The sequence below is a fragment of the Microvirga terrae genome (assembly GCF_013307435.2).
GTDB classification, from domain to species: Bacteria; Pseudomonadota; Alphaproteobacteria; order Rhizobiales; family Beijerinckiaceae; genus Microvirga; species Microvirga terrae.
In genome coordinates this window covers 1,520,266-1,577,936 of the sequence record NZ_CP102845.1, presented here as the reverse complement: position 1 = coordinate 1,577,936, position 57,671 = coordinate 1,520,266, and the positions used below count along the sequence as shown (strand labels likewise).

Annotated in this window: 49 protein-coding genes and 1 other RNA gene (2 of these 50 only partly in view); 8 read left to right on the top strand and 42 right to left on the bottom strand. The window is 65.9% G+C overall.

What is annotated here, in order from left to right:
* From lpxC to HPT29_RS07365, 19 genes are all read right to left on the bottom strand, one after another.
* Positions 1-179 carry the beginning of a UDP-3-O-acyl-N-acetylglucosamine deacetylase gene (gene lpxC, locus HPT29_RS07455; protein ID WP_173947384.1) on the bottom strand. 766 nt of this gene lie to the left of the window's left edge, so only the first 179 of its 945 coding nucleotides appear in the window; its start codon is at positions 177-179; its stop codon lies off the left edge, out of view.
* Positions 180-471: 292 nt separating this feature from the next.
* On the bottom strand, positions 472-2,169 hold the full coding sequence (gene ftsZ / locus HPT29_RS07450; protein WP_173947383.1) for a cell division protein FtsZ: 1,698 nt from the start codon (positions 2,167-2,169) through the stop codon (positions 472-474).
* A 105-nt stretch (positions 2,170-2,274) separates the two neighbouring features.
* On the bottom strand, positions 2,275-3,597 hold the full coding sequence (ftsA, locus tag HPT29_RS07445) for a cell division protein FtsA (protein WP_173947382.1): 1,323 nt from the start codon (positions 3,595-3,597) through the stop codon (positions 2,275-2,277).
* The gene (locus tag HPT29_RS07440; protein WP_173947381.1) at positions 3,594-4,583 is read right to left on the bottom strand and encodes a cell division protein FtsQ/DivIB; all 990 of its coding nucleotides are present in this window, start codon (positions 4,581-4,583) and stop codon (positions 3,594-3,596) included. Before HPT29_RS07440 ends, ftsA begins: the two co-directional genes overlap by 4 nt.
* A complete protein-coding gene (locus HPT29_RS07435; RefSeq protein WP_173947380.1) occupies positions 4,550-5,473 on the bottom strand; it encodes a D-alanine--D-alanine ligase in 924 nt (307 codons plus the stop codon). The genes HPT29_RS07440 and HPT29_RS07435 overlap by 34 nt, the downstream gene beginning before the upstream one ends.
* A 54-nt stretch (positions 5,474-5,527) precedes the next feature.
* Positions 5,528-6,448, bottom strand: a complete 921-nt coding sequence (murB, locus tag HPT29_RS07430) for a UDP-N-acetylmuramate dehydrogenase (RefSeq protein ID WP_173947379.1) — start codon at positions 6,446-6,448, stop codon at positions 5,528-5,530.
* Positions 6,448-7,863 carry a UDP-N-acetylmuramate--L-alanine ligase gene (murC, locus tag HPT29_RS07425; RefSeq protein WP_173947378.1) on the bottom strand — a complete coding sequence of 472 codons (1,416 nt, stop codon included), beginning with the start codon at positions 7,861-7,863 and terminating at the stop codon, positions 6,448-6,450. Before murC ends, murB begins: the two co-directional genes overlap by 1 nt.
* The gene (gene murG / locus HPT29_RS07420; protein WP_173947377.1) at positions 7,860-8,978 is read right to left on the bottom strand and encodes an undecaprenyldiphospho-muramoylpentapeptide beta-N-acetylglucosaminyltransferase; all 1,119 of its coding nucleotides are present in this window, start codon (positions 8,976-8,978) and stop codon (positions 7,860-7,862) included. Before murG ends, murC begins: the two co-directional genes overlap by 4 nt.
* The gene (locus tag HPT29_RS07415; protein ID WP_173947376.1) at positions 8,975-10,120 is read right to left on the bottom strand and encodes an FtsW/RodA/SpoVE family cell cycle protein; all 1,146 of its coding nucleotides are present in this window, start codon (positions 10,118-10,120) and stop codon (positions 8,975-8,977) included. Before HPT29_RS07415 ends, murG begins: the two co-directional genes overlap by 4 nt.
* 2 nt (positions 10,121-10,122) lie before the next feature.
* Entirely contained in the window at positions 10,123-11,514 is a 1,392-nt protein-coding gene (gene murD / locus HPT29_RS07410; RefSeq protein ID WP_173947375.1) for a UDP-N-acetylmuramoyl-L-alanine--D-glutamate ligase, read from the bottom strand.
* Between the two features lie 5 nt (positions 11,515-11,519).
* A complete protein-coding gene (mraY, locus tag HPT29_RS07405) occupies positions 11,520-12,605 on the bottom strand; it encodes a phospho-N-acetylmuramoyl-pentapeptide-transferase (RefSeq protein WP_173947374.1) in 1,086 nt (361 codons plus the stop codon).
* Positions 12,606-12,608: 3 nt separating this feature from the next.
* Positions 12,609-14,042, bottom strand: a complete 1,434-nt coding sequence (locus tag HPT29_RS07400) for a UDP-N-acetylmuramoylalanyl-D-glutamyl-2,6-diaminopimelate--D-alanyl-D-alanine ligase (protein WP_173947373.1) — start codon at positions 14,040-14,042, stop codon at positions 12,609-12,611.
* On the bottom strand, positions 14,039-15,508 hold the full coding sequence (locus HPT29_RS07395; RefSeq protein WP_173947372.1) for a UDP-N-acetylmuramoyl-L-alanyl-D-glutamate--2,6-diaminopimelate ligase: 1,470 nt from the start codon (positions 15,506-15,508) through the stop codon (positions 14,039-14,041). Before HPT29_RS07395 ends, HPT29_RS07400 begins: the two co-directional genes overlap by 4 nt.
* A complete protein-coding gene (locus HPT29_RS07390) occupies positions 15,505-17,319 on the bottom strand; it encodes a peptidoglycan D,D-transpeptidase FtsI family protein (RefSeq protein WP_259060509.1) in 1,815 nt (604 codons plus the stop codon). Before HPT29_RS07390 ends, HPT29_RS07395 begins: the two co-directional genes overlap by 4 nt.
* Positions 17,320-17,387: 68 nt before the next feature.
* Positions 17,388-17,783 carry a cell division protein FtsL gene (ftsL, locus tag HPT29_RS07385; RefSeq protein ID WP_173947370.1) on the bottom strand — a complete coding sequence of 132 codons (396 nt, stop codon included), beginning with the start codon at positions 17,781-17,783 and terminating at the stop codon, positions 17,388-17,390.
* Complete coding sequence (rsmH, locus tag HPT29_RS07380) at positions 17,780-18,829, bottom strand: 16S rRNA (cytosine(1402)-N(4))-methyltransferase RsmH (RefSeq protein WP_173947369.1); 1,050 nt, start codon at positions 18,827-18,829, stop codon at positions 17,780-17,782. The genes ftsL and rsmH overlap by 4 nt, the downstream gene beginning before the upstream one ends.
* Positions 18,826-19,323 (bottom strand): division/cell wall cluster transcriptional repressor MraZ, encoded by a 498-nt coding sequence (mraZ, locus tag HPT29_RS07375; RefSeq protein WP_173947368.1) that lies wholly within the window; start codon positions 19,321-19,323, stop codon positions 18,826-18,828. The genes rsmH and mraZ overlap by 4 nt, the downstream gene beginning before the upstream one ends.
* Positions 19,324-19,633: 310 nt before the next feature.
* Positions 19,634-20,027, bottom strand: an RNA gene (gene rnpB, locus HPT29_RS07370) — RNase P RNA component class A.
* 114 nt (positions 20,028-20,141) lie between these two features.
* The gene (locus tag HPT29_RS07365) at positions 20,142-20,867 is read right to left on the bottom strand and encodes a lytic transglycosylase domain-containing protein (protein WP_173947367.1); all 726 of its coding nucleotides are present in this window, start codon (positions 20,865-20,867) and stop codon (positions 20,142-20,144) included.
* 354 nt (positions 20,868-21,221) lie between these two features.
* Here HPT29_RS07365 and HPT29_RS07360 point away from each other — a divergent pair, with 354 nt between their 5' ends.
* The 6 genes from HPT29_RS07360 to HPT29_RS07335 all read left to right on the top strand — a co-directional run bounded on the left by HPT29_RS07360 (position 21,222) and on the right by HPT29_RS07335 (position 26,554).
* On the top strand, positions 21,222-21,500 hold the full coding sequence (locus HPT29_RS07360) for a YMGG-like glycine zipper-containing protein (protein ID WP_173947366.1): 279 nt from the start codon (positions 21,222-21,224) through the stop codon (positions 21,498-21,500).
* A gap of 87 nt (positions 21,501-21,587) precedes the next feature.
* The gene (locus tag HPT29_RS07355; protein WP_173947365.1) at positions 21,588-22,313 is read left to right on the top strand and encodes a TerB family tellurite resistance protein; all 726 of its coding nucleotides are present in this window, start codon (positions 21,588-21,590) and stop codon (positions 22,311-22,313) included.
* A 4-nt stretch (positions 22,314-22,317) separates the two neighbouring features.
* On the top strand, positions 22,318-23,085 hold the full coding sequence (locus tag HPT29_RS07350; RefSeq protein ID WP_173947364.1) for an N-acetylmuramoyl-L-alanine amidase: 768 nt from the start codon (positions 22,318-22,320) through the stop codon (positions 23,083-23,085).
* A gap of 81 nt (positions 23,086-23,166) precedes the next feature.
* The gene (locus HPT29_RS07345) at positions 23,167-24,591 is read left to right on the top strand and encodes an efflux RND transporter periplasmic adaptor subunit (RefSeq protein ID WP_173947363.1); all 1,425 of its coding nucleotides are present in this window, start codon (positions 23,167-23,169) and stop codon (positions 24,589-24,591) included.
* Positions 24,592-24,602: 11 nt separating this feature from the next.
* Positions 24,603-25,325 (top strand): ABC transporter ATP-binding protein, encoded by a 723-nt coding sequence (locus HPT29_RS07340; RefSeq protein WP_285892604.1) that lies wholly within the window; start codon positions 24,603-24,605, stop codon positions 25,323-25,325.
* Complete coding sequence (locus tag HPT29_RS07335) at positions 25,322-26,554, top strand: ABC transporter permease (protein WP_173947362.1); 1,233 nt, start codon at positions 25,322-25,324, stop codon at positions 26,552-26,554. The genes HPT29_RS07340 and HPT29_RS07335 overlap by 4 nt, the downstream gene beginning before the upstream one ends.
* A 260-nt stretch (positions 26,555-26,814) precedes the next feature.
* On the opposite strand, the gene metH is transcribed toward HPT29_RS07335, so the two are convergent.
* The 23 genes from metH to HPT29_RS07220 all read right to left on the bottom strand — a co-directional run bounded on the left by metH (position 26,815) and on the right by HPT29_RS07220 (position 56,286).
* Positions 26,815-30,570, bottom strand: a complete 3,756-nt coding sequence (gene metH, locus HPT29_RS07330; protein ID WP_173947361.1) for a methionine synthase — start codon at positions 30,568-30,570, stop codon at positions 26,815-26,817.
* A gap of 101 nt (positions 30,571-30,671) precedes the next feature.
* Positions 30,672-31,577, bottom strand: coding sequence for a methylenetetrahydrofolate reductase [NAD(P)H] (gene metF / locus HPT29_RS07325; protein ID WP_173947360.1), 906 nt, complete (start codon positions 31,575-31,577; stop codon positions 30,672-30,674).
* Positions 31,577-32,590, bottom strand: a complete 1,014-nt coding sequence (locus HPT29_RS07320) for an ArsR/SmtB family transcription factor (protein WP_173947359.1) — start codon at positions 32,588-32,590, stop codon at positions 31,577-31,579. The genes metF and HPT29_RS07320 overlap by 1 nt, the downstream gene beginning before the upstream one ends.
* Positions 32,591-32,807: 217 nt before the next feature.
* Entirely contained in the window at positions 32,808-34,286 is a 1,479-nt protein-coding gene (locus HPT29_RS07315) for an AMP nucleosidase (protein ID WP_173947358.1), read from the bottom strand.
* A 141-nt stretch (positions 34,287-34,427) separates the two neighbouring features.
* Positions 34,428-34,829 carry an inner spore coat protein YmaG gene (locus HPT29_RS07310; protein WP_247654421.1) on the bottom strand — a complete coding sequence of 134 codons (402 nt, stop codon included), beginning with the start codon at positions 34,827-34,829 and terminating at the stop codon, positions 34,428-34,430.
* A gap of 246 nt (positions 34,830-35,075) precedes the next feature.
* Positions 35,076-36,728 carry an energy-dependent translational throttle protein EttA gene (ettA, locus tag HPT29_RS07305; protein WP_173947357.1) on the bottom strand — a complete coding sequence of 551 codons (1,653 nt, stop codon included), beginning with the start codon at positions 36,726-36,728 and terminating at the stop codon, positions 35,076-35,078.
* Between the two features lie 460 nt (positions 36,729-37,188).
* A complete protein-coding gene (locus tag HPT29_RS07300; protein WP_173947852.1) occupies positions 37,189-38,532 on the bottom strand; it encodes an erythromycin esterase family protein in 1,344 nt (447 codons plus the stop codon).
* 156 nt (positions 38,533-38,688) lie between these two features.
* Positions 38,689-40,437, bottom strand: a complete 1,749-nt coding sequence (locus HPT29_RS07295) for a M14 family zinc carboxypeptidase (protein ID WP_173947851.1) — start codon at positions 40,435-40,437, stop codon at positions 38,689-38,691.
* Entirely contained in the window at positions 40,434-41,291 is an 858-nt protein-coding gene (locus tag HPT29_RS07290) for an ABC transporter permease (RefSeq protein WP_173947850.1), read from the bottom strand. The genes HPT29_RS07295 and HPT29_RS07290 overlap by 4 nt, the downstream gene beginning before the upstream one ends.
* A 5-nt stretch (positions 41,292-41,296) precedes the next feature.
* Entirely contained in the window at positions 41,297-42,217 is a 921-nt protein-coding gene (locus tag HPT29_RS07285) for an ABC transporter permease (RefSeq protein WP_173947849.1), read from the bottom strand.
* A 106-nt stretch (positions 42,218-42,323) separates the two neighbouring features.
* Complete coding sequence (locus tag HPT29_RS07280) at positions 42,324-43,850, bottom strand: ABC transporter substrate-binding protein (protein WP_173947848.1); 1,527 nt, start codon at positions 43,848-43,850, stop codon at positions 42,324-42,326.
* A 29-nt stretch (positions 43,851-43,879) separates the two neighbouring features.
* On the bottom strand, positions 43,880-45,760 hold the full coding sequence (locus HPT29_RS07275; protein ID WP_173947847.1) for an ABC transporter ATP-binding protein: 1,881 nt from the start codon (positions 45,758-45,760) through the stop codon (positions 43,880-43,882).
* A 170-nt stretch (positions 45,761-45,930) separates the two neighbouring features.
* Complete coding sequence (locus HPT29_RS07270) at positions 45,931-47,196, bottom strand: aminopeptidase (RefSeq protein ID WP_173947846.1); 1,266 nt, start codon at positions 47,194-47,196, stop codon at positions 45,931-45,933.
* Positions 47,197-47,278: 82 nt separating this feature from the next.
* Entirely contained in the window at positions 47,279-48,385 is a 1,107-nt protein-coding gene (modC, locus tag HPT29_RS07265) for a molybdenum ABC transporter ATP-binding protein (RefSeq protein WP_173947861.1), read from the bottom strand.
* Positions 48,382-49,080, bottom strand: a complete 699-nt coding sequence (gene modB / locus HPT29_RS07260; protein ID WP_173947845.1) for a molybdate ABC transporter permease subunit — start codon at positions 49,078-49,080, stop codon at positions 48,382-48,384. The genes modC and modB overlap by 4 nt, the downstream gene beginning before the upstream one ends.
* A complete protein-coding gene (gene modA, locus HPT29_RS07255; protein ID WP_432807278.1) occupies positions 49,077-49,889 on the bottom strand; it encodes a molybdate ABC transporter substrate-binding protein in 813 nt (270 codons plus the stop codon). Before modA ends, modB begins: the two co-directional genes overlap by 4 nt.
* Before the next feature lie 64 nt (positions 49,890-49,953).
* The gene (gene msrQ, locus HPT29_RS07250; protein WP_173947844.1) at positions 49,954-50,598 is read right to left on the bottom strand and encodes a protein-methionine-sulfoxide reductase heme-binding subunit MsrQ; all 645 of its coding nucleotides are present in this window, start codon (positions 50,596-50,598) and stop codon (positions 49,954-49,956) included.
* Positions 50,598-51,566 carry a protein-methionine-sulfoxide reductase catalytic subunit MsrP gene (msrP, locus tag HPT29_RS07245; protein WP_210272137.1) on the bottom strand — a complete coding sequence of 323 codons (969 nt, stop codon included), beginning with the start codon at positions 51,564-51,566 and terminating at the stop codon, positions 50,598-50,600. Before msrP ends, msrQ begins: the two co-directional genes overlap by 1 nt.
* Positions 51,567-51,645: 79 nt before the next feature.
* Positions 51,646-52,317: an N-acetylmannosamine-6-phosphate 2-epimerase gene (locus tag HPT29_RS07240; protein ID WP_173947842.1), complete on the bottom strand. Its 672-nt coding sequence runs from the start codon at positions 52,315-52,317 to the stop codon at positions 51,646-51,648.
* Positions 52,318-52,326: 9 nt separating this feature from the next.
* Positions 52,327-53,181 carry a carbohydrate ABC transporter permease gene (locus tag HPT29_RS07235; protein WP_173947841.1) on the bottom strand — a complete coding sequence of 285 codons (855 nt, stop codon included), beginning with the start codon at positions 53,179-53,181 and terminating at the stop codon, positions 52,327-52,329.
* The gene (locus tag HPT29_RS07230) at positions 53,178-54,110 is read right to left on the bottom strand and encodes a carbohydrate ABC transporter permease (RefSeq protein ID WP_173947840.1); all 933 of its coding nucleotides are present in this window, start codon (positions 54,108-54,110) and stop codon (positions 53,178-53,180) included. Before HPT29_RS07230 ends, HPT29_RS07235 begins: the two co-directional genes overlap by 4 nt.
* Positions 54,111-54,172: 62 nt before the next feature.
* The gene (locus HPT29_RS07225) at positions 54,173-55,420 is read right to left on the bottom strand and encodes an extracellular solute-binding protein (RefSeq protein WP_173947839.1); all 1,248 of its coding nucleotides are present in this window, start codon (positions 55,418-55,420) and stop codon (positions 54,173-54,175) included.
* A 77-nt stretch (positions 55,421-55,497) separates the two neighbouring features.
* Positions 55,498-56,286, bottom strand: a complete 789-nt coding sequence (locus tag HPT29_RS07220; RefSeq protein ID WP_173947838.1) for a hypothetical protein — start codon at positions 56,284-56,286, stop codon at positions 55,498-55,500.
* Between the two features lie 245 nt (positions 56,287-56,531).
* On the opposite strand from HPT29_RS07220, the gene HPT29_RS07215 reads away from it, so the two are divergent.
* Entirely contained in the window at positions 56,532-56,849 is a 318-nt protein-coding gene (locus HPT29_RS07215) for a hypothetical protein (RefSeq protein ID WP_173947837.1), read from the top strand.
* A 54-nt stretch (positions 56,850-56,903) separates the two neighbouring features.
* Positions 56,904-57,671, top strand: partial view of a DEAD/DEAH box helicase gene (locus HPT29_RS07210; protein WP_173947836.1) — the beginning only. 1,068 nt of this gene lie beyond the right edge of the window; the window shows 768 of its 1,836 coding nt (coding positions 1-768); the start codon lies at positions 56,904-56,906; the stop codon falls past the right edge of the window.

The window sequence follows — 57,671 nt, the reverse complement described above, 5'->3', positions numbered from 1 at the left end:
GCCAGATGCCGAGCGTCGATCAGTCGGTCCAGGCCACCGGACAGGCCGGTGCGCAGGAAAGCAATGCCATGGTTCACTTCAGCCGGATGAAGGATCATCTTCACTTCATCCCCGGAATGGACTCCGGTTCCAACGAGGGTCACGGCGGCGCGAAGCGTGGTTTGCTGGCTTTGCTTCATTATTCCTGAACCTCAACTACCCTTGTCGCCAAACTGAGCCTGTTTCGCCGGGGAAGCTGCATTTGCTGCGTTGTGACTTCCGACCGGCAGGCTTCTCATTAGCGCTGCCCCTTTGATGTGAGGGCACCTTAGTCCCCCTGCCAGGCTAGGCCAAATCACGCTTTCTTACTTTGTGTTACAATTGGGATAACTCCCAAGTCATTGATGTTAATGATTTTTTAACAAAGAAGGCCCCCAGCCGGACAGGGCTGGGGGCCTTTTGCAACAATTCCTAACGTTACGTTAGGTCAAGTTAGTTGGCCTGACGGCGCAGGAAGGCGGGAATCTCCAGCTGATCGTCCTCGGAGTGAGCCCGGGGAGCCTGGGCCATCGGGGCCTGCGCGGGACGCTGAGCCTGGGGCGGAACGGGCCGGCGGGCATACTCGGCATGGACCGACGACATGGGCTGGCGTGGGGCCTCCTGGCGCGGCTCGGCGGGAGCGTGCTGGGGCTCCTCGCGGCGGCCGAAGCCGATGGTCGCGAGGCGCTGGATCAGGGACGGCTTGTGCTCGTGGGAGGGCTCCTCCCCACGGCTGGCCCGGATCTGGTTCTGGGCCGGCATCGGGAGTTCGTCGATCCTCGGCATCCGGGCCGGACGCATGGCGCGCTCTGCCTGGGGCGGGATGAACGCTCCCTGCTCTACCGGCTCCTCATAGACCGGCTGCTGCGGAGCCGGAGCCTCGTAGGCCACTGCCTGGCGGGGCTGAGCCGGCGTGAGGACCACGTCGTCGCGAATCACCGGCTGCGGGGCCGGTTCGACCGGCTGGGCGACGGCCACGGGAGCGACCGCGGCGACCGGGGCCATGGCGGCCACGCTATGGGACAGGGACGGAGCCGCCTTCACCGGTTCGGCTTGGGCGGCGGAGCGAAAGGTCGGCGTGACTTGAGGGGACGTCGCGCGGGCCCGGGCCTCGGCGCGCAGGCGCTCGGCCACCTCGGAGATCCGCTGCTCGGTGGCCGTCAGATCACCGCCGTTCTCCAGCATGGCATGGTCGATGCCGGTAGCCACGACGGACACGCGGATGATGCCCTCCAGGCTCTCGTCGAAGGTTGCGCCGAGGATGATGTTGGCATCCTGGTCCACTTCCTCGCGGATGCGGGTCGCGGCCTCGTCGAGCTCGTAGAGGGTGAGATCGTTGCCGCCCGTGATCGAGATGAGCAGGCCGCGCGCGCCCTTCATCGACACGTCGTCGAGGAGCGGGTTCGCGATGGCCGCCTCGGCCGCCCGGATGGCGCGCTTCTCCCCGGAAGCCTCGCCGGTGCCCATCATGGCCTTGCCCATGCCGCGCATGACGGAGCGCACGTCGGCGAAGTCGAGGTTGATGAGGCCTTCCTTCACCATCAGGTCGGTGATGCAGGCGACGCCGGAATAGAGCACCTGGTCGGCCATGGCGAAGGCGTCCGCGAAGGTCGTCTTCTCGGTGGCGACGCGGAACAGGTTCTGGTTCGGGATCACGATGAGCGTGTCCACCGCCTGCTGCAGCTCGTTGATTCCGGCTTCCGCCAGACGCATGCGGCGCACGCCTTCAAACTGGAACGGCTTCGTGACGACGCCGACCGTCAGTATACCGAGCTCGCGGGCCGCCCGCGCCACGACGGGAGCCGCGCCCGTGCCGGTGCCGCCGCCCATGCCGGCGGTGATGAACACCATGTGCGAACCGGCGAGCTGATCGCGGATCTCGTCGATCACCTCTTCGGCCGCCGCGCGGCCGACTTCCGGCTGAGAGCCGGCCCCGAGGCCCTCGGTGACCTGGACGCCCATCTGGATCACGCGCTGCGCCTTGGAGGAGGCCAGAGCCTGAGCGTCGGTGTTCGACACCACGAACTCGACGCCTTCGAGACCCGATTCAATCATGTTGTTCACGGCGTTTCCACCGGCGCCACCGACGCCGAAAACCGTGATGTGCGGCCTGAGTTCCCGGATGTCCGGAGCTTGCTGATTGATAGCCATGACCTGTGCCTCTTCTGGCCTTGTACTGATGAGCGTTTGGCGGACGCTGACCCTTGTTAACTTGAACTCATCACGATGGCCCGCCGCGCCAACGCGTTACTCGACTTAAAAACTCTCGCGAATCCACCGGCCCACTCGCGAGAAGTAGCCGTCGGTTCCCGTACTCTGAAACAAGCCGCTGGACCGCGGCTCGAAATACTCGATGTGTGCCACCTGCGGATAAACCAGGAGGCCGACCACCGCCGAAAAGGCGGGGCCCTTTGCCGCTTCAGGCAGACCCTTGATGCCGAGCGGACGCCCGACACGAACCTGGCCCTGCAAGATGCGGCGCGCCGTTTCCGGCAGCCCGACGAGCTGGCTTGCGCCGCCCGTCAGCACGACCCGCCGTCCGGCCTGGGCCGCGAAGCCCGCACCTTTCAACCGGTCGCGCACGAGTTCGAGAACTTCCTCGACCCGCGGCTTGATGATGCGAACGAGGTGCGATTTCGGCAGATGATTCGGAACGTCCCGTTCGTCCTCATCGACCTGCGGCACCGCGATCATGTCCCGGTCATCCGCGCTCGACGTGATGGCGGAGCCGTAGAGAGTCTTGAGCCGTTCGGCGGCGGACACGCGGGTCGTGAGACCGCGCGCGATGTCCATGGTCACGTGATGACCGCCGACCGCGATGGCATCGGTATGGACCAGATGCCCGTTGGAGAAGATGCCGACGCTCGTGGTGCCGCCGCCCATGTCGACCACGGCGCAGCCCATGTCGGCTTCGTCGTCGACGAGCGCCGAGAGCCCGGCCGCGTAGGGCGTCGCGATCACGGCTTCGACGCCGAGATGGCAGCGTTCGACGGCAAGCATCAGGTTGCGCGCCGCCGCAGCCTCCGACGTGACCACGTGCAGGTCCGCACCGAGGCGCTCGCCGATCATGCCGGCGGGATCGACGATGTGGTGCTGCTGGTCGAGCGAGAAGCCGGTGGGCAGAGCGTGCAGAACAGTCCGGCCGCGGCGCAGATCGTAGCTCGAAGCCGCATCGAGAACGCGGTGAACGTCCCCGGAGCCGACGGCGCCGCGCACGGGAATGTGCGCCTCGAAATGCTCCGACGCCAGACGCCCGCCGGTGAGGTTGACGATCACCGACTGAATCTCGACCTTCGCCATCCGCTCGGCGGCATGGACCGCCTGACGGATCGCGGATTCGGCCGCTTCGAGATCGACGACCACGCCGCCCTTGAGGCCCGTGGACCGTTGATGGCCGATGCCGAGGATGCGCGCCACGTGGGTGCGGCTGCGCAGGGATTCGACCTCGTCGGCCGGCTTCAGTTCCGCCACCACGCAGACGACCTTGCTCGTGCCCACGTCCAGGACCGACAGGATGGCGCTCTTGCGCGCCGACAGCGGCTTCAAGCGTGGCGTCAAACCGTGACCCGAGAGACTCATGTATCGACCCCCTTGCCGCGCATTGGTTTTTTCTTGAGCGCCTCGGCGCGGGCCAGGGCTGCCTCTTCCGTCAACCGGACGACGACGCGATCCGCCATGCGCAGATCGATCGCCAGAACGTCCTTCTCCAGAATCTTCTGCTCGTTCTCGAGCTTCACGAGCCGGGCCAGCGCGTCGGCGGCCTTCAGCTCCGGCAGGCGCACGTCCATGCCGTTGTCCATCTTGAGCGTCCAGCGCCGCCCGGCCACGAGGGTGCCCGCACGGATGCGGCCCTTGAGCGGACCCGCGGCCTCGAGGAGCGCGAGATATTCCTTGCTGCGGGAGTTGGCGCCCTCGCCGACCACGAACGGAAGGTCGAGGTAGCGCTCGTCCTGCATCAGGTCGATCACGGTGCCGTCCGCCGCGATCACGAACAACTCGCCGTTGTTCTGCCAGATCCCGTGCGCCTCGCGCTCGGTGAGCGTGATGACCAGTTCGTTCGGATAGAGCTTGCGCACCGTGGCCGACTTGACCATCGGAACGCGCTCCAGGCGCTCGCGCAGACCATTCACGTCGAGAAAGGCCAGCGACTGCTTGGCATTGATGCCCGCCGCGGCCAGGACCTCGGTCTCACTCATCTGCGAGATGCCGGAGATCGTCACCTGATCGAGGCCGAGACCGACAGCGCGCGCGAGGGCGTGATGCGGCTCGCCGTAGGCGCGGATGAAGCCGTCGATGTGACCGCCCTGCCAGAGCCCGAATCCGACCACGGTGGCGAAGAATCCGAGCGCCAGGCCGCTTCCGAGAAAGCGCGGAAGGCGCTGTTCGAGGGGACGACCCACCGAGCGCCGGCGGACGCTGCGCGAAGAACCGAAAAGCTTTGTGATCCGCAGGGGCTTCCCAACCGGGGAGGCCCCTGCCCCCCGCCCCGCGGAGGCAGGGCGCGCAACGGCGAATCCGGCCGGGTAGGCCGTCATCGGTTGCAGGTAGCGTCCTCCACCATCCATTGCACAAGCTCGCCAAACGAATAGCCCGCGTGGGCTGCCAGTTCTGGCACCAAGCTCGTCTCGGTCATGCCGGGTTGCGTGTTGACTTCAAGAACGACGAGTTCCCCGGTTCCCCCAGGAGTGTCGTCGTACCGCAAGTCGGCGCGGCTGATTCCCCGACAGCCGAGCGCTTGATGCGCCGTTAACGCCAACTCTTGGACCTTTTGGTAAATATTCGGTTTAATTTCTGCCGGGAGGACGTGAATGGAGCCCCCCTTCACATATTTCGCATCGTAATCGTAGAAGACCCCGGTGGCGGGCTGGATGTCGATGACCCCAAGCGCCCTGTCGCCCATGACCGCGCAGGTCAGTTCCCGGCCCGCAACATATGATTCCACAAGGACTTGCTCGCCGAAGGCCCAATCGTCCCGGGTCAGCTCCTGGGGCGGATGGGAGCGGTCCTCGCGGACGATGATGACGCCCACCGACGAGCCCTCGCTGATCGGTTTGACCACGTAGGGCGCCGGCAGGACGTGGCTTTTCGCCGCCTCGAGGCGGTTAACGACTTTCCCCTTGGGCACCGACACGCCGGCGGCCGCCATGACCATTTTGGCCTTGTCCTTCTGCATGGCGAGCGCCGAGGCGAGAACACCGGAATGGGTATAGGGAATCCTTAAGATTTCGAGCAGACCTTGGATGGTTCCGTCCTCGCCCACGCGCCCATGGAGAGCGTTGAACACCACGTCAGGCGCAACGGCCTGGAGAACGGTGGCGATGTCGGGCTGCACGTCGATGGGGGTGACCTTGTAGCCCTGCCCCTCGAGGGCCCTGCAGCAGGCCCGGCCGGAGTTCAGGCTCACCTCGCGCTCCGCCGACCAGCCGCCATAGAGGACGGCAACGTGCTTCGCCATGGATCTCTCCCGTCATGCGCCCCGGCGACACCGGGAATTGAAAAGTGATTCGAATCAGGCCTTCGCGATGCCGACCCGCTTGATTTCCCATTCGAGCTCGACGCCCGACGTTTCGCGGACGCGACGGCGCACCTCTTCGCCCAGCCCCTCGATCTCGGCCGCCGTGGCGGAGCCGTGATTGATCAGGAAGTTGCAGTGCATCTCCGACACCTGGGCGTCGCCGATGCGGAGCCCGCGGCAGCCCGCCGCGTCCACCAGCTCCCACGCCTTGCGGCCGGGAGGGTTCTTGAAGGTCGAGCCGCCCGTGCGGGTGTTGACCGGCTGGGTCGAGGAGCGCGCCTCGGTGATGGCGTTCATCTCGGCCAGGATCTCGTCCGGATTGCCCGGGCGGCCCTCGAACAGCGCCTCGGTGAAGATCACGTCGTCCGGCACGCTCGAATGGCGATAGGTGAAGCCCATCTGCGCGTTGGTGAAGCTCACCGCCTCGCCGGTCCGCGTGACGCCCTTCGCCTCGACGAGCACGTCCTTCGTCTCGCCCCCGTAGGCGCCGCCGTTCATGCGCAGCGCACCGCCGACGGCGCCCGGGATGCCGCGCAGGAAGGACAGGCCCGCGATGCCGGCTTCCGCCGCCGCGCGCGCGACCTTCACGTCGGGGGCGCCGGCGCCGGCGCGGACCCGATGTCCGGCCTCCACCGACACTTCGGCGAAGCCCTTGCCCAGGCGGATCATGACGCCCTCCCAGCCGCCGTCGCGGACGAGGAGGTTCGAGCCGAGGCCGACCACGAGAACCGGCACGCTGCGGTCGAGCCGGCGCAGGAAATACGCGAGATCGTCCGTGTCGACCGGGGTGAACAGCACCTGAGCCGGGCCGCCCGTGCGGAACCAGGACAGCGGCGCGGCTGGCGCGTTCGTCTCCAGCTTGCCGCGCAGCTCCGGCATGCGGGCCTTCAGGTCGGGAACGATGTCCGCAAACATCACGCCGCCTTCTCGCCCAGGTGCTCGAGCTCGCCCGGCAGCGCATAGGCCCATTGGGTGATGTTGCCGGCCCCGAGGCAGATCACGTAATCGCCCGGCTTCGCGATGCCCTTCACGAGACTCGCGAGATCTTCCGTTCGCTCCAGCGCCATCACGTTGCGGTGGCCGCGGGCCTTGAGGCCCGACACGAGGCTGTCGCGGTCGGCGCCCGGGATCGGCTGCTCGCCCGCCGCATAGACCGGCGCGACGATGACCGCGTCCGCATCGTTGAAGCACGTGCAGAACTGATCGAAGAGGGCCGACAGCCGCGTGTAGCGGTGCGGCTGCACCACGGCGATCACCTGGCCGTCCGTGGAGGCGCGCGCGGCCTTCAGCACCGCGGCGATCTCGATGGGATGGTGACCGTAATCGTCGAACACGGTGACGCCGTTCCAGTCGCCCGTGCGGGTGAAGCGGCGCTTCACGCCGCCGAACCCGCCGAGCGCCTTGCGAATCGCATCCGGCGTGACGCCGAGCTCGTGCGCGACGGCGATCGCCGCCGTGGCGTTGAGCGCGTTGTGCGCGCCGGGCATCGGCAGGACGAGGTCCTCGAGCTCGAGACGGAAGCCCGGACGCCGGTCGCGGATCATGACGCGGAAGCGGTTCTGCCCGCCACGCGAATCCACGTCCATCAGGCGCACGTCGGCCTGCGGGTTCTCGCCATAGGTGATGATGCGGCGGTCCTCGATGCGCCCCACGAGGTCCTGCACGGTGGGATGATCGATGCACATCACGGCGAAGCCGTAGAACGGGATCGAGTTGATGAAGGAATGGAAGGACTCCTTGATCGCGTCGAAGGTGCCGAAATGGTCGAGATGCTCGGCGTCGATGTTGGTCACGATGGCCACGTCGGCCGGCAGCTTCAGGAACGTGCCGTCGGACTCGTCGGCCTCCACCACCATCCACTGGCCGTCGCCCATGCGGGCATTGGTCCCGTAGGCGTTGATGATGCCGCCGTTGATCACCGTCGGATCGAGCCCGCCCGCATCGAGGAGCGTGGCGACAAGCGACGTGGTGGTGGTCTTGCCATGGGTGCCGGCCACCGCCACGCAGGACTTGAAGCGCATGAGCTCGGCGAGCATTTCGGCGCGGCGGACGACCGGCAGGCGCTTCTCGCGGGCGACGATCAGCTCCGGGTTGTCCCGCTTGATCGCGGTCGACACCACGACGATCTCCGCCTCCTCCACGTTCTCCGCCTTGTGGCCGATGAAGGTCTTGATGCCCTTATCGCTCAGGCGCTTCACGTTGTAGTTGTCGGCGGCGTCCGAGCCCTGCACCGTGTAGCCCAGATTGTGCATGACCTCGGCGATGCCCGACATGCCGATGCCGCCGATACCGATGAAATGAATGGGACCCAGCTTCGGCGGCAGTTTCATGAGGTTTTTCCGTTATTGTTCGATGCAATGAGAGTGAGAACGGCCTGAGCAAGACGCTCCGCCGCATCGGTGATTCTGGCGCTATGTGCAGCGGCGGCGGCTTTGGTCAAGCGGTCAGGCTCTTGAAAAATGAGCTGAATTTCGTTCGCCAGCCGCTCAGGGGTGAAGTCGGATTGCGGACAAACGATGGCAGCGCCCAGATCTCCGAGGGTTTTGGCGTTGGCCGCCTGGTCCTGATCGAGGGAGCCCGGCAAGGGCACGAGGATGGAGGGCCGGCCGATCACGGCGAGTTCCGCCACGGTCGAGGCGCCCGAGCGCGAGACGACCAGACCGGCCTGCGCCAGACGATGGGGCAGGTCCTTGAAGAAGGGCTCCGCGTCGAATTCCACACCCAGATTGCGGTAATGTGCCCGGACCCGCTCCAGGTCCTCGCCCCGCGCCTGCTGGGTGACCACGAGGCGCGCCCGCAGATCCGGCGGCAGGCGCTCGATGGCCGGGGGCACCACGTCGCTCATCACCCGTGCGCCCTGGCTGCCGCCCACCACGAGGAGACGGAGCTTCCCGTCGGGCTCCAGGCTCGCATAGGGGTGTTTCGCCGCCTCCAGCACCGCGGGACGGATCGGGTTCCCCGTATGGATGACCTTGCCCGGCACGTTCGCCGGAATGCCCTTGATGGCGGCGAAGCCCGTGGCGATCACGCCGGCGCGGCGGGCAAGCAGCCGGTTGGCGCGTCCCATGACGCCGTTCGCCTCGTGGATCACCGTCGGGACCCTGAGGAACGACGCGGCGAGAACCGGCGGCACCGTGGGATAGCCGCCGAAGCCGACCACGACGGCCGGTTTCATGTGACGGATGAGGGAGGCGGCCTTGATCGTCCCCCGTCCGAGGAGCAGCGCCGCCTTGGCCATCTGCGGCACCGAACGGCCGGAGGGCGTGGCGGACGGGATCTCAACGATCTCGTCGGCCGGGAACGAGCCCGCATAGGCGTTGGCGCGCTTGTCGGTGGCGAGCGCCACTTTGGCCCCTGAGGCCTTCAGGGCATTGGCGAGCGCTTCGGCCGGGAAAAGATGACCGCCGGTTCCGCCGGCGGTCAGGAGGATGAGGGGAGCGGTCATCCGCGCGGCCAATCCTGATTGAAATTGTCCAACATCTCGGCGCGCGGCCGACGGCGCGTGAGCGCGATGAGGAAGCCCATGCCGAGCGCGAGCGACAGCAGCGACGAGCCGCCATAGGAGATGAAGGGCAGCGTCATGCCCTTGGCCGGCATGAGATGCACGTTCACCATCATGTTGATGCAGGCTTGCAGGCCGAACATGAAGATGAGCCCCGTGGCCGCCAAGCGGCAGAACGTGTCCTCGTTGCGGCGGGCGAGCGTCAGGCCGCGCAGCACGATGAAGGCGAAGACCACCAGCAGGGCGATGCACACGATGATGCCGAACTCCTCGGCCGTGACGGCGAAGATGAAGTCCGTATGCGCGTCGGGCAGGATGCGCTTGACGGTTCCCTCGCCCGGGCCGCGTCCGAGCCAGCCGCCGCGGGAGAAGGATTCCATGGCGGTGTCGACCTGAAACGTGTCGCCCGAATCCTTGTCGAGGAAGCGCTCGATGCGGGCCCGCACGTGCGGCAGGAATTCATAGGCCGCCACGATGCCCACGAGACCGGCGCCGCCGAGCCCCATCACCCAGAACCAGTGCAGGCCGGCGATGAAGAACAACCCGCACCAAACGATGGTGACCAGCATGGTCTGGCCGAAATCCGGCTGGAGGATCAGCGGCACGATGGTGGCGGGCAGGAGGAGAAAGGCCAGGAGCGTGCCAGGCACGTCCTTACGGCGCGCGCCCTCCGAGAACGCCCAGGCGGACAGCACCACGAAGGCGGGCTTCACGAATTCCGACGGCTGCAGGCCGAGGGGGCCGATCATGATCCAGCGATGGGCGCCCTTGATCTCGGGCCCGTACTGGAAGGCCAGCAGGATCAGCGCCATGCCGACCGCATAGACCAGCAGAGCCAAGCGCCGGATGTGGCGCAGGGACAGGAACGATACGGGGATCATGATGAACAGCGCCGGGACGAGGAACATCACCTGCCGGTTCACGAAGTGGAACGTGGAAAGCCCGAGGCGCTCCGCCACGGGTGGACCGCCCGCCATGAGGAAGACGAGGCCCGCCAGCATGAGGATGGCGAGGCCGGCGAGGAGCAGGCGGTCGACAGTCCACCACCAATCGCCGAAGGCCGAGCGTTCCGCGCGTGACACCATCTTCAAGCCCCCTTGGCTTCAAGGCCGGGCAAGGCCCGGACCAGATCGCGGAAATGGTTTCCGCGCACTTCGTAATTCGGAAACTGATCGTAGGACGCGCAGGCCGGCGACAGCAGGACCACCGCGGGAGCCCCCAGGGCCTGCGCATCTGCCGCCGCCTGCATCACGGCGGTCTCGAGCGTGCCGCTGTGGACATGTGGCACGTCTGAACCGAGTGTCCTGGCAAATTCATCCGCCGCGGCCCCGATGAGATAGGCCTTGCGGATCTTCGGGAAATAGGACGTGAGCGGCTCGATGCCGCCTTCCTTCGCCTTGCCGCCGAGGATCCAGAAAATATCCCCGAAGGACTTGAGCGCCTTCTCGGTGGAATCCGCGTTGGTGGCCTTCGAATCGTTGATGAACAGCACCTCGTCGAGGCGGCCCACCTCTTCCATGCGGTGCGACAGGCCCGGGAAGGTGTGGAGGCCCGCGCGGATCGTCTCCGGCGAAACGTTCAACGCCAGGGCGACGGCGACGGCCGCCGCGGCGTTCTGCGCATTGTGGGCGCCGCGCAGGGAGCCAATTCCGGAGAGGCTCGCGATCGGCGCAGCGTCCGTCGCCGTCACTCCGACGAGCGTCTCTCCATCGGCGAAGACGCCCTTGCCGTCCAGCGGCTCGATCGAGACGCGAGCGACGTTGATGCCCTTCGCCTCGCAGGCCTCGGCGATCGCCCGGCTCATCGCATCGTCGACGCCGACGACGGCGAGGCCGGCTTTCGTCACCAGCCGCTCCTTGATCGCCGCATAGAGCTCAATCGTCCCGTGTCGGTCGATGTGATCGGGCGAGAGGTTGAGATGAACCCCGATGGTAGGCGCGAGCGAGGGCGCGAGATCGATCTGGAACGACGAGCACTCGATCACGTGGATCCGCTCGTCGGACGGCGGATCGAGGGAGAGGATGGCCGTGCCGATATTGCCGCCCATCTGCACGTCGCGGCCCGCCTCGCGCAGGATGTGGGCGATGAGCGCCGTCGTGGTCGATTTGCCGTTAGTGCCCGTGATGGCGACAAACAGCGCGTTCGGCGCGGTGGCTGCCCGCTCGCGGCAGAACAGCTCGATGTCGCCGATGATCTCGACGCCCGCATCGCGCGCGAGCCGCGCCGACCAGTGCGGTTCGGGATGCGTCAGCGGCACGCCCGGCGAGAGGATGAAGGACGAGATGCGCGACCAGTCGACCTTGCGCAGGTCATCCGTCTCGATGCCCCTCGCGCCGGCTTCCGCCATCCTGGCCGGATTGTCGTCGCAGGCGATCACGTGCGCGCCGCCCTCCTTCAGGGCCAGCGCCGTCGCCAGCCCCGAGCCGCCGAGGCCGAAGAGCGCGACCGTTTTGCCTGCGAAGGTGGTGACGGGGATCATGCGCCTTACCGCAGCTTGAGGGTGGCGAGGCCGACCAGGGCCAGCACGACGGCGATGATCCAGAACCGGATCACCACCTGCGGCTCGGTCCAGCCCATCTGCTCGAAATGGTGGTGGATCGGCGCCATCTTGAACACGCGCTTGCCGGTGAGCTTGAACGAGGCAACCTGGATGATCACGGACATGATCTCCAGAACGAAGAGGCCGCCCACGATGGCAAGCACGATTTCGTGCTTGGCTGCCACGGCAACCGTGCCGAGAAGGCCGCCGAGCGCCAGCGAACCCGTGTCGCCCATGAAGATCTGGGCCGGAGGCGCGTTGAACCAGAGGAAGCCGATGCCGGCGCCGATCAAGGCTCCGCAAATCACCGCGAGCTCACCGGTGCCGGGCACGAAATGGATCTGCAGATAATTGGAGAAGACGGCGTTACCGGCAAGATAGGCGATGAAGCCGAAGGTGCCGGCCGCGATCATCACCGGCACGATGGCGAGGCCGTCGAGCCCGTCGGTGATGTTGACCGCATTGCCGGCGCCGACGATCACGAAGCCGGCGAACACGATGTAAAACCAGCCGAGATTGAAGATCAGATCCTTCGAGAACGGCAGCGCCAGCTTGTTGGCGAGGCCGGGCGTCGCCATGTAGGAGATCGCGATGCACGCGACGGCCGCGATCAGAGCCTCAATGGCGAGGCGCGACCGACCGGAAAAGCCCTTGTGCGACTGCTTCGTGACCTTCAGGTAATCGTCGTAGAACCCGATGGCGCCGAAGCCCACCGTGACGAACAGCACGACCCATACATAGTGGTTCTCGAGGTTGGCCCAGAGCAGGGTCGAGATCAGCACGCCGGCCAGGATCATCAGGCCGCCCATGGTGGGCGTGCCGCGCTTGGTCAGAAGGTGCGATTGCGGTCCGTCCTCGCGGATCGGCTGTCCCTTGCCCTGGCGCAGGCGCAGAAGCGAGATCATCCACGGTCCGAACAGGAAGACGATCAGCAAGGCGGTCGCCGTCGCGCCGCCGGTGCGGAACGTGATGTAGCGGAAGATATTGAGGGGGCTGAAATAGGGGCTGAGCTCAGCCAACCAGGTTAACATCGGTCATCCTTTCAGCGCGTGGCCCGTCGGGCTCGCGCCGTAGCGTTCTTTCAGGGCCTTGACGATGAGGGCCATCTTCATGCTGAGCGAACCCTTGACCGTCACGGCATCGCCGGGACGCACGGCCGCCACGACCGCGTCGACCAGCTCGACGGAGGTCTGCACGTGGGCCGCGACCCTGGCCTTCGGCAGGGCGTCCACGAGGTTCTGCATCAGGGGCCCGGCCGCGAACAGCAGGTCGATCCTGTTCGCCTCGACGGCCTCCGCCAGCTCCGCATGCAGGCGCGGACCCGTCTCGCCCAGCTCCTTCATGTCGCCCAGAACGGCGATGCGCCGCGCCCCGCGCCCGAGCTCGACGGCGCCGAGATTGGCGAGCGCCGCGCGCATGGAGGCCGGGTTGGCGTTGTAGCTCTCGTCGATCAGCAGGGCCTCGCTGTCGCCGATGGCGAGCATCGTCCGCTCTCCGCGGCCCACGGGCGGCTTCATCTCGGCGAAGGAGAGCGCCGTCAGGGCCAGATCCGCGCCGAGCGCATGGGTGGCGGCGAGAACGCTCAGGGAATTGAGCGCGATATGCCGGCCCGCCGTGCCGATCCTGTAGGTCAGAGGCTGGCCGAACACCGTGGCGTCCACGATGGAGTGGTCGGGCTTGACGATGATACGCTGGGCGCGGATGTCGGCCGCCTCGTGCTCGCCGAAGGTGACGACGCGGCCGGCCGCGGACGCGTTCGCATGGGCGCGCATACGCTCGAAATAGGCGTTGTCGCGGTTGATCACCGCGGTTCCGCCGGGCTCTATCCCTGAGAAAATCTCGCCCTTCGCGTCCGCGATGCCCCAGAGCGACGGGAAGAACTCGATATGCACGGGTTCGACCGTGGTGATCACCGCGACGTGCGGACGGACCATGCCGGTGAGCGGCAGGATCTCGTGGGCATGATTCATGCCGATCTCGAACACGCCGAAATCGGTCTCGCGCGGCATGCGCGCGAGGGTCAGCGGCACGCCCCAATGGTTGTTGTAGGAGGCGACCGACGCATGGGTCGCGCCCTGGCGGGAGAGCGCGAGGCGCATCGCCTCCTTGGTGCCGGTCTTGCCGACGGATCCGGTGATGGCGACGATCTTCGCGTCCGTGCGCGCCCGGGCCGCGCGGCCCATCCGGCGCATGGCCTCGAGCACGTCCGGCACGACGACGAGCCTGTCCGAGCCTGCAAAGCCAGGAGCCTTTTCCTCGGACACGACGGCCGCCGATGCGCCCTTCTCGAGCGCCGCCGCAACGAAATCATGCCCATCATGCACGTCGCCCTTGATGGCGAAGTAGAGATCGCCAGGCTCGAGGGTGCGCGTGTCGATGGACGCACCCGTACCTTGCGCAAAGCCCGCGCCGATGCGGGCCCCGGTGGCGGCCGCGATCTCGTCCGATGTCCATAGGGGCGAATTCATCCCTGCCTCTCCGCAATGGCCGCCCGGACCTCGTCGTGGTCCGAGAACGGCAGGGTCCGGTCGCCGATGATTTGGCCCGTTTCATGACCTTTGCCCGCCACGACCAGAATATCGCCTTCCCGGAGCTCGGTCACGGCCGTGCGGATCGCCACGGCGCGGTCGCCGATCTCGCGGGCGCCGGGCGCGCCCTGCAGCACCTCGGCGCGGATCGCCGCCGGATCCTCCGAGCGAGGATTATCGTCCGTCACGATGACCACATCCGCCTTGTCGGAGGCGATGCGTCCCATGAGCGGACGTTTTCCCTTGTCCCTGTCGCCGCCGCAGCCGACGATGCACACGAGGCGTCCCTTCACGAAGGGGCGCAGGGCATCGAGCACATGGGCGAGCGCATCGGGCTTGTGCGCGTAATCGACGATGCAGATGGCGCCGTCGACCTCGCCCACCTGCTCGAGGCGGCCGGACACGCCCTTGAGGGATCCGAATCCCTCGAACACGTCCTCTACCCGGCCCTCGCCTTCCACCGCGAGCACCAGGCCCGCCGCGACGAGCGCGTTCTCGACCTGGAAGGCGCCGAGGAGCGGCAGGACCGTTCGGATCGTCTTCCCGTAGGCCTCGACGGTGAGAGCCTGCGTGAAGCCGTCGGCGCGCGCTTCGACGAGGCGAAGGGTCTCGCCCGCACGGCCCGTGGTGAGGATCTCGAGGCCGCGCTCGCGGATCCCGTTCAGGAACACGTCCGCATAGGGACCGTCCGCATTGACGATCGCCGGCGCATCGTCGGGCAGAAGCGTGTCGAACAGGCGCATCTTCGCCGCGGCATAAGCTTCGGTGGTGGCGTGATAGTCGAGATGATCGCGCCCGAGATTGGTGAAGCCCGCCGCCTGCAGGCGCACCCCGTCGAGGCGCCGCTGGTCGATGCCGTGCGAGGAGGCTTCCATGGCAAGCCGCGTGACGCCGTCCTTCGCCAGGCGGTCGAAGCTCTCGTGCAGCGAGATCGGATCCGGCGTCGTGAGCGACCCATAGGCCGCGCCATCGGACGTGATGATGCCGAGCGTTCCGACGCTCGCGGACTTGTATCCCAGATGCGCGAAGAGCTGGCGCGTGAAGTCGGCCACCGAGCTCTTGCCGCTCGTGCCCGTGACGGCTACGACCTTCTCGGGCTGCCGCGGATGGAACCGCGCCGCCGCGAGCGCCAGGGCGCGCCGCACGTCGCCGACCTGGACATAGGCCACCGGGGCCGGCAGATCGGACGGACGCGCGGCCTCGCCCACAATGGCGACGGCGCCGGCTGCTAGGGCCTGCGGCACGAAGCTCATGCCGTCGACCTTCGTGCCAGGCACGGCGAAGAACAGGGTGCCGGGCTCGACCTTGCGGCTATCCGAGGCGATCTTCGAGACGGCGAGAGGGGCATGGTCATGCCCCTGTGCGAGATCGAGAAGGTCGCCGAGATGCATGGTGCGTGCGCTCATCGGTTGCTGCCCCAGGCGCCAAGGCGCGACATGAGCGGGAACGGCTGCTGCGGCGGCTCGAAGCGCGGCGGCACGCCGAGCAGCGGGGCCACGCGCTCGACTACGTTTCCGGTCACGGGGCCGGCGTTCCAGCCAGCGGTCGAGAACCCGTAGGTGCCTTCCACGGCCTGCGGCTCGTCCATGATGGTGAGGAACACGTATTTCGGCTTGTCGGCCGGAACCACCGCCGTGAAGGTGGTGAGGTTCTTGTTCTTGGAATAGCGGCCGTTGATCACCTTCTCGGCCGTGCCGGTCTTGCCGCCCACGAAGAAGCCCGCGATGGCGGCCGCGCTCGCCGAGCCTTCCGGCACGGAGGCGTTCAGGCGCATCACATAGCGCATGGCCTCGCTCGTCTCGGGCTTGAGCACCTGAAGGGCGGTCTTGCGCGCCTCCTCCTGATCGCGCTTCAGGAAGGTGGGCTTGATCATCACGCCGCCATTGACCAGCGCGCCCACCGCCGCGAGCGCCTGGAGCGGCGCGACCGCGAGGCCGTGGCCGAAAGCGATGGTCATGGTGTTGAGCTCGCCCCAGCGGGGCGGAACGATCGGCAGGGCGCTTTCCGGCAGCTCCGTCTCGAGACGGGTGAGCTGCCCCATCTTGCGCAGGAACGCCTTGTGACCCTCCACGCCGATGCCGAGCGCCATGCGGGCGGTGCCGATGTTGGAGGAGTGGACGAACACCTCCGGTGTGGTCAGCACCCGGTGCGTCGCGTGGTAATCGCCGATGGTGAACTTGCCGTAGCGCAGACCCGAGCGCGCATCGAAGCTCGAGTTGATGTTGTACTTGCCGGAATCGAGCGCCATCGCGACGGTCAGGGCCTTGAAGGTCGAGCCCATCTCGAACACGCCGACATTGATGCGGTTGATCCGGTCCTTGTCGAGCGCATCGATCGGGTTGTTGGGATCATAGTCCGGCAGGGACACGAGGGCGATGATCTCGCCCGTGTTGACGTCCAGGATCGCGCCGGCGGTCGCCTTGGCCTTGAACTTCGCCATGCCTTTGGCGAGCTCGTCGCGAAGCGCATGCTGCACGCGCAGGTCCAGGGAGAGCTGGATGGGCTTGAGGTCGGCGGCCGAAATATTGAATCCGGCGCCGTTGAGGTCCTGCAGGCCCATGCTGTCGATGTATTTCTCAATCCCGGCGATGCCCACGTTGTCCACGTTGGCGAAGCCGAGCACGTGCGCGGCGGCCTCCGCGTTCGGGTAGACGCGCTTGTTCTCCGGCAGGAAGCCGATGCCCGGAATGCCGAGACGATGCACCTCCGCCTGCTGGCGCGGCGTGATCTCGCGCTTGACCCAGACGAATCCCTTCCGGGTGCTGAGCTTGTTGCGCAGGTCCGTGGCGTCGAGGTCGGGCAGCACGGCGGTGAGCAGTTCGACCGCCTCGTCCTTGTCGACGATGTTGCGCGGCTCGGCGAAGACGGAGACCATCTTCACGTCGGTGGCGAGGATCTCGCCGTTGCGATCGACGATGTCGGGGCGGGCCGCGGAAATCTCGGACGACGCGGCGCGGCGCACCTCGCTCGTGTTCTCGCTCGTGACCGCAAGATAGATCAGGCGGCCGCCGATGAGGCTGAACAGGCCGACGAAGCAGGCCGCCGCAAGGCCGACCCGCGACGTGCTCTTGTCGTGGCGCAGGCGAAACAACTCGCGCGCGTGGCCGAGTACGCCACGCCCGATGCTTTGTGCCGAGAAGGGTGCGCGGCCGACGCGCTCCGGCGCGCCGTCCGAGGGATAGCTTCTCGGATCGGTCCTGGCGGCGGAGTCGGCCATCGGGTCCTGGGCGTGATCAGGAACGGTCTTACCCTGCCATTCGGTTTGGGGCTCTTGCAACACGCGGCTCACCGTTTCGGGGTTTGGGTCGTCGGAGTGCGGGCGTCCGAATTCTTGTCCTTCGGAGTCGATGTCGGCTCGAGAAGCCCGAGCGCTTCGAGCTTGCGGCCGATCTCGTCCTCGCGGGAAGGCCGGTTCGGCAGGTCGGATAGACGCGCGAGCTGCTGGATCTTCAGCGGCTGGAGATCGAGATGCTTGTCGGCCGCCTCCTGAAGGCGGTCGGGGCGATCGAGATACTGCCACTCGGCCTGCAGAACCGCGATGGCCTCGCGTTCGCGCTGCGCCTTCGATTTCAGCTTCGCCACCTGCTCGGCATAGAAGAGCGTGTCGTACTTGATCGAATAGGCATAGCCCGCCGATGCGATGAGAGCAGAGATCGCAATGATGTGGAGCAGCCGGATCATCGGCGCCCTCCCCGTTTTTCAGCCGTCTGCGGCAACTCGGCCAACATGGTGATGGCGCTCAATGGCTCCTGCGGCGGCGTGTCCGTGCGCGCGCCGGCCCGCAGCTTGGCCGAGCGTGCCCGCGGATTGCGCGCCAGCTCCTCGTCACCCGGCCCGACGGGACCTCTGGTGATCGCCTCGAAGGTCGGCTCGGGCGCGGCGGCCGTCGGCAGATGGCGCGAGCCGGTGGCTGCGCGCCCGGTGCGGGCCGCGAAGAACTGCTTCACGATGCGGTCTTCGAGCGAATGGAACGTGACGACGACGAGGCGTCCGCCGGGCTTGAGAACACGCTCGGCCGCGTGCAGAGCGCGCACCAGCTCGCCGAGCTCGTCGTTGACCGCGATGCGCAGGCCCTGGAACACGCGCGTGGCCGGATGAATGCCGCCGGGCTCCTGCCGGATCAGCGAGGCGACGAGATCCGCCAGCTGACGCGTGGTCTCGAAAGGCTGGCGTCGCCGCATCTCGATGACCGCGCGCGCAACGGCGCGCGCGCGCCGCTCCTCGCCGTAATGATAGAAGATGTCCGCGAGTTCCGCCTCGCTGGATTCGTTGACGAGATCGGCTGCGCTCGGACCGTTCCGCTCCATGCGCATGTCGAGCGGACCCTCGTTGCGGAACGAGAAGCCGCGCTCGGCCTGATCGAGCTGCATGGACGACACGCCGATGTCGAGCACGACACCGTCGACGCTCTCGAAACCCTGCGCGTGCGCGATCTCGTCGAGGTCGCCGAACCGTCCGGGGACGAGAATCAGGCGCTTCTTGAATTTTGCCGTGAGAGAGGCCCCGCCGGCGATCGCATCCGGATCGCGGTCGATGGCGATGACCTTGTTCTGGGGATGGGCATCGAGAATGGCCCGGGTATAGCCGCCGGCGCCGAACGTGCCGTCGATGAAAGCACCGCCGCGCTTCGCGTCGAGCGCTGCGCCAACCTCCTCCAAGAGCACAGGAACGTGACGGGACGGTCCGCCAGCGGCTCCGGCTCCTGGGCCGTCGCCGCGTCCCATCATCGTTCCCGTACTCCTGGTGAGGTATTCTGCACTGACCTTGGCTCCGTAATTCGGCTTCCCAACGCTTTCTTCAGGTCTCGGACCTTCGTGCGCGCCTCCTCCAAGTGCGCACGGAAGCGCTCGGGCTCCCAAATCTGGAACTTGTGACCGAGTCCGACGAACGTCACCGTGTCGCCGATCCCGGCATGAACTTTTACCGTATCCGTCAGGATGACACGCCCCTCCGGATCGACCTTCAGAATCTCGCTGGTCCCGAACAACGCCGTCGACAGCTGATCCCGCTCGTCCGAATAGGGCGACAGCGTCGACAAGAACGCATCGATCTCGTTCAGAAGCACGTTGCCGCCTGCGTCCAAGGCCTGCGCGTCCAGCGCCGGATGAACGTAGAGCCCCTCGAATCCATCCTTGGCCAACACGGCCCGGAAGGATGCTGGGATCGAGACGCGACCCTTCGAATCCAACTTGTTGGTGAAATTGGACACGAAGCGGTTCATTGGCCGCAGCTCGCACGCTCCTGATTGTCAGCCCCCCGGCGGATCTTGATAATCCGCCTCCCGCAGCCAGTGGTGACGCTACTTTCCGAAGCAGAACGCCAGCATTTCTTGAGTGCTTGACGCCCCCTTCGGAAGACACCGTCGACGGGATGGTTTGGGATAACATGGGATAATATGGGCGTCAACGGAACGGAGGTGGGAGACATGCGTCGTCGCATGCATGCCCCATGAGACGCATTTACGGTTAATGAATCGTAAGCGGAGCAAAGGTTTGCTCCGCTTCCCTGCAAAATTCCGCCTGTGGAAAGATGGGGTCAGCCGGCCTGTAAGCCGGGTTCTGTAGGGCCCAAAGTCTAAGACCTTGGACGTGGCGGCCATTCCTCTGGGACGGTCATTGCTGACCGCCTCAAGCAACCAACCCGGACGACGGGCCTGGAAGCGGGCCTGGCGCGAACGCCTGTCGTCCCTATTCGGTTTTGCTCCTGGTGGGGTTTACCATGCCGTCCGCATTGCTGCGTCCGCGGTGCGCTCTTACCGCACCCTTTCACCCTTACCCCGAGGTCCGAAAACCTTCGCGGGGCGGTCTGCTCTCTGTGGCACTTTCCCTGAGGTTACCCTCGCCGGACGTTATCCGGCACCTTGCTTTCCATGGAGCCCGGACTTTCCTCCCCGAGCGAACTCGAAGCGGCCGCCCGGCCAGCTGACGGTGGGGATGTGGTGCCAAACGCCCCTGCCCGTCAAGGGCATTGCGCATGGTGCGCGGCAGAAGCGCCGGTTCGTCGGTGGAAGGATGCGCGCCGGCGGAACCATCCGGTGCGCTAGTCGGCCGCGGCCGTGATCACCTTCACCTTGGCGCAATAGGCGCGCGAGGCGCCCGTCATGGTCTGCGCACGGTGTCCGAACTGATAGCGCAGGATGGTGCCGCAGGTATCCCCGCCGGCAAGCTTGTAGGCTCGGGCGAGATATTTCAAACCATACCGGAGGTTGGTCTCCGCATCGAGCAGGCCCGCAGCCGCCCCCTGATAACCGAGAGACTGCGCCGTGCGGACGTTGATCTGGGTCAGCCCCATATTGGGACCGTTGCGCGCGCCGGCATTGTAGCGGCTCTCGAGCCGGACGACGGCGTCAGCCAGTTCATACGGAAGGCCGTATTCGGACGCGTGGCGGACGATTAGCGGCCGGAGAGCCGCGCTCCGGGCGGTATCCGACGAGCGCAGCTTCAGCGTGGCGTCCACGGGCGCTGCGGGGAGGGATGCGGTCTCGTCCTCCGGCTGAGCGGCCGCGGCCATCCGGGACAGCGCCTTGATGATGTCCGGCCCATTGCCGTCCTGGGCCTTTGCGGCAGCGCCGGCTTCCTTCGCCTTCCTCTTGTCAGATCCCTTGGCGGTCCTGGTGCTTTTCTGCGCCTCAGCCGCGTCGGTTGTCTCCTCGTCCGCGGTGGCTGCCGCCTCGGCGGCGGCCGCGCTCAGGAATTCCGCGGCCTTGTCGGGAGAAATGACAGCGCCATCATGATCTCCTTCGGCCCGAGCTTCGGCGGCCAGCATCAAGGCGACAGCTCCAACAGAGGCAATTGCAAGGGTTCTGAGCAGATGTTGCCAAGTCAAACCGAAACTCCAGCCGGCACAAATCGGAAGGTGCGGTCGGTGGATGCCAATTGGGGCGAAGATGTGGCACATCAAGCCGCATACATGTTCAGAATACGTTCAAGCTTGACCATGTAACCTTGATGACGCCTGGCTTTGCGGGTCGATTCTAGCCTCACACGGACCGGAAGAATTTTCCTCAGCTTATCCGGAATGGGGAGGAACTCTTTCTCCGCCCAGGAGTTGGCGACAGCGTAAGGTCAAGCTAAACAGGACAGGGCAGCCTACCGCCCGCTCAACAACAGGGAAGCCTCCATGAAGAAGATCATGACAGCCATTGCCGCCGGTGCCCTCACCCTCTCGATGGCAGCCTGCAACACCCCCGGCGAGCGCGCAGTGGGTGGCGCTGCGGTCGGCGGCCTTGCTGGTGCGGCCATTGGCGGTGCAGCCACGGGTCGTGGCAGCGGCGCTCTGGCGGGCGCGGCCATCGGTGCTGCCGGTGGTGCGATCGTTGGAGCGGCAACGACTCCGTCTCGCCCGGCCTGCCCCTACGGCACCTATCAGGACGTCTACGGCAACGTCTACTGCCGCTGATCGCGCGTCGAAGCATGAATTTGAGGGGCCGGGACATTCCCGGCCCCTTCCCTTTTGCCAGCACATGAGCGTACGACTAGTCGCACGATGATTCAGTCGATTTGGGGTAAGCTGGGTGGCGCCGGCATCGGGCTCGCCTTGGGCGGGCCGATCGGGGCCCTCCTGGGTGGCGTGGCCGGCCACGTTCTCATTGACCGCGAGGGCGCTCCTTTCGGGAAGCCGCCGCGCGACGTGCTCTTCACCATGGGGCTCGTGGCGCTCGCCGCCAAGATGGCGAAGGCCGACGGCGTCGTGGTCGACGTCGAGGTCAGGGCCTTCGAGCAGATCGTGGACGTGCCCGAAAGCGAGCACGACAACGTGGAGCGCCTGTTCAACCTCGCGATGCAGACCTCGGACGGGTTCGAGTCCTACGCCCGTCAGATCGGGGACGCGTTCAAGGACGAGCCCGCCCTGCTTGAGGACGTGCTCGACGGCCTGTTCCATATCGCCAAGGCGGACGAGGCGATCCATGAGGCGGAATACGTCTACCTCAAGGATGTGGCGACGATCTTCGCCATCCCGGACCACGATTTCGAACGCATCGCCGCCCGCCACGTCCTGCGCCCGGATGATCCCTATCTCGTCCTCAAGGCCGAGCGGGGCATGAGCGACGATGAGCTGAAGCGCCACTACCGCCGGCTCGTGGCCGAGAACCATCCCGACCGGGAGATCGCCCGCGGCCTGCCGCCGGAAGCCGTCAAGATCGCGACCGAGCGCGTGGCCGCCATCAACGCCGCCTGGGAACGCATCGCCGCCGAGCGGAACATCAGGTGACGGCATGAGCGCTCTCGCCCCGGAAAGCCCGGTCGCCGGCAAGGTGTTTCCGTCGCCCAATCACGGGGAGCGCAAGGACGGCCAGCGCCCCACCATGCTCATCCTCCACTACACGGGCATGCCCGACGAGGGTGAGGCCCTGCAGTGGCTGTGCAATCCGGTCTCGCAGGTCTCCGCCCATTACTTCGTGTTCAGCGACGGGCGCGTGCTGCAGCTCGTCCCCGAGATGCGCCGGGCCTGGCATGCGGGCCTCTCCTCCTGGGACGGCGACAACGACATCAATTCCTGCTCCATCGGCATCGAGATCGCCAATCCGGGCCATCCGGGCGGCCTTCCGCCCTACCCGGACGCGCAGATCGACAGCGTCGCGGCCCTGACCCGGGACATCGTCACCCGCTGGCGCATTCCGGCCACGCGGGTGCTCGGCCATTCCGACGTCGCCCCCGGCCGCAAGGTCGACCCGGGCGAGCGGTTTCCCTGGCAGCGCCTGCACGAGGCCGGCGTCGGCCATTGGGTTGCGCCGTCGGCCACGAGCGACGGCCGCTTCTTCTCCCGGGGCGACCAGGGCATGCCCATCGAGGCCCTGCAGGCGATGCTCGCCATGTACGGCTACGGGGTGAGGATCAACGGCCTGTTCGACGAGGACACGGAAAAGGTGGTCGCGGCCTTCCAGCGCCATTTCCGCCCCGAGCGCGTCGACGGGGTGGCAGACGCCTCCACGATCATGACCCTGCGCAACCTGATCGCCACGCGGCCGCAGGCCGCCGCATGACAAAGAGTTAACTCGTAACGTCCCGGAAAATCGGCCACAATCGACCCTCATGACAGCTTGTGTCTTGCAGAGGGCTTTTCGGTGCGTCGCGTCTGGTTGTGGTTGATCGGCATCGTCCTGGTGGCGGGCACCGCCGGCTTCGTGCTGTGGAAGCCTACGGGCGGCAACGCGTCCGATCAGGCCTACCGGCTCGGCGTGGTGGATCGCGGCCCGATCACGGCGAGCGTGCGCGCGACCGGCACGCTCAATCCCGTCACGACGGTTCTGGTCGGATCGCAGCTCTCCGGCCAGGTGGTCGAGATCCTGGCCGACTACAACACCCCCGTGAAGGAAGGCCAGGTGGTGGCCCGCCTCTATGCCGAGCAGATCAAGTCGCGCCGCGACGCGGCGCTCGCCGACCTCGCCCAAGCGAAAGCCGATCTCGACACCAAGCGCGCGCAGATCGACAAGGCGCGCTCGGCGCTGCAGCGGTCGCAGGCGCAGGCGAACGATCTCGCGGCCCAGCGCGACCGCACGCAGGCACAGCTCGCCGACGCGCAGCGCACCCTCGACCGGCAGAAGGAGCTGACCACCCGGGCGGTGGGAACCCAGACGGCCCTGGAGCAGGCCGGAACGCAGGTCGACATCCAGAAGGCGAACCTCGTCTCGGCCGACGCGCAGATCGCGTCGAACAGGGCCGAGACGGACGGGCTCAGGGCGGATCTCGCCCTGGCCGAGGCGGGGGTGAAATCCGCCGAGGCGATCATCCTGCAGCGGCAGGCGAAGCTCAAGGACATCGAGATCGACCTCGCCCGCACCGACATCAAGTCGCCGGTCGACGGCGTCGTGGTCAAGCGGGACATCGAGCTCGGCCAGACCGTCGCGGCCTCCCTGTCCGCCCCGACGCTCTTCACGATCGCGCAGGACCTGCGCGAGATCGACATCTACGCCAATATCGACGAAGCCGATGTGGGCCGCATCAAGGACGGCCAGAAGGTGACCTTCACGGTGAACGCCTATCCGAACCGCACCTTCGAGGGCAGCGTCAGGATGGTGCGCCTGTCCGCCCAGACGGTGCAGAACGTGGTCACCTACACGGCCGTCATCGGCGTGAGGAACCTGGATCAGGCGCTCCTGCCGGGCATGACGGCGAACCTCCAGATCGTCACCGACGAGCGGGAGGACGTGCTGCGCATCCCCAACGCGGCCCTGCGCTTCCGGCCGCCGGCGGCCGTCGCGGCGAGCGAGCCGAACGGCCAGCCGCGTCGGCAGCGTGCACGCGACCGCGATGCGCAGACGCAGCCGGACGAGGGCACGGGCGGACGCATCTACCGGGTCGCCCAGGACGGCCGGCCCGAGGCCGTGCACGTGCGGCTCGGCGCCACGGACGGAGCCTATACCGAGATCATGCGCGGCGACGTGCAGGAGGGCGCGGCGATCATCATCGGGGCCCAGCGCCAAGATGCCGGGGAGGATGCGAACGGTCAGGCCTCGAACCGCCGCCCGCGCCCCCCGCGCATGTTCTAGCGGGGTGCCCCGTGGCTCTCATCGAAACACGCGACCTGAGACGGGTCTACGACCTCGACGCCGGCCGGGTCGTGGCCCTCGATTCCGTGTCGCTCGACATCGACAAGGGTGACTTCGTGGCCGTGATGGGCCCGTCCGGCTCGGGCAAGTCCACGTTCATGAATCTCGTCGGCTGCCTCGACAAGCCGACCGCCGGCCACTACCGGCTCGCCGACACGGCGGTCGAGCGCCTCGACGCGGACGGTCTGGCGCGGCTGCGCAACCGCGAGATCGGCTTCGTCTTCCAGCAGTTCAACCTCCTGCCCCGCGTCGACGCGCTCGGCAACGTGGAGCTGCCGATGGTCTATGCGGGGTTCGACCGCAGGACGCGTCGCGAGCGCGCCCTGCATGCGCTCGGCCGCGTCGGTCTCGCCGAGCGGGCGCATCACCGCCCGATGCAGCTCTCCGGAGGACAGCAGCAGCGCGTCGCCATCGCACGCGCGCTCGTCAACGGCCCGAGCCTGCTCCTCGCCGACGAGCCGACCGGCGCTCTCGACAGCCGCACGGCGAACGAAATCATGGCCCTGTTCCAGGAACTCAACCGCGAGGGCGTCACCATCGTGCTCGTCACGCACGATGCCGAGGTCGGGCGGCACGCGCACCGGCTGATCCGCTTCCGGGACGGGCGCGTGATCGAGGACCACCGCCAGATCCCGGTCGATGCGCGCGCCCTCGCCACGGAGGCCGCCGAATGAGGCTGATCGAAGCCATCCGGTCCGCGTTCTCCGCCATCGCGGCCAACGCTCTGCGCAGTCTTCTCACCATGCTCGGCATCGTCATCGGAGTGGCGGCCGTCATCGCCATGGTGGCGATCGGCTCCGGGGCGCGCAATCTCGTCGACCAGCAGATCCGGTCTCTCGGCGCGAACCTCGCCATCGTGACGCCCGGAAACGTCACGCAGGGCGGCGCGCGCCTCGGCGCCGGTGCCGCCTCGTCGCTCACGGACGAGGACGCGCACGCGATCCGCCGCGAGGTCGACGGCGTGGTGGCGGCCGCGCCCTTCGTGCAGGGCGGCGCCCAGGTGGTGGCCGGCGGCAGCAACTGGGCCACGCGCATCTACGGCATCGACCGCGACTGGTTCTCCGCGCGCGAATGGGACGTCGCCACCGGCCGCACCTTCGATCCGGAGGAGGTCCGTCGCGGCGACATCGTGATCCTTCTCGGCCAGACGGTCGCCCGCAACCTCTTCGGCGAGGACGATCCCATCGACCAGATCGTGCGCGTGCGCAACGTGCCCTTCCGGGTCATCGGCGTCATGGCGCCGAAGGGGCAATCGGCCTTCGGGCAGGACCAGGACGACGTGGTCTTCGTGCCGCTCGACGCAGGCCGCCGCCGGGTGATCGGGCGCAACTACGCCAAGGACGGGTCCGTCGGCTCGATCTTCGTGAAGTTCGCCGACGAGAACGACATCGAACCCGGCATCGCGAGCATGACGGAGCTGCTGCGCCAGCGTCACCGCATCACGGGCGAGCAGGAGGACGATTTCTCCATCCGCAACCTGACGGAGATCGCCAACACGGCGTCCGCCTCCGCCAACACGCTCTCCATGCTGCTCGCCGCCGTGGCGGCCGTGTCGCTGCTCGTCGGCGGCATCGGCATCATGAACATCATGCTGGTGTCCGTCACCGAGCGCACCCGCGAGATCGGCCTGCGTCTCGCCGTCGGCGCGCGGCCGCGCGACATCCTGAGCCAGTTCCTGATCGAGGCGACGACGCTCTCCACCATCGGCGGGGCGCTCGGGATCGGCCTGGGCGCCGGCGCCGCCTATCTGGTGGCGCAACTCGCCGGCTGGCCGTCGCTCGTGTCCACCAACGCCATCGTCGTGGCGGTGGGCTTCTCGGCCCTGGTGGGCATCTTCTTCGGGTTCTACCCGGCGCAGCGCGCCGCGAGGCTCGACCCCATCGAGGCGCTGCGGCGGGAGTGAGAACTCCGGTTCCTGCGTCACACCTGTTTTGTGCCGGTGATCTCGATCCGAGAAGCGCCGCGCTTTTCCGATCGAGATGGCCGGCACGAGGCCGGCCATGACGTGGAGAGGAGTGGCACGGACCGGACGATCAACCTGCACGTCATCACCGGCCTCGTGCCGGTGATCCCGCTACTGTGAAACGCCGCGCTCTCCTGGTCGGGATGGCCGGGACAAGTCCGGCCATAACCCGGCTATGACGTGGCAGGGTCGTAGGATCCTTACTCAGCCGCCATCACCCGGTAGCGCGCCGGATCGTAGTTGAGGATCGGGGCGAGCCAGCGCTCGACTTCCGCCACGCTCATGTCCTTGCGCGCCGCGTAGTCTTCCACCTGATCGCGCTCGACCTTGGCGACGCCGAAGTAATAGGCGTCCGGATGCGACAGGTAGAGGCCCGACACGGACGAGCCCGGCCACATGGCGTAGGATTCGGTGAGCGTGACGCCGATGCTGCGCTCGGCCCCAAGCAGGCTGAACAGGGTCGCTTTCTCCGTATGGTCGGGCTGCGCCGGATAGCCGGGCGCCGGGCGGATGCCCTGGTACTCCTCGCCGATCAAGCCCTCGTTGCTGAGGCTCTCGTCCGTCGCATACCCCCAGAACTCCCGGCGCACGCGCTCGTGCATGCGCTCGGCGAAGGCTTCCGCCAGACGGTCGGCGAGGGCCTTGACCAGGATCGAGCGGTAATCGTCGTTGGCGCGCTCGAATCGCTCCGCGATGCGCACCTCCTCGATGCCGGACGTCACCACGAAGGCGCCGACCCAGTCGGGCTTGCCGCTCTCCACCGGGGCGACGAAATCGGACAGGCAGATGTTGGCCTTGCCGTCGCGCTTCGAGAGCTGCTGGCGCAGGCCGTAGAAGGTCGCCAGCGGCTCGCTGCGGCTCTCGCCCGTGTAGAGGCGGATGTCGTCGCCGACCGCGTTGGCCGGCCAGAAGCCGATGACCGCCTTGGGATTGAACCAGCGCTCGTCCACGAGCTGCTTGAGCATCGCCTGAGCGTCCTCCCAGAGCTGTCGCGCGGCCTCGCCCTGCTTCTCGTCCTCCAAGATCGCCGGGAAGCGGCCCTTCAGCTCCCAGGTCTGGAAGAACGGCGTCCAGTCGATATAGGGCACGAGCTCGCCCACATCGTAGCTGCGGAACACGCGGGCGCCCGTGAAGGTGGGCTTCGGCGGCTGATACGCGGCCCAGTCGAGCGCGAGCCTGTTGGCGCGGGCCTTCTCGATGGAGAGGCGCTGCTTGTCGGCCTCGGAGCGGGCATGGGCCTCGGCTACCTTGCGGTATTCGGAGCGCAGCGTCTCCACGTAGCCGTCCTTCATCTCGGACGATAGAAGGGACGACACGATGCCGACGGCGCGGCTGGCATCGGTCACGTAGACCGCCTGCCCCTTGTTGTAGTTCGGGTGGATCTTCACGGCCGTGTGCACGCGGCTCGTGGTGGCGCCGCCGATGAGCAGCGGAATGTCGAAGCCCTCGCGCTCCATCTCGCTCGCCACATGCACCATCTCGTCTAGGGACGGGGTGATGAGGCCCGAGAGGCCGATCACGTCCACGTTCTCCTTGCGGGCCGTCTCCAGGATCTTCTGCGCCGGCACCATGACGCCGAGATCGAGGACCTCGTAGTTGTTGCAGGCCAGCACGACGCCCACGATGTTCTTGCCGATGTCGTGCACGTCGCCCTTGACCGTCGCCATCAGCACCTTGCCGGCGGCGGACCGCTCGGTGACGCCGGAGGCTTCCTTCTCGGCCTCCATGAACGGCATGAGATAGGCCACGGCCTGCTTCATCACGCGGGCGGACTTCACCACCTGGGGCAGGAACATCTTGCCGGCGCCGAAGAGATCGCCCACCACGTTCATGCCGGCCATGAGCGGGCCTTCGATCACGTGCAGCGGACGCGCGGCGGCCTGGCGGGCCTCCTCCGTGTCCTGCTCGATGAACTCGGTGATGCCGTTGACGAGCGCATGTTCGATGCGCTTCGCGACGGGCCAGGAGCGCCACTCGAGATCGGCCGCCTTTACGGCGCCGGAACCATCGCCTTTGAAGCGGGGCGCGGCCTCCAGCAGGCGCTCCGTCGCATCAGGACGGCGGTTGAGCACCACGTCCTCGCACAGCTCGCGCAGCTCCGGATCGATCTCGTCGTAGACCGCGAGCTGGCCGGCATTCACGATGCCCATGTCCATGCCGACCTTGATGGCGTGGAACAGGAACACGGAGTGCATGGCCTCGCGCACCGGCTCGTTGCCGCGGAACGAGAAGGACAGGTTGGATACGCCGCCCGAGATATGCGCGTGCGGCAGGGTCTCGCGGATGATCCTGGTCGCCTCGATGAAGGCGACGCCGTAGCCGTTGTGCTCCTCGATACCGGTGGCGACCGCGAACACGTTCGGATCGAAGATGATGTCCTCCGGCGGGAAGCCGACCTGCTCGGTGAGGATCCGGTAGGCGCGGGTGCAGATCTCGACCTTGCGCTCGAGCGTATCGGCTTGGCCCTGCTCGTCGAAAGCCATCACGACGACGGCTGCCCCGTAGGAGCGGCAGATTTTGGCGTGCTCGATGAAGGCCTCCACGCCCTCCTTCATGGAGATCGAGTTCACGATGGCCTTGCCCTGGATGCACTTGAGGCCGGCCTCGATCACGTGGAACTTGGAGGAATCCACCATCACCGGAACACGGGCGATGTCGGGCTCGGCCGCCACGAGGTTGAGGAACTCCACCATGGCCTTCTCGGAATCGAGCAGGCCCTCGTCCATGTTGATGTCGATGATCTGGGCGCCGTTCGCCACCTGGTCGCGCGCCACGTCGAGAGCGGCGGCGTAATCGCCGTTCGTGACGAGCTTGCGGAACTTGGCCGAACCCGTGACGTTCGTGCGCTCGCCCACGTTCACGAACGTGATGTCGGAGGTGAGATTGAAGGGCTCGAGGCCCGACAGACGCATGAGCGGCTGCACCGTGGGAACCGCGCGCGGCGCCTTGCCGGCGACGGCCTCGGCGATGGCCCGGATGTGGTCCGGCGTCGTGCCGCAGCAGCCGCCGACCACGTTGACGAGCCCGGCATCGGCAAACTCCGCCAGCATCCGGGCCGTCGCTTCGGGACGCTCGTCGTAGAGACCGAACTCGTTGGGCAGGCCTGCATTCGGATAGGCGCAGACGAGCGTGTCGGCGACCTTGCCGATCTCCTGGATATGGGCGCGCATCTCGCGGGCGCCGAGCGCGCAGTTGAGGCCGATGGAGAACGGCTCCGCGTGACGAACCGAATGCCAGAACGCCGTCGGAGTCTGGCCCGACAGCGTGCGACCCGACAGATCCGTGATGGTGCCCGAGATCATGATCGGCAGCTTCACGCCCTTCTCGGCGAAGACCTGATGGGTCGCCACGATGGCCGCCTTGGCGTTGAGCGTGTCGAAGATCGTCTCGATGAGGATGATCTCGGCGCCGCCGTCGACGAGCCCCCTCACCTGCTCGGCGTAAGCGTCGCGGACCTGATCGAAGGTCACGGCGCGGTAGCCCGGATTGTTCACGTCGGGCGAAATCGACAGCGTACGGTTCGTCGGACCGATGGCTCCGGCGACGAAACGGCGGCGGCCGTCTTCCTTTTCGGCGATCAGCGCGGCCTCGCGCGCGAGCCGCGCGCCGTCGAAGTTCAGATCGTAGACGATCTCCTCCATGCCGTAATCGGCCTGGGCGATGGAGGTGCCGGAGAAGGTGTTGGTCTCGACGATGTCGGCGCCCGCGCGGAAATAATCGAGGTGCACGTTGCGCACCGCGTCGGGCTGGGTGAGGATGAGCAGGTCGTTGTTGCCCCGGACATCCTGTTTCCAGTCCTTGAAACGCTCGCCCCGGAAATCCTCTTCCGAGAAGCGGGAGCGCTGCAGTTCCGTTCCCATCGCGCCATCGAGCACGAGAATCCGCCTGGAGGCGGCGTCGCGAAGCGCCTTGGTCACGTCGGCGCCGTCGGCAGGGCGAGGAATATACGCGGTCATTCGATCTGTTCTCTCGTGATCGTGGCCGATGTCCCGCCGGCCGACGATGCTCGTTTCATGGTGTGCGATGTGGATGCCCGGCCGAGCCGGGCACCGGAAATTCAGGCCGCGGCCTTCACGCTCTGGTCGCGCAGTCCGAGCAGATGGCAGATGGCATAGACCAGATCGGCCCGGTTCATGGTGTAGAAGTGGAACTCGTTGACGCCCCGGTCGACGAGATCGATCACCTGCTCGGCCGCGACGGCGGCGGCGACGAGCCTGCGGGTCTCCACGTCGCTTTCCAAACCCTCGAAGCGGGCGGCGAGCCAGTCCGGCACGCTCGCGCCGGTCTTCGACGCGAAGTTCGCTGTCTGCTTGAAGTTCTGAACCGGTACGATCCCCGGGACGATCGGAATGTCGATGCCGCGCGCGCGGACGCGGTCGAGATAGCGGAAGTAATGGTCGTTGTCGAAGAAGAACTGGGTGATGGCGCGGTCCGCGCCGCAATCAACCTTGGCCTTCAGCACATCGATGTCGGCGTCGAGGGACGCCGCCTCGGGGTGCTTCTCCGGATAGGCCGATACGGAGACTTCGAAATCGCCGATGGCCTTGATGCCGGCGACGAGATCGCAGGTCCGCTCATAGCCGCCGGGATGCGGCTCGTAGGCCGTGCCGATGCCGGACGCGGGATCGCCGCGCAGCGCCACGATATGGCGCACGCCCGCATCCCAGTAGGAGCGGATGACGTCGTCGACCTCCTCCCTGGTGGCCGCCACGCAGGTGAGATGCGCGGCCGGCTTGAGGTGCGTCTCCTGCACGAGGCGGGACACGGTGGCGTGCGTGCGCTCGCGGGTGGAGCCGCCGGCCCCGTAGGTCACGGAGACGAATTGCGGATTGAGCGGAGCCAGACGCTGGATCGACGCCCAGAGGGTCTGCTCCATCTCGGGCGTCTTCGGCGGGAAGAACTCGAATGACACCTTGATCGGACGGGAGACCTGCCGGCTGGGGCGAAGGGTGAGCGGGGACATCAGGCGACCTCTCTGTCGGGTTCACTCAAGGGCCAATCCGTCACCACGCGGCGATCCTGGCCAAGCCAAAGGGATACGGTCAACTGCTCGTCGCCCTTCCTGGACGGAGCGATCTCCCGGGTCAGGGTGCAATCGAGGCCTGCCTCGTCGAGCCAGCCGGCGACCTGGGTGGGAGCGAAGCCGAGGCGGCGATGGGCCTGGGCCTCGCGCAGGAATTCGAGATCGTGCGGGGCGAAATCGACCACGAGGATGCGACCGCCCGGCGCCACCAGGCGGGCGGCCTCGCGGATCGCGCGGGCCGGATCGTCGAGGTAGTGCAGCACCTGATGGATGATGACGAGATCGAAGGTGTCGCGCGGGAATGGAGGCGCATAGATGTCGCCCTGGCGCAGTTCGATGCCCTTGAGGCCGGCCTTCTCGAGATTGGCCCGGGCCACGGACAGCATGGCGTGGCTGGCATCGAGCCCCACGGTGCGGCTGGCCCGGGGCGCAAGCAGTTGGAGCATGCGGCCGGTTCCGGTGCCGAGGTCAACGAGGTTCCGGATCCTGGCCGGTCCCAGGGCGTCCAGAACCGATGCCTCGACCACCGCTTCGGGAGCGTGGAGGGAGCGGATCCGGTCCCAGTCAGGCGCCAGGCGGGAGAAGAACGCCTGGGCGGCCTGGGACCGCTGGGCCCGCACGGCTTCGAGGCGGGTGCGGTCCTCCAGGAGCTGCGGGTCGGACCGGTCCAGGCTCTCCAGGGTCGGGCGGATGATTCGCAGGGCCACGCCCCGGTCGGTGAGCCGGAAGAACGCCCAAGCCCCTTCCCGGTGCCGTTCCACGAGACCCGCCTCGACGAGAAGCTTGAGATGACGGGAGATGCGCGGCTGGGACTGCCCCAGGATGTCCGTGAGGTCGGAAACGGACAACTCCCCTTCGGTCAGCAGGGCCAGGATCCGCAGGCGCGTCTCCTCGGCGGCGGCCCGAAGGACATCCAGGGTCAGATCCAGGGACGGAGACGGGGTGTCAGGCACGGCCAAATCTCGCTCTTACATATAAAGATATATTTATATGTATTTTGAGAGGAGAGCAAGCGACGGCGTGAGCCTTGTCTCTGGTTTGGGACTCCGCCGACGTTCTTGAGGCTGGTTTCACAGGCCGGGCGGGGCCATGCTCGCTAGGGCCCTTTTGGAGAATGGATCTGCCAAGTCAGCTGGGAGCCTGTACCACTCGGCTCCCAATTGGACTCGCCTATCGGAACGGCGGCTCGTCGAAACTGCGCAGCTTGCGGGAATGGAGGGAGGATCGCTGGCCTTTCAGGATGTCGAGCGCAGCGAGGCCGATCATGAGGTGCTCGCTGACGGCGCGCTCGTAGAAGGCATTGGCCGCGCCGGGCAGCTTGATTTCCCCATGAAGCGGCTTGTCCGAGACGCAGAGCAGCGTGCCGTAGGGAACCCGCAGGCGATAGCCCTGCGCCGCGATGGTGCCGCTCTCCATGTCGACCGCAATGGCCCGGGACAGGTTGATCTGGCGCCGCTCCTGGCTCCAGCGCAGCTCCCAGTTGCGGTCGTCGTAGGTCACGACCGTGCCGGTGCGCAGGCGCCGCTTCAGCTCCTCGCCGCGCTCGCCCGTGACCCGGACCGCAGCATCCTGCAGGGCGACCTGGATTTCGGCCAGAGCCGGGATCGGAATCTCCGGCGGCACGGCGCTGTCGAGGATGTGGTCGCGCCTCAGATAGCCGTGGGCCAACACGTAGTCGCCGATGGACTGGGACTGGCGCAATCCGCCGCAATGGCCGACCATGAGCCAGCAATGGGGCCGCAGCACCGCCAGGTGGTCGGTGATGTTCTTCGCGTTCGATGGACCAACGCCGATATTGACCAGAGTCACGCCGTGGCCGTCCTTGCGCATCAGGTGATAGGCCGGCATCTGGAACCGGTGCCAGGGCGAGGAGCCTATGAGGTCCTCGACCGCGGCCTCGTCCAAGCCCCGCTCAATGCTGATGCCGCCAGGCAGCAGAAGCCTGGTATAGGGCCCATCCGGATCGGCCATCTCCTTCACGGCCCAGCGGATGAACTGGTCGACATACCGGTGATAGTTGGTGAGCAGGATCCAGGGCTGCACACAGCGCCAGTCGCTGCCGGTATAGTGCACGAGGCGACGCAGGGAATAATCCACCCTCGCGGCGTCGAAAAGCGCCAGGGGACGAGGCCCGTTCTCATGGAAGACCCAGGTGCCGTCGGCGATCTCGTCACCCACCTTGGCGAGAAGCGGTGTCGGGAAATGCTGCGCAAGCTCCGACGCAGAATGCGCGCCCCGACCCAACTCGTCTCCGCGCTCGAAAACGTATGGATAGGGAATCTCCTGGTCGCTGAGGCCGACCTCGATGGTGGCGCCGTAATCACGCACGAGATAGTTCAGCTGCTCTAGCAGGTAGTTCCGGAAGAAAGCTGGCTGCGTGATCGTGGTGGCGTAGACGCCCGGTCCCTGGAACTTGGCATAGGCGCGCTGCTTGACCGGCGGCAGGGAGGTCGACCGATAATCGAGGCGCAACTCAGGATACCGGAAGCGCGAGCGCTCAAGCGGCGTGGGCGAAGTTCCGGTGGAAAAGAAATGCTCGAGAGCCTGGCGTTGGGCCTCGATGGCGCTGTCGTGAAGCGCGATGAGCCGCTCGACGGCTTCTTCAGGCGTGGCAACGGATTGAAAGGTGGAAAGGTGATCGGCTGGCACGTGGACTCTCTTCTGGTGTCTCGTGCCTCAAGGGTCATACACCGTTTCGGTCAATAACCCAAATCCCTGATAGGACAGACAATCGCCGCCAGGCGGAATGCCGAACTGCGCCGGCATTCCTGTCGCCTCTCGTGGCAAGTGCTACTCGCAAACCTCTTCGCGGCGGATGACGACGCGGCCCCAGTCATCCACGAAGCGACGGCGGACCGTATAACAGGACGGCGCATCGTAGGCCTGCGAGCCGTAGTAGGTGGGATAGGCCGGGTACGAGTAGGCGGGACGCGCCGCCAATGCGCCGAGCGCCAAGCCGCCGACCACGCCTGCCGCGACCGCGCCGCCGACATTGGAGCCGTGGCGACGGTAAGGCCGATAGCCGTAGTCGCGGTAACCATAGTCGCGGTACGGACGGACGACCCCGTAAGGCGTGGCATAGGACCCGTCGCGCCAACGGCCCGTGCTCTCGCCGGCCGTCGCAGGAGCGGCAGCCATGAGGGAACCGCTCAGGACCAGAGCGGTGGTCCCAACCGTCAGAACTCGCTTCATGCAGGCCATAGGAACCTCCATGGGGCAGAGACCCGGAGATCACATCCGGTGAACGCCTACCGCCCCTTTGATCGTCAGAAGTGTAGCCTGACGCTGATGAACCTCGGCTGAAGGTATCGTTCGGGTTTCTGTCGGTTACTCGGCTGTCCCGAGCCCGGGGTCGGAAAGCTTGAAAAGAAGAACGCGGGCGGGCTCCTGCCCATCCCGCGTTCTGGTCCGTCATAAGGGGAAGATCGCGCGAACGGCTTACCGCGAGAACTTCTTGTACTTGATCCGGTGCGGGATCGTGGAATCCGTACCGAGGCGGCGCTTCTTGTCCTCCTCGTAGTCGGCGAAGTTGCCCTCGAACCATTCCACGTGGCTGTCGCCCTCGAAGGCCAGGATATGGGTGGCGATGCGGTCCAGGAACCAGCGGTCGTGCGAGATAATCACGGCGCAGCCCGCGTAATCCTCGAGCGCCTCTTCGAGCGCCCTCAGGGTATCCACGTCGAGGTCGTTTGTCGGCTCGTCGAGGAGCAGGACGTTCGAACCGGACTTCAGGATCTTGGCGAGATGCACGCGGTTGCGCTCGCCGCCCGAGAGCACGCCGACCTTCTTCTGCTGGTCGGAGCCCTTGAAATTGAAGGCGCCGCAATAGGCGCGGGCGTTGATCTCGCGCCTGCCGAGATAGAGCACCTCGTTGCCGCCCGAAATCTCCTCGTAGAGGGTCTTGTTGGCATCGAGCGAGTCGCGGCTCTGGTCCACGTAGCCGAGCTTCACGCTCTCGCCGATCTTGATCGAGCCCTCGTCCGGCTGTTCCTGGCCGGTGATCATGCGGAACAGCGTGGTCTTGCCAGCGCCGTTCGGCCCGATGATGCCGACGATGCCGCCCGGCGGCAGCTTGAAGGACAGGCCGTCGATGAGGAGCTTGTCGCCGAAGGCTTTCTTGAGATTGTCGAACTCGATGACGTTGTTGCCCAGGCGCTCCGCGATCGGAATGATGATCTGAGCGGTGGTCGGCCCCTTCTCGTTGGCCTTGGCCACGAGTTCCTCATAGCGCTGGATACGGGCCTTCGACTTGGCCTGGCGGGCCTTGGGCGAAGCCGACACCCACTCGCGCTCGCGCTCGATCGTGCGCCTGTGCGCCTCGTCCTCGCGGCCCTCCTGCTCCAGACGCTTCTGCTTCTGCGTCAACCAGGACGAGTAGTTGCCCTCGTAGGGGATGCCGCGGCCACGGTCGAGCTCGAGGATCCAGCCCGTCACGTTGTCCAGGAAGTAACGGTCGTGAGTGACGATCAGGATCGCGCCCGGGTAATTGCGCAGATGCCCTTCCAGCCAACCGGTCGTTTCGGCGTCCAGGTGGTTGGTCGGCTCGTCGAGAAGAAGCAGTTCCGGCTGTTCGAGGAGCAGCTTGCAGAGCGCCACGCGGCGGCGCTCGCCGCCCGAGAGCTTGTCCACGGACCAGTCGTCCGGCGGGCAGCGCAGGGCGTCCATGGCCTGATCGACTTGGGAATCGAGATCCCACAAACCCTTGGCCTCGATCTCGTCCTGGAGGCGGGTCATCTCGTCCGCCGTCTCCTCGGAATAGTTCATGGCGAGCTCGTTGTAGCGGTCGAGGATCGCCTTCTTGGCGGCCACGCCCTCCATGACGTTCTCGCGGACGGTCTTGGACGGGTCGAGCTGGGGCTCCTGGGGCAGGTAGCCGACGCGGGCGCCCTCGGCGACCCAGCCTTCGCCGGTCCAGTCCGTGTCGGTGCCGGCCATGATGCGCAGGAGGGTCGACTTACCGGCGCCGTTGACGCCGAGCACGCCGATCTTGGCATCCGGGTAGAACGAGAGATGGATGTTGTCCAAGACCTTCTTGCCGCCCGAATAGGTCTTGGTGAGGCCACGCATGTGGTAGATGAATTGACGGGACACGGAAATAGCCCTGCTTGATCGAGATGTGAATGAAGTTGGCCGTCAGTTAGCAGGAGCAGGCGACCGGGACAAGGCAGGGGGTATCACCAGCAGTGTTCCGGGAAGCCAGCACCTGCGGGCCCGCAGCTTGCGCTGCGAGCCTGTCAGGATGATCGAGGGTGGCGCGAGTGGCAGCCCGGCTCGATGTCTGAGGTGATAAGCGAGAGCCAAGCTGCTCGTCGCGCACGGTTCTTTTCAGGCGGACCAGCTGGACGGAGCCCAAGGTCGGCCTCCTGCGCGCCCAGGGGTGCGAAGCCTGTCGCAGGACCGTGCCGGCTCCCACACTTGCGACGCCTCGCGAGCGCGCCCCTCGCAGGAACCGATCTGCGCCATGATATAGCTTAGCTTGCACCCGCTGTCAAGAACAAAGTGAGAACAGAGGAACGACCCTCCTCCGCCAGAGTCATGCGGTGCCGGCGCATCAAAGCCCGAACGGGTAGGTCTCCGGCATGCCCTTCCCATGGGCGTGGGTGAGCGGGGTCACCGCCCGGGTCTCGTCGAACCAGATGAAGGCGTCGAACTGCTCGGCCAGCACCGCCTCGAAATAATGGCTGTAGAGTTCGGTCTCCGGCCGGTAGACCACGCCGATGGCCCGCTCGAGGCGAGGCCGAGAGAGAACCTCCGTCAGGTCGGCTTGGCCGTTCTCCCGCCAGTCGGTCAGGAAGCAGCCGAGGCCAGTCTCCCGGAAGATCCGCTCGTGGCTGTCGGGACGGGCCGGCCTGACAGCCTTCACCTGCATGGGCTCGTCCCAATCGTCGGCCGCCGCCACGGTGCCCCGATCCGTCCCGAAGCCGATCAGCACGGCCTGATCGCGGTAGGCCTTCCGGCAGAGCTCGCCGATGTTGAATTCTCCCTGCCAGCCCATGGCCGTCGCGGCGGCGTTGCCGATATGGGAATTGTGCGCCCAGACGATCGCCTTGGCGTTGTCGCGCCGGGCCAGCAGGCTCTGCAGGGTTTCGAACATGTGCCGGTCACGCAGGTTCCAGGATTCCGTCGCGCCCTCGTACATGATCCGGTAATAGTGCTCGGCCGCATGGACGATCTTGGCGTTCTGAACCGCGTCGAAGAAGGCTTCGCCGCCCTCCGCCTGGAGGTAGTCCATGCGCTTGTCCAGAATGTCCTGGAGCTGCCGCAGCAACGCTTCATCGCAGGGCTTCTTCTGGCCGGTCAGAACCGCGCGGCCATAGCGGGCCGGGTCCGATTGCCAGGGGCTCAGACATCCGTAGCGCCCCCTCGCCTCCTTGGCCTTCTCCGGATCGACACGGTCCAGATAGTCGACAACGGAGCGGATCGATGCGTTGAGGCTGTAGACGTCGAGCCCGCGGAACTCGGCCCGCTCGTCCTCCGCCTTCTCCTTGTTGTGCTCGCGCATCCAATTGACGAAGTCATAGACTTCCTCGTTGCGCCACATCCAGGTGGGGAAGCGCTCGAAGGCTTCATCCTCCCCGTCGGGCACGTGGTGGTGACGCACATAGGCGTCGATGCGCGCAGCATCCGGCCAGTCGGCTTCCACGGCAACGATGGAGAAGCCGTGCTGTTCGATCAGGCGTTTGGTGATGGCAGCCCGTGCCCGATAGAACTCCGAGGTGCCATGGGTGGCTTCGCCCAGGAGCACGACCTTGGCGTCGGCGAACCGGTCAAACATGGCGCCGAAGGCATCTTCGTCCGAGATCGACGGCAGGGTTTCCCCGTGCTCCCGCACAAGTTCGACCGCCTCGTTGATGGAGGCATCGTTCTCGTTCTGCTTCCAGGACAGCCGGGCCATGATCGTCACTCCGCAAGGCCGGCACATTGCGTGCCGGCTCCGCCGAAGAACGATGGCGGGACTCGGCTTGTTCCCGGAACGAACGGGCTCCGGCGTTTCGTCCGGAGCCACAATTCTGTACCGAGCGGCCGAGATGTGTCGCCGTCGATCTGAGCGCTAGGCCACTCTCGCCATGATCGACGCGTAGGCTTCCTCCGCGGCGATGACGGTTGCCATCTGCACCGTATGAGCGAAGCGATAGGCTTCGCCGTAGATCGTCTCGTCGGGGAATTCCGTGATGAGGGTCAAGGGCGAGGGATGGCGCTCGTCCGCCGTGATCAGGCACGGCACGTCGTTGATGATCTCGTAAGGAGTTCCCCCAGAATGGATCGAGCAGATCTCGATCTGACGGCGGTTGAACTCGGCGAGGCCCGGCACGGCCGACAGACCCGTCGTCACGGCTTCGATCAGCGTCCTCGCCGTCCCACTCCAGGATGGGTGATGTCGCATGATGAGGAAGAAGCCCTTCGGGATCGTCCAAAGTTCGAACCCACGCGGCAGATAGCCGGTGAGCGGCCTGGTCCATTCATGGGCCGGATAGCCGTGGAAGTTGAGGTGCAGTTGGGCGCCCGACAATGCCAGCGCCTGGTGGCGAGCACCGATCTCGTAAACCGGCTCGCCTTCGCCGTATTCCAGGTCGTTGCCGCGCGAAGTGTAGCGCGCCGCATGGTGCATATGGCGCGGATTGGCTTCGCACAGGCGTCCATGCAGCGCATAGCCGTCCGGGTTCTCGACCGGGATATAGGCGATGTTGGCGTCGGGGTTGGCCAGGAGCCGGCGCACGGCGCGCAGCGTCCCGACCGGGGCGGAGGTTTCGTTGGCATGCTGCCCGCTGGTGACGAGAACCGCGGGACGCGAGCCCGCGCGATAGATCCCCCGCACCGGCCGCCCCTCGCGGGAGATGCCTTCGAAGGTCTCTCCGGGAAGCGCAGCGAGTTCGTGGTAGATCTGGGCGAGACCGGGCGCAGCCTCCGCCGTCTCAATGTCCTGCTCGGGCCTCGCCGGATTCTGCGGCTCACCGAAGGCACGCAGGGTCACCCGAACATGCGCATCGCCGCGACCGGCGCGAATGTCCGGCACGATCTGGCCCGGCTGCACGCTCCGGTCCTCGGGAGGCCGGCCGGACCTGCGCTTGAAGAATTCGAGCAGCGAGAAATAGAAGTCCTCATGCAGGGCTTCGCGCGTGCTCATCACCTCGTCGCCGTAATCGAGAGGACGCTCGATTCCGGGGATCGTCACGTCGATCGCCAGGGTTTCCGCATAGGGCTCCGTGTCAGGCCATCCATGGGCCGCAACGCTCGCCATGACCTTCTGATAGACCTGTTCGAATTCGGTCTCGAGCGCCTCGTTCAGGTCCGGTTCGTCGCCGGGACGCCCGGTCACCCTCAGCCAGCCGGTCGGCGTGAGATCCACCTGATCGAGATGGTTGGTGCGCAGGCGGTTCGGCGCGAAAACCTCATGCTCCGCCACGCGCTCATCCTGGTATTCGAGCGTCACCCGGTAGGTCAGATCCGCAGGACCGGGTTCGAAGAGAGTCTCGACCCCGTCGAGCAGGGCCGCCAGAGGATATGTTTCGGAGAGGAAGCGCAGGCGGTCCGCCTCCTCATGCACGGGATAGCGGATGGCCACGCGCTTCAGGTTGGCGGTATCGAACTCCTCCAGAAAAGCATGGACGAGCGGCTTGTAGGCGCTTCGCAGCCGGGCGCGAATCCCGGCTCCCGCCAGTTCCGCCTCTGCGGCACGGCGCGCCGCCTCGTCTTCGAACAGCCAGGCTTCGAGCGTCACGCCGCGATGATCGCCTGCGGACCAGTCACGCAGAAGGGTATCGAGGGCGCGCGGGATGTGCTCGTCGAGCAAAGTGGTCATCGTGATGTCTGTCCTGTCGGATCAAGAAGGTCGCGCAGCCAGTCGCCCAGAAGGTTCAGGCCGAGCACGGTGAACATGATGGCAAGCCCGGGAAACACGCTGACCCACCAGGCCGTCTGCAGATAGGTGCGTCCGTCGGCCAGCATGCCGCCCCAGCTCGGGATGAGCGGATCGACGCCGAGTCCCAGGAACGTGAGGCTGCTTTCGAGAAGGATGTTGTTGGCCACGTTGAGCGTCATCAGGATGACGATGGGACCGAGCACATTGGGCAGGATGTGGGTGAAGATGATGCGTCCGTTGCCGACGCCGATGGCCCGGGCCGAGAGGATGAACTCCCGATCCCGCAGCGCCAGCACGGATCCCCGCACGAGGCGCGCATACTGGACCCATTGGGCGACGATCATGAAGAAGATGATCTTGTCGACGCCGGTTCCGAGAATGGCGAGGAACATGATGGCCAGCAGGATGAACGGGAGCGCCAGCTGGATATCGGCAAAGCGCATCAGCAGGATCTCGGCGATCCCGCGATAATATCCGGCGACGAGGCCTACGACCGTCCCGACGACGACCGCACCCATCACGGAAAGAACGCCGACCGTGAGCGATATCTTGCCGCCGACGATGACGCGCGCCAGCACGTCGCGGCCCAGGGGATCGGTGCCGAGGGGATGGGCGAGATCCTGGAACGGCGGCGTGAGGCGGGCCATGAGGTCCATGCTCTCGCCGCCATCGGGGAAGAGGAAGCCGGAGAACAGCACGGCCAATCCCATGCTCGCGGTCAGCAATAGACCGAGAACGAGTTCGAGCGACCTGAAGTGTCGGCGCGCCGACGACGCGGCCTGAGCGGCAGCCATGGGCCCTACTCCGTCCGAATACGCGGGTCGATCAGCCCATAGGCAATGTCGACCAGGAGGTTGATGAGAACGATGAAGAGCGCCAGGACCGTGATGGTCCCCTGGAGCACCGGGTAGTCGCGGTTCGAGATCGCGTCGAACGCGAGAGTGCCCATGCCGGGCCAGTTGAACACGCGCTCGATGATCACGATGCCGCCGATGAGGCCGCCGAACTGCAGGCCGATATAGGTGACGAGCGGAATGGCCGAGTTGCGCAGGGCGTGCTTGTACAGGACGACGCGGTCGCGCAGGCCTTTCGAGCGCGCCACCATGATGTATTGCTGCGAGAGCGTCTCCAGCATGGAGGTCCGCACGAGGCGCACGTTGGTGGCCGTGAGAATGATCGCCATGGTGAGCGCCGGCATCACGAAGCTCTCAGGGCCTTCCATTCCGCTCGGCGGCAGGAGTCCGAGCACGATGGAGAACAGCAGCACCATCATGATGGCGAGCCAGAAGTTCGGGAAGGACAGGCCCACGAGCGACAGGATGCGAATCATCTGATCCGGCCAGCGTCCCCGGTTCACGGCCGCGTACACGCCGAGAGGCACCGACAGGATGATCGACGCGAGAAGTGAGGCGAATGCCAGCAGGAGCGTGGCCGGCAGGGCGTTGGCAATGAGCATGGAGACGGGCGTGCCGCCCATGAAGCTCTTGCCGAAATCCCCTCTCACCATTCCTTCGAGAAACGCGACATACTGCACGTAGAAGGGTCGCTCCAGCCCGAGCGCCTGCCGGATGTTCTGCAGATCCTGCTCGGTGACGTTGCCGCCGCCCATCAGCATGATCGCCGGATCGCCCGACAGGCGGATCGCGAAGGAGACGATCAAGGTCACCGCGAGGACCACGAAAACGGCCTGCAACAATCGTTTGAGGATGAAGCCTGCCATCCTGGGGTCCTTCTTGATCTTGGAAAAACGGCCCCGCTCGCGCGGGGCCCTCATCAATGTCTTGGTTCCGGACATCGCCGCGAGGAGCAATGTCCGAAGGTATTCGTCACTCGACGGTCGTTTCCATGAACCGGAAGCGGCTGTCTGCGGGCGCATCGAAATTCTTGACCCGCTTGTTCACGCCAAAAATCGTGTTCTGGTTGTAGAGCGGGATCTCCAGCGCCTGATCGGCCACGTAGCGGGCGATCTCCTGCAGAACCTTCTCACGCTCCTTGACGTCGTACATCGTGCGCTGCTTCTCGAGCAGAGCGTTCAGCTTGGGATCGTTGTCGTAGGGGTTCCACTTCTCGCCCGAGTGATACATCAGGTAGGCGGTGTTGTCGTAGTCGAAGGTCCACCCGCCCCAGGCATTGTGCCAGGCTTCGCCCGTCTTGCCGTTCGGAATGATGTCGTTGAGCAGCACCGGCGGCTCGTGCGGCTGCAGCGAGGGCTTGAGGCCGAGCGCCTGGAGGAATCCCGCAGCGGCCTGAGCCACCTCGCGGAAGGTGGCGTCGTTGCCGCGGAAGTCGATCCGCACCGGGGCGCCGGCCGGGACCTTGGCCTGCTGCAGCATCTGCTTCGCCTTGGCGAGATCGAAAGGCAAAGGCTTCAGGCTCGGGTCGTAGCCGAAGGACAGATCCGACTGGAAGCTTGCGATCGGCTTGCCATGACCAAGGAGCACCGCCTTGATGATCGCATCCCGGTCGATTCCCATGATCAGCGCCTTGCGGACATTCACGTCCTTCGTAATGCCGTCCCGGGTGTTGAGGCGCAGGGCCACGACCGTCGGGCCGGTGATGCTGATGAGGCTCAGGTTAGGGCTTTTTTCCACCGTCGGCGCGAGGCCGAACGGGATCAGGGTTGCCACGTCGATGCGGCCTGCCTGAAGCTCGGCCACCTGCGTGTTCGCCTCCGAGATGAAGCGGGTGACGACCTTGTCGAGTTTCGGCGCGCCGCCCCAATGCTCTGGGAAGGCTTCAAGCGTGAGGCTGACCTTGGGGCTGTATTCCACGAACTTGAACGGCCCTGTGCCGACCGGGTTCAGGTTGAAGTGAGCGTCACCCTTTTCCTGGATGTATTTGGGCGGCACGATCATGCCGCCATAGCCGGCGAGCTTCGTCAGCAGAACGGGGTCCGGCTGCTTCATGACGAAGTCGACCGTCGAGTCGTCGACGACTTCCACATGATCAATGGTGTTGTAGTTCGACTGCTGCGGTCCCTTCTTGCCCTCCTCGCCGAGGAGACGGTCGAAGGTGAACTTCACGGCAGCCGCGTTGAACGGCTCTCCGTTGTGGAACTTGACGTTCTGCCGCAGCTTGAAGCGGATGCGGCTGTTGTTGTCGAGAAACTCCCACGACGTCGCGAGGCCGGGCTTCAACTTCATGTCCGCGCCGCGAGCCGTGAGGCCGTCGAACATGTTGTTGGCGGCCGATGACCAATTGACCAGGAAGGTGTCGATCGGATCCCAGCTGCCTGGATCGATGGCGACGGCCGTGGTCAGCGTTCCGGCCGCCTGAGCCCCGGATGCCATCAGCGGCGCCAGGGCGACTGCGGCCGTCAGACCGAGCGCTTTCATGGTGGATGAGAATTTCATTGTGATGTCTCCCTCTGGAAAATCGTCTCTCACGCGGCCCCGCGGAGCGGATCGGATTCGATCGCGACCCAATGTCCGGGTTCGACTTCGCGCATGCGGTGAATGGCGGGCTCCTGCCCGACGGCACGAACGGGGCTGGGGATTTCTCCCTCGATCCGAGTCTTGGCGCGCTCGCGCTGCGGATCGGCGATGGGCACTGCCGAGAGCAGCTTTCGGGTATAGGAATGCTGCGGGTTCTCGAAGATCGCCTGGCGCGATCCAAGCTCGACGATCTGCCCGAGATACATCACCGCGACGCGGTGGCTGATCTTCTCCACAACGGCCATGTCGTGGGTGATGAAAAGGTAGGACAGCCGCTTTCTCTCCTGCAGCTCCATGAGCAGATTGACGATCTGCGCCTGGATCGACACGTCGAGGGCGGACACGGATTCGTCGGCGATCACGAGCTTCGGATTGCTCGCGAGGGCGCGCGCGATGCAGACGCGCTGACGCTGGCCGCCGGAGAATTCATGCGGGTAGCGCTTGGCATGCTGCGGCTGCAGACCGACCTGCTCCAGCAGCTCGTGCACGCGCCGCTCACGCTCTTTCCTGTCGTTGATCAGGCCATGGACGATGATCGGCTCGGCGATGCTGTAGCCGACGGTATGGCGCGGGTCGAGGGAGGCGAAGGGATCCTGGAAGATGTACTGGATCTCCTGGCGCAGGCGCCGCCGCTCGCCCTGGCTCATGGCCGCCATGTCGCGCCCGTCGAAGCGCACGGTCCCGCCGGTCGGCTCGACGAGCTGCTGCAGGGTGCGCCCGATGGTGGACTTGCCGCTGCCGGATTCGCCCACCAGGGCCAGGGTCTCTCCGGGATAGATGTCGAAGCTAACCTCTTCCACCGCATGGACGCGGTGGGTCACGCGTCCAAAGAAGGTCTTGCCCACGTCGAAGCGCGTGGTGAGCTTGTCCACCTGCAGGATCGGCTTCGTGTAATCGGCCGTGTTCTGCTCGTGCGTTTCGCCGACGGCCTTGGCGACGCCGCCGTCCATCACCATCACGGGGGTGCGTTTGGGCAGGGGCTGCCCGGTCAGGCTCCCGAGGCGCGGCACGGCGGAGAGCAGAGCCCTGGTATAGGGATGCTGGGGTGCGGCGAAGACGTCGCGCACCGGCGCCTGCTCCACCTTCTCGCCCTTCCACATGACCACCACGTCGTCGGCCATCTCGGCCACCACGCCCATGTCGTGGGTGATGAAGATGACGGCGGTGCCCATCTCCTGCTGCAGGTCGCGGATGATATTGAGGATCTGAGCCTGGATCGTCACGTCGAGGGCGGTCGTCGGCTCGTCGGCAATCAGGAGCTTCGGATTGCAGGCGAGCGCCATGGCGATCATGACGCGCTGGCGCATGCCGCCCGAGAGCTGATGCGGATAGCGGTCGAGCAGCTTGTCCGCGTCCGGCAGGCGCACCTTCTGCAGCAGCTCCTTGGCCCGCAGCCGGGCGTCACGCCCGTTCAGGCCCTGATGCAGGACGAGAGTCTCGGAGATCTGATTGCCGATGGTGAAGACGGGGTTGAGGGACGTCATCGGCTCCTGGAAGATCATCGCGATGTCGTTGCCGCGGATCTCACGGAGCCTGCCGTCGGAGGCTTTGACGAGATCGATCGCCTCGCCCCTGTCGGGGCGGAACAGCACCTGCCCTCCGGTGATGCGCCCGCCCGTGTAGTCGGTCAGGCGCATGATCGCCAGGGAGGTGACGGATTTTCCCGATCCCGACTCGCCGACGACCGCCAGGGTCCTGCCGGGCTGCACATCGAAGCTGACGTCCCTGACGGCTTTGAAGGCTCCGCTCCCCGTACCGAACTCCACCGACAGGGAGCGAACCGACAGGAGAGCTTGGTCCTGAGACCTACGATTGGCAGTGTCCGACATCCATCCACGCTCGTGAGCCGGTCCTGACCCAGCGGAAAGCCGGGCCAGTACCTCTATGATACCTGTCATCCATCACAGCTACCGAACCACTCCGTCAAGCACTGTTTGCGGCAGATCAGGCCATCGTCGGGATCATAGATCCGACCCACGCGAAAACGCCAGCACTCTTGTTACGACGTTACCCATTCGCCGCCGCGCATGAGAGGCTCGGCCCGCCCGTCCTGCGTAACGCCGTCCACGTCGACCTGGTCGGAGCCGATCATCCAGTCGATGTGGATCAGACTTTTGTTGGAGCCGTGAGAGGCAAGCTCCTCCTCGCTCATCGTTCCGCCGTTGCGGATGCATTTGCTATAGGCCTGACCAAGAGCGATGTGGCTGGAGGCATTCTCGTCGAACAGGGTGTTGAAGAAGAGAAGGCCGCTCTGAGAAATCGGCGACGAGTAAGGCACCAGCGCCACTTCCCCGAGGCGGCGCGCACCCTCGTCCGTGTCGAGGACCTTGTTCAGCACGGCCTCGCCGGTGCGCGCCTTGCTCTCGACGATGCGACCGGCCTCGAACCGGACCTGGATGTCCTGAATGAGGGTGCCGTTGTAGGACAGCGGCTTGGTGCTGCTCACGACGCCCTCGACCCGGTCCTTGTGCGGTGTGGTGAAGACTTCTTCGGTCGGAATGTTGGCGTTGCACACGACGCCGTTCTTCGCCCTGGTCGATCCGCCGTTCCACTCATGCCCGTCCGCGAGGCCCACGCGGAGATCCGTGCCGGGGCCGCGGAAGTGAAGCGCCGCATAATTCTTCTCGTTCAGTGTCCGGGTGCGCGCCTGGAGGGCTGCGTTGTGGGTTTCCCACGCGGCGATGGGGTCCGGCGTGTCGACGCGGGAGGCCGAGAAGATCGCCTGCCAGAGCTTGGCCACGGCCACCTCTTCCGGGTCGTCCGGGAACACCGTCCTGGCCCAGGCCGGTGTCGCGGCCGACACGATGGTCCAGTTGATGTCGAACCCGGCGATCATGTTGAGGGCGGGCATATAGGCCTTGGAGCGCGCCCGGTTGGCGCGCGAGACCTTTTCCGGATCCTCCTTGGCGAGCAAGGACGGATCCTCACCGACGATGGCCAGACGGGCGGCGCCGTTCCTGTAGGCGGCCGCCATGCCCTCATAGAGCCAGGCCGGAGCCGTGTCGAAGCTCTCGTCCCGGCCATTCCGGAAGCGCAGGAGCGCGCTCTCCTCGTCGGAGAAGATCGTGGTCACCAGGGAGGCACCGGCCTTGTAGGCGTGCTCCGTGATGCGCCGCACCAGGGCGACGGCATCGAGAGGAGCGGTCACGACCAGTTCCTGGCCCGGCTTCAGCCCCAATCCCACCCGGACGGCGACTTCCCCCAGGCGATCGAGAAGCTTGGCGTGGGATGCGGCATCGGTCGGATTCCGGAATTGTTCGTTCATGATCTCGGGCTCCCGAAGCAGAAATGGTGGCCGGAGAGGCTACACGGCTCAGACGCCGGTGCAACCTCGATGGGCGAAAATCTCACGGACGGGACGGGTTGACCGCGCCAAGGACCTCCGGATCGAAGGCGATGCTCTTGATGATGGCATGGACGAGCATGCCTGGCCTCAGGCCAAGCTCCGCGACCGATTTGCGGGTCACGCGCGCCACGAGGCCGTCGCCGCCGCAATCGAGCTGTACATCCACGCTCGCCTCCTCGGAATCCTCGATCGAGGAAATCCGTCCGGGCAGGACATTCAGGGCGCTCATCCCCGCCGGCTTGTGCAGAGAGAGCATGATGTCACGGGCACGCAGACGCACGCGCAGGGCCGTTCCGACAGGATGGTTCAGGCGCGGCACCGTTAAGGTTCCGGCTCTGGCCTGCAGGACCGTCAGAGCAAACGGATCATCGTGCCGCAGCACCCGAGCGTCGATCAGCGCGCCCGCTTCGGCAAGTCCCATGGGCACGAAGAGATGGGAATGCCGGAGGATCTCCGAGGCAGGGCCTGATGCCGTCACTCGCCCCTCGGCGAGGACGACCACGGAGGTGGCGAGCCTCGCAATCTCGGCCACGGAATGACTGACGAGAACGATCGGAACGCCGGCCTCGTCGCGCAGGCGCTCGATGTACGGGTAGATTTCGGCCTTGCGCGCCTCATCGAGGGAGGCCAGCGGTTCATCCATGAGCAGCAGGCGCGGATCCGCCAGAAGCGCCCGTCCGATGGCGGTGCGCTGCTTCTCGCCGCCTGACAACGTGGACGGCCGCCGTCCGAGCAGATGACCGATGCCCAAGAGGTCGACGACTCCGTCGAAGCTCGTCCTGCGCTGCTGTCTCGGTGTGAACCAGCGCCCGAAGAGAAGGTTCTGCCGCACGGTGAGATGTGGGAAGAGGCGCCCCTCCTGGAAGACATATCCGATCCGGCGCCGATGCTTGGGCACGAAGATGTTCTTCGCCGTGTCGACGAGCACCTGTCCCTGCACGGTGACCCGCCCCTGATCCGGCCGAACGAGACCGCCGATCGCATTCACGATCGTCGTCTTGCCGGATCCGGACGGCCCGAACAGCGCGGTGAGCTTCCCGTCCGATCGGAAGCGTGCGTCCAGGACGAATTCACCCTGCTCATGCCGGATGTCGACGTCGAGGATCATGACGCGTGAGCCCGCCGCCCGACCCGTCGCGCCAGCCATTCGGAGCACCAGAGCGCCGCCATCGAAATGGCGATGGACACGAGGGTCAGCCGCATCGCGCCGCTCTCGCCTCCCGGCACCTGCGTGTAGGCAAAGATGGCCGTCGGGATGGTCTGCGTCTCGCCCGGAATGTTGGACACGAAGGTGATCGTCGCGCCGAACTCGCCCATCGCCTTCGCGAAGGACAGCACCATGCCGGCAATGATCCCCGGCAGGATCAGCGGCAGCGTCACGACCGCGAACACCCATGCGGGGTGCGCCCCCAAGGTGCCTGCCGCGTCTTCCAGCTTGCGGTCGACCGACGCGATGGACAGACGGATCGCCCGCACCAGCAGCGGGAAGCCCATGACCGCACAGGCGAGCGCCGCCCCCGTCCAGCGGAAGGACAGGACGATGCCGAACTGCTCGGCGAGAAACGCCCCGATGGGACCGCGCCGCCCGAAGCCGACGAGCAGGAACCAGCCGACGACGACCGGCGGCAACACGAGCGGCAGGTGAACGATCACATCCAGGGCCTGCCGCCCCCAGAAACGCCCGCGTTCGAGAAGCAACGCGATTGCGATCCCCGGGACGAGGCTCGCCGTCATCGCCACGAAGGCAACCTTCAGGCTGAGACGGACGGCGGTCCATTCTTCCGGAGAAAGCCAGTCGGTCACGAACCGGAGGCCGCCTTGCCGACGAACGTGAAGCCCTGCCTGTCGAAGAAAGGCTTCGCCTTGTCCGTGCGCAGGAAAGCCAGGAACGCCGCGGCGTCGGGATTTGTGGATTCCTTCGTGAGCGCCACCGGGTAGACGATCGGCGGATGGCTCTCCTGCGGGAATGTGGCGACGATGCTCACGTTGGGATCGGCAACGGCATCGGTCTTGTAGACAATCCCAAGGGGCGCCTCGCCGCGGGATACGAGAAGAAGAGCGGCCCGCACGTTGTCGGCTTGCGCGACCTTGTCCTTCACGCCCGACCAGGCCCCGAGATACTCAAGCGCCGCCTTGCCGTATTTGCCGGCCGGTACCGCATCCACATGCCCCATGGCCAGGCGGTCGCCTCCGAGGATGGACGCGAGATCGATCCCGGGCCGCAGTGGGACTTGTGTCGGCGAGCCCTTGGGCGCAACGAGGACTAGGGTGTTACCGAGCAGGTTGACCCGGCTCTCGGGCTTGATCAGCCCCCGGGAGGCTGCGTATTCCATCCAGTCGAGGTCGGCCGAGGCAAAGAGATCCGCAGGGGCGCCGGCCTCGATCTGCTTGGCCAGGACGTTGCTGGCGGCATAGGAGACCGTGATCCGCTTGCCAGTCTCCCGTGTCCACGAGGCGCTGGCGTCATCGAGGGCGTTCTTCAGGCTGGCCGCTGCGAAAACCACCACATCCCGGGTCTGCGCCATGGCTCCGCCAGCCAGCACGCACATGGCGAGAAGACCGAAGAGGCCCGCCTTCGCAAGCCTCCCGATCGAATGTGGTGCCGAACGCATCTCGTCTCTCCCGGCTGGCGGTGTCCTGCCTGATGCAGGCATCCTACCGATCCTCGACCGGCCATCAAGCCGGTCGGCGCCGCGCGGATGGCTTCTTCACGCTGGACCGGATCAGCCGGTAGCCGAGCAGCACGGCAACGATGGCCGCATAGATGATCGGCTCGGGCGGCCAGGACTTGACCACGAGAAGGAAATGAAGCGCCGCCCCGATGGCCGCCGCGTAGACGAGGCGATGCAGCTTCGCCCAGGCCTGCCCGCCCATGCGCCGGATTGCGGCATTGTTGGAGGTGACGGCCAGAGGCACGAGGATCACGAAAGTCGCCATGCCGATGGTGATGTAGGGCCGCTTCACGATGTCGGCCACGATGGCCGGGAGATCGAGCCCCTGATCGAGCACCAGGTAGGTGAGAAGGTGCAGAGCGGCATAATAGAAGGCGAGCAGCCCGACCGCCCGGCGATAGCGCAGCAGGTTGACATTGAACAGCTGGCGCAGGGGCGTGATCGCCAGGGTGGCGATCAGGAAGCGCAGCGCCCAGAGGCCGAGGCCCTGCTCCAGGTACCGCATCGGATCGGCCCCGAGTTGGTCCGTGACGCCGGCATAGAACAGCCACACGGCCGGAATGAAGCCGACGAGATACACGGCGATCTTCGGCACCTGGGGCAGAGCGAAGGCTTTCTTCTCGCCCTGAACGGAGGCTCGTCCTGCCATCAGTAGAATTTCCGCAGGTCCATGCCGGTATAGAGGCTTGCCACCTGGTCGGCATAGCCGTTGAACATGAGCGTCGGACGGCGTTTCACGAAAAGGCCGCCCTCCCCGATGCGCCGCTCGGTCGCCTGGCTCCAGCGCGGGTGGTCGACGCTCGGGTTCACGTTGGCATAGAAGCCGTATTCGCTTGGAGCCTGCCGGTTCCAGGACGTCTCCGGCTGCTTCTCGACGAAGCTGATCCGGGTGATCGACTTGATGCCCTTGAACCCGTACTTCCATGGAACGACGAGCCGGATCGGTGCGCCGTTCTGGTTCGGCAGGGTCTCGCCGTAGAGTCCCACGGCCAGGATGGCCAGGGGGTTCATGGCCTCATCGAGGCGCAGTCCCTCCACATAGGGCCAGTCGAGCACCGGGAACATCGACTGGACCCCGGACATCTCCTCCGGCCGATAGGCAGTCTCGAAGGCGACGTATTTCGCGCTGCCCAAGGGCTCCACCCGCTTGATCAGGTCCGCCAGTGGGAACCCGACCCAGGGGATGACCATGGACCAGCCTTCGACGCAGCGCATGCGGTAGACGCGCTCCTCGAGGGCGGACGACTTGATGAGATCCTCGACGGCAAACTCGGCCTTCTTGCCCACCATGCCGTCGACCTTGACGGTCCAGGGCGAGGTTTTGAGGCTCCCGGCATTCGCCGCGGGATCCTCCTTGCCGGTGCCGAACTCGTAGTAGTTGTTGTAGCTCGTGACATCCTCGCGGCTGGTCTTCTTCTCGTCCGTGGAGAACGGGCTCTTGGCGGCCGACAGGGGCGCGGCCTCCAGGCCCAGCGGCAGGGCCGCCGACAAGGCCAGACCGGCGGCGCCGGCCATCCATTGGCGGCGGTTGAGATAGACCTCACGAGGGGTGATCTCGGAGGGAAGGATATCGGCAGGGCGGCGGATCAGCACGGCATCACCTCGTTGGGAACCCATTGTGAATGGGTACACCCGGGAATGCCAGAGGGGCTCTCACGTTTGCGTTACAAGCTATCTTTTCCGACCGTGGCGGTCCCTAGGACCCGATGGCCCGGACAAATCTCCGCGTGATCTCGCGCGGGTTGGTGATCGCGGTGCCGACCACCACCGCATGAGCCCCTCGCCTGAAAGCTTCCGCAACGAGATCCGGCGTATCGAAGCGACCTTCGGCCACGACAGGAACCGGGAGCTCGGCCACGAGAGCCGACAGAAGCTCCAGATCCGGCCCATCTGACCTGCGGGAAGCCGTCTCCTCCGTGTAGCCGGAAAGCGTCGTCGCGACATAGGTGGCGCCGGCGGCATGGGCCGCCCGCCCTTCGTCCGGCGTGGCGATATCGGCGAAGACCTCCCGGTCCAGTTCCGCACGAATGCGACCGATCAGGCGCGCCACCGGCTCGCCGTCGCGCGGACGCGGTGTGGCGTCGAGGCCGATGATGTCGGCCCCGGCCTTCGCGATCTGCGCCGCCTGCTCGATGCCCGGCGTGATGTAGACCGGGAAGCGGTCGTCCCACACCTTGGCGATCCCGATGATCGGAAGCTTGGTCACCGCGCGGATCGCCGCGATATCCCCCACGCCGTTGGCGCGGATGCCCCTGGCGCCGCCCGCCTCCGCCGCCTGCGCCATGGCGGACATGTAGACCGGCCCGTGCAGCGGGTTGTCGGCACGGGCCTGGCAGGAGACGACGAGGGCGCCTTGCGGGATCAGCATGTCCTGCTCCTACTTCACGGCGCCGGCCGTCATGCCCTGGATGAACTGGCGCGACAGGGCGATGTAGAGAAGCGTAATGGGCGCCGCCGCGATCGTGAGACCGGCGAACAGCATGCCCCAGTCGGTGGTGTATTCGCCCATGAAGGTGGTCAGTCCCTGCGGCAGGGTCTTGCGCGCATCCGTCTGGATGAAGACGAGCGGAAAGAAGAAGTCGTTCCAGATCGGCACCGCATTCTGGATGGCGGCGATCGCCATGGGCGGACGCGCCAGCGGCAGCATGACCGACCACATGATGCGCGGCTCCGAGGCGCCGTCGATGCGCGCCGCATCCTCAAGCTCCGCCGGCAGGGTGCGCAGGAATCCCGCCATGATGAACACGGTCGACGGCAGGCCGATGGCCGTGTAGGTGACGATCAGGCTCCAACGGCTGTCGAGAAGCCCGAGATCCCGCAGCAGGATGAAGAGCGGGATGACGGCAAGCTTCAAGGGCAGCATCAGCCCGGCCAGGAAGAACAGCAGGATGAAGGTGTTGGTGCGCGACTCGTAGCGCGCCACCGCATAGCCCGCCATGGTGCCGAGCACCAGGATCAGGAGGATCGAGGTGCCGGTCACGAGGACCGAGTTGACGAAATAGACCGGCATCGCGGTTTCGCCGAGCACCTTGGCGAAGTTCCCGACCTGCGTGAAGTCCGGCAGGGCGAAGGGATGCTCGAAGATCTCGCCCGTGGTCTTGAAGCCGGAGAGCACCATCACGACGACGGGATAGAGCATGATGAACGAGTTCGCGATCAGGATGACCTGAGCGAGCAGGACGAAGGGAACCGCCTGGCGGGTTGCCGGCGTATCGGACGTGACGGCGGTCAAAACTGGATCTCCCGACGGCGCAGCCACAGGGTCAGCATGGACGCGAAGACGACAATGAAGAGGAACAGGAGCGTGGCGAGCGCCGACCCCATGCCGAAATTCTGGATGCTGGCGCTCTGGTTGCCGAAGGCCGTTCGATAGAAGACCAGGCCGAGCACGTCGGTCGAACCGAAGGGCGATCCGTCGAGCCCGGCCATCACGTAAGGGATCTCGAACCAGTTGAACGCGCCGATGAAGAGCAGCGTGAACAGGATGGTGGTGCTCGGCGCCACCAGCGGCCACACGATGGTCTTCAGAAGCTGCCACTCGTTGGTGCCGTCGAGCCGGGCCGCCTCGATGACCTCCGGGGGAATCCGCTGCATGCCGGCGAGATAGACGAGCGCCGGGAAGCCGACGAAGTGCCAGGCATTGGCGAGGATCAGCGCCCCGAGTGCCGTGGAGGAATCGCCGAGCCAGGGCCTGGCCCATGAATCGAGACCCAGTGAGTAAAGAGCCTGATTGATGATGCCGAAATTGGGATTCAGGAAGAGCTTCCACAGGAAGCCGACGATGATCGTCGAGAGCACCACCGGGACGAAGATCGCAATGCGGTGGAAGCGAAAGCCGAAGGGCTCCTTGTAGAGGAGCCAAGCCAGGAGGAAGCCGCCGCCGTTCTGAATGATCATCAGGGCGATCAGCGCATAGACGTTGTGCAGGAAGGCGTTCCAGACAACGGGCGCCATGGTGGCGCCGAACAGCACCTCCCTGAAATTCTTCAGGCCGACGAACTCGCCGCGCGCCAGGCCCTGCCAATCGTAGAAGGCATAGGCGAAGGCCGACAGGATCGGGTAGACCACGAACAGCGACATGAACACGATGGGCGGGACGACGAGGAACGCCACCCATAATCGGTGCTTCAGCGTGCGGGGCTGCTGGCGCGAGACGTGCATGAAATCAAAAGCTCTCAGGATGGGCGACAGGCGATGAAGCCCGTCGCCCCTTCGTCGAAGTCTTACTTCTGGAATGGCTTGTAGTAGGTCGCGATGCCCTTGTTGATCTCGGCAGCGGCCTGCTCAGGGGTCTGCTGCCCGGCGAGCATCTTCTGAACGTTGGACTGCAGCAGCACCGAACCGCTCGGCTCCTGATAGCGGAACCGCACGAGCATCAGGTACGACATGGAGTTCTCGGCGAGCTTCGCCACGTCCTGTGTGATCGGGTCCTCGATCTTGATGCCCTTGATCGGCGAGAGGTTCTTGAGCGCATTGGTGAAGGCGGTGCCGTATTCCGGGGTCGCCAGGAAGCGCACGAACTTGAGTGCCGCGTCCTTCTTCTCGGTCTTGGCGTTCACCGCATAGCCGCCATCGTAGTAGGTGGCGATCAGCGCCTGGTCGCCCGCCTTCAGGACCGGAGCGGGAAACACGCCGAGATCCAGCGTGGGGTTCTGATTCTTGAAGTTCGCCACCTCGTAGGAGCCGCCGGCGAACATGGCCGCGCGGCCGGCCACGAAGAGCTGCTGCGACGACGGATAGTCCACGCCGATGAAGTTCGGCGCGAAGTACTGGCTGATGTCCTTCAGCTTGGCCAGCGCATTGACGAAACGCGGATCGGTGAAGTTCGCCTTGCCGGACACGATGTCCGCCTCGAACTCCTTGCCCAGCATGGAGGAGAGCAGACCGCCCACGATCGTCTCATTTTGCCAGGCCGTGGCCGTGCCGTTGGAGAACGGGTTGATGTTCTTGGCCTTGAGCGCCTGGGCCAGCGCCATCATCTCGTCCCAGGTCTTCGGCGGGTTCAGCCCGTTATCCTTGAAGATCTTCTTGTTGTAGACGACGAGCTGGGCCTGCATGGCGAAGGGAACAGCGTAGACCTTGCCGTCCGAGCGTAGGGTCTCGGCCGCGAGCGCCGGCTCCGGGAAGTTCGCCAGCTCCGGCACGTTCTGCTGATCAAGGGCGAGCAGGTAGCCGGGGGTCGCGATCGTCTCGAGATTGCCGTAGGCGCGAACCTGGATCACGTCCGGGCCGCGGCCGGCGGCGAGCGCCGTGGAGAGAATCGTCTGATAGTTCTCGGGCGCGTAAGTTTCGAACTTCACCGTGATGCCCGGCTCCTTGGCCTGGAACTTCTTGATGATGTCCTGGTAGAAGGCTTTATCCTCCTGGCGCCAGCTCCAGAAGGTCAGCTCGGTCTGGGCCATGGCGGCGGTGCCGGAGAGAAGCATGCTGCCGGCGGCGGCAGCCATCAGAATGCGTCGGGTCAGCTTCATTGTCGGTTCCCTCATTGTTGAAGTCCTTGTCCTCCCACCGCAGGGCATGAACCTCGGCCATGCCTCACGGAATTTCTTCAGCCATACGGCTCGGCTGCGACGACGAGAAACGTCGCGTCGTCATGGGTTTTAACACGCGGATAAAGGCCTGCCATGAGGTCGCTCCGCTCCCTGTCGCGCAATTCCTGCAACAGGTCAGCGCCCCGGCCGGCGGCCAACTCGGCATGAAGGGTGCGGTCCGAATAGGCCTCGAACACGTCCACGAGCCGCATGAAACCATCGGTTGCAAGCACGATGGGCTCGCCCGATCCCACCTGCGCGTCGAAACGCAGTTCCTGTCCGGCCCAGGGCCGCAATGGGTTCACCACCCAGTAGCCGTCGGGGCGATTGAGCCTGCCGCGGTTTTCGAGAATCTGGCGCCTCACGACCTCCGGAATGGAGCCAGGCGCGTGCTCGCGGGCTCCGAGGGCGGCCAGCGTCTTCCTCTCGAACGGCTTTGCCCGCTCGTCGCTCCAGCGGACGATCCCCTGCTCGGTCGGGATCAGGGCGATCACGTCGCCCAGGAAGCGGCCGTGAATGGCGACCTGCCCGTCCCTCCCTGTCCGGGCCTCGATCAAACCGAGACAGGCCGACGGGGCATGGTGATCGTCGACAGGCGGGACATGGGTCGTGATCGCCCGGAAGGCCGTATCGATCTCGTATTCGAGGTGCCGCAGGATCGCATCGGGGTTCCCGTCTCCGGCAAGTCCCGTCAGGCTGTCGCCGACGAGACCGGCGAGCCAGGCGGCATCGCTGCCGCCAGGAGTGACCTGCTCGTCGGACAGGCCGGTCGCGCCGTCGATGACCCAGGCCAAAGAGCCAGACAAGCCGATCCCGTCCTCGTTGATACGGGACCCTGGGAGGGACAGCCGGTCCAGAGGCCGGAAACGGGGTATTAGGCTGGTCGCGTTCACAGGTTAACTGGTCTCATATTGGTTGCCTGCTGTCCATACTGGTCTTAACGGCTTTTAACACCCTTCCGGAGGGGCAAAAGGGTTGCGTGGGGTCGGTTTGATCGAATCCCGGACCTAGGCGTTGATCCTTTGATGAACCCCGAGGCGAAGGGACAGCCATGGTCACCCTGGAGATAGACGGCAAGGCGGTTGCCGTGACGAATGCGGACGAGGATCAAGCCCGCGAACTCTTTCTCAGCGAGAGCTTTAAAGATGACCTAAAGTCGTTTAAGAGCGAGGGCCGCTCCCTCTGGGACGGCTCAGCTGCCTTGACGACACGGCCCGCATCGGAACACGAGATCGATGCCTTCTACGAAGCCCTGGACGAAGAGGACGAGGTCGACGAAGACGACGAAGACTATGATGACGACCTCGATATCGATGTCGTGTTCCTGGTGTCCATCGACGAAATTGACGACGCCGCTGCCTCCGGCTGATCATCCTTATCGGAGCCCTCGCAGGCTCCCCAGACACGGTTCAGCCTTACTCACATGCCTTTTCCCAAAACGAATCCCAGCCTTGAGCGCGCCCTCGTCGACAAAGGCTACAACGATCCGACTCCCGTCCAGGCTGCCGTCCTGCAGCCGGACGCACTCGATCGCGACCTCCTCGTGTCGGCCCAGACCGGCTCCGGCAAGACGGTGGCGTACGGCCTCGCCATGGCGTCGACCCTCCTCGGCGACAGCGAGCGTTTCGAGGCCCCGCGGGAGCCGCTGGCTCTGATAATCGCCCCGACCCGCGAGCTCGCCCTCCAGGTCAACCGGGAGCTCATCTGGCTCTACGGGCCGGCTGGCGCGCGGGTTGTCTCCTGCGTCGGCGGCATGGACGTGCGCCGGGAGCAGCGCGCGCTCGCCGATGGCTGCCATATTGTGGTCGGCACCCCGGGCCGCCTGCGCGACCACCTGGAGCGTGGACGCCTCGACACCTCGAAGATGCGCGTCGTCGTGCTCGACGAGGCTGACGAGATGCTCGATCTCGGCTTCCGGGAGGACCTGGAGTTCATCCTGGACGCGACCCCGGAGGAGCGCCGCACGCTTCTGTTCTCCGCCACGTTGCCCAAGAACATCATCGCCCTGGCCCGGCGCTATCAGCGCGAGGCCCATCGCGTCGATACCCTCGTGGAGAACGAACCGCACGGCGACATCGAGTACCGCGCCCTCCGGATCGCACCCAATGAGGTGGAGCACGCGGTCGTCAACGTGCTGCGCTTCTACGAAAGCCGCGGCGCCATGGTGTTCTGCCACACCCGCGAGGCCGTG

Excerpts from the sequence above, each read along its gene's own strand:
- HPT29_RS07225 (WP_173947839.1), bottom strand. The coding sequence starts at position 55,420 with ATGAAGCTGACCCGACGCATTCTGATGGCTGCCGCCGCCGGCAGCATG.
- HPT29_RS07415 (WP_173947376.1), bottom strand. The coding sequence starts at position 10,120 with ATGGTGTCACGCGCGGAACGCTCGGCCTTCGGCGATTGGTGGTGGACT.
- murD (WP_173947375.1), bottom strand. The coding sequence starts at position 11,514 with ATGATCCCCGTCACCACCTTCGCAGGCAAAACGGTCGCGCTCTTCGGC.
- HPT29_RS07365 (WP_173947367.1), bottom strand. The coding sequence starts at position 20,867 with ATGCTGGCCGCCGAAGCTCGGGCCGAAGGAGATCATGATGGCGCTGTC.
- murG (WP_173947377.1), bottom strand. The coding sequence starts at position 8,978 with ATGACCGCTCCCCTCATCCTCCTGACCGCCGGCGGAACCGGCGGTCAT.
- msrQ (WP_173947844.1), bottom strand. The coding sequence starts at position 50,598 with ATGGCAGGACGAGCCTCCGTTCAGGGCGAGAAGAAAGCCTTCGCTCTG.
- HPT29_RS07230 (WP_173947840.1), bottom strand. The coding sequence starts at position 54,110 with ATGCACGTCTCGCGCCAGCAGCCCCGCACGCTGAAGCACCGATTATGG.
- ftsL (WP_173947370.1), bottom strand. The coding sequence starts at position 17,783 with ATGATCCGGCTGCTCCACATCATTGCGATCTCTGCTCTCATCGCATCG.
- HPT29_RS07300 (WP_173947852.1), bottom strand. The coding sequence starts at position 38,532 with ATGGCCCGGCTGTCCTGGAAGCAGAACGAGAACGATGCCTCCATCAAC.
- HPT29_RS07275 (WP_173947847.1), bottom strand. The coding sequence starts at position 45,760 with ATGTCGGACACTGCCAATCGTAGGTCTCAGGACCAAGCTCTCCTGTCG.
- msrP (WP_210272137.1), bottom strand. The coding sequence starts at position 51,566 with ATGGGTTCCCAACGAGGTGATGCCGTGCTGATCCGCCGCCCTGCCGAT.
- metH (WP_173947361.1), bottom strand. The coding sequence starts at position 30,570 with ATGACCGCGTATATTCCTCGCCCTGCCGACGGCGCCGACGTGACCAAG.
- modC (WP_173947861.1), bottom strand. The coding sequence starts at position 48,385 with ATGATCCTCGACGTCGACATCCGGCATGAGCAGGGTGAATTCGTCCTG.
- HPT29_RS07440 (WP_173947381.1), bottom strand. The coding sequence starts at position 4,583 with ATGGATGGTGGAGGACGCTACCTGCAACCGATGACGGCCTACCCGGCC.
- murC (WP_173947378.1), bottom strand. The coding sequence starts at position 7,863 with ATGAAACTGCCGCCGAAGCTGGGTCCCATTCATTTCATCGGTATCGGC.
- HPT29_RS07285 (WP_173947849.1), bottom strand. The coding sequence starts at position 42,217 with ATGGCAGGCTTCATCCTCAAACGATTGTTGCAGGCCGTTTTCGTGGTC.
- HPT29_RS07310 (WP_247654421.1), bottom strand. The coding sequence starts at position 34,829 with ATGAAGCGAGTTCTGACGGTTGGGACCACCGCTCTGGTCCTGAGCGGT.
- HPT29_RS07240 (WP_173947842.1), bottom strand. The coding sequence starts at position 52,317 with ATGCTGATCCCGCAAGGCGCCCTCGTCGTCTCCTGCCAGGCCCGTGCC.
- murB (WP_173947379.1), bottom strand. The coding sequence starts at position 6,448 with ATGTTTGCGGACATCGTTCCCGACCTGAAGGCCCGCATGCCGGAGCTG.
- HPT29_RS07355 (WP_173947365.1), top strand. The coding sequence starts at position 21,588 with ATGATTCAGTCGATTTGGGGTAAGCTGGGTGGCGCCGGCATCGGGCTC.
- rsmH (WP_173947369.1), bottom strand. The coding sequence starts at position 18,829 with ATGATGGGACGCGGCGACGGCCCAGGAGCCGGAGCCGCTGGCGGACCG.
- HPT29_RS07215 (WP_173947837.1), top strand. The coding sequence starts at position 56,532 with ATGGTCACCCTGGAGATAGACGGCAAGGCGGTTGCCGTGACGAATGCG.
- HPT29_RS07335 (WP_173947362.1), top strand. The coding sequence starts at position 25,322 with ATGAGGCTGATCGAAGCCATCCGGTCCGCGTTCTCCGCCATCGCGGCC.
- modA (WP_432807278.1), bottom strand. The coding sequence starts at position 49,889 with ATGCGTTCGGCACCACATTCGATCGGGAGGCTTGCGAAGGCGGGCCTC.
- HPT29_RS07435 (WP_173947380.1), bottom strand. The coding sequence starts at position 5,473 with ATGGCGAAGCACGTTGCCGTCCTCTATGGCGGCTGGTCGGCGGAGCGC.
- HPT29_RS07280 (WP_173947848.1), bottom strand. The coding sequence starts at position 43,850 with ATGAAATTCTCATCCACCATGAAAGCGCTCGGTCTGACGGCCGCAGTC.
- HPT29_RS07290 (WP_173947850.1), bottom strand. The coding sequence starts at position 41,291 with ATGGCTGCCGCTCAGGCCGCGTCGTCGGCGCGCCGACACTTCAGGTCG.
- metF (WP_173947360.1), bottom strand. The coding sequence starts at position 31,577 with ATGTCCCCGCTCACCCTTCGCCCCAGCCGGCAGGTCTCCCGTCCGATC.
- mraZ (WP_173947368.1), bottom strand. The coding sequence starts at position 19,323 with ATGAACCGCTTCGTGTCCAATTTCACCAACAAGTTGGATTCGAAGGGT.
- ftsA (WP_173947382.1), bottom strand. The coding sequence starts at position 3,597 with ATGAGTCTCTCGGGTCACGGTTTGACGCCACGCTTGAAGCCGCTGTCG.
- ftsZ (WP_173947383.1), bottom strand. The coding sequence starts at position 2,169 with ATGGCTATCAATCAGCAAGCTCCGGACATCCGGGAACTCAGGCCGCAC.
- HPT29_RS07350 (WP_173947364.1), top strand. The coding sequence starts at position 22,318 with ATGAGCGCTCTCGCCCCGGAAAGCCCGGTCGCCGGCAAGGTGTTTCCG.
- HPT29_RS07270 (WP_173947846.1), bottom strand. The coding sequence starts at position 47,196 with ATGAACGAACAATTCCGGAATCCGACCGATGCCGCATCCCACGCCAAG.
- HPT29_RS07395 (WP_173947372.1), bottom strand. The coding sequence starts at position 15,508 with ATGAGCGCACGCACCATGCATCTCGGCGACCTTCTCGATCTCGCACAG.
- HPT29_RS07400 (WP_173947373.1), bottom strand. The coding sequence starts at position 14,042 with ATGAATTCGCCCCTATGGACATCGGACGAGATCGCGGCCGCCACCGGG.
- mraY (WP_173947374.1), bottom strand. The coding sequence starts at position 12,605 with ATGTTAACCTGGTTGGCTGAGCTCAGCCCCTATTTCAGCCCCCTCAAT.
- HPT29_RS07390 (WP_259060509.1), bottom strand. The coding sequence starts at position 17,319 with ATGGCCGACTCCGCCGCCAGGACCGATCCGAGAAGCTATCCCTCGGAC.
- HPT29_RS07360 (WP_173947366.1), top strand. The coding sequence starts at position 21,222 with ATGAAGAAGATCATGACAGCCATTGCCGCCGGTGCCCTCACCCTCTCG.
- HPT29_RS07295 (WP_173947851.1), bottom strand. The coding sequence starts at position 40,437 with ATGACCACTTTGCTCGACGAGCACATCCCGCGCGCCCTCGATACCCTT.